The following is a 57,671-nucleotide window of genomic DNA, read 5'->3' as shown; positions in this document are numbered from 1 at the left end:
GCTCAACCGATAAATTAATGCCTTTTTTCTCTACGGCCAAACTAAACTTAGCAATACAATCGTAAATGAGCTCTCCTAGGTTAAATGTTTCTTTGTTGATACTTATTTCGCCATTTTCTAGGTGTGCGAGTTCAAAAATTTGCTCTATTAGTTGCTTGAGTTGGCCACAGTTATTCAATGATACTAGCAAGTACTCTTGCTGCTCTTGCGCACTTAATTTGTCACCTGATTGATTTAATACCTCTAAAAAACCTTGTAACGAAGCCAGTGGCGTACGTAAGTCGTGAGATAAGTGAGTAAGTAGCTCTTTGCGTTGTTTATCGCCTTGTTCTAGTGCTTTAAATTGCTCGTTTATACGTGTGAGCATTGCTTGAATAGTTCGGCTTAAGCTGTGGACTTCATTACTTTTTTGAGTTGAATAGATACTCAGCTTTGTATCGGTTAGGCTATAATTAGCAGCCTCAATATTGCTCACATCTTTTGCAAGACGTTGAATAGGATTTGTAAAAAATCGCAGTAAAATAAGCATCGCAATAAATAAAAAAACGAGCGCTGAGCCTAGCCATATGGCAGCCACGAATAACGAGTCGTTACTTTTTATATAATTAAGAGAGGTGTCGTATGCCTCACCACCAATAATTACGTATAAATACCCTTGCAATGTGTTGTTATTAAAAACAGGCGCCACAGAAAATATTTTTTGTTGATCAGGGTTTCTTGGGTTGTCGCCATAAACCGGTGTAGCACTTGGGTTGGCTATAAGGTGCTTTAAAGGCGTTAAATTAATATGTGTACGCTTCACTTTTCCGGGCTCTGCGGAGTAAGTTAATATTTTTCCGTTTTCGTCTACAAAGTAAAATTCAAAGGCGGGGCCGAGTAACATTAAAGTATGAAATAGGTTTTCAAGGGCTTCGTAATCGTATACACCCTCTTTTATCAATGGATTGTCTTGTACTAAATGCTCAGCCAGCGCTAAATGTAAATTTTGTTCGCCATGATGTTTAGAGTTGAGTTCTAGCTGTTTACTCCAGCTATAAACCAGCGCGCAAATAAAACAAAAAATAACGGCTAACGACACTGCTAATTTTTGGTACAAAGAGAGTTTCATAATAAAAGTCTTAATTAAGTTGGCTTGGATTGAGTTTGTATCCCACACCCCAAACGGTTTCTATAATAGGTGTCGATTGGTGCAATTCAAGCTTTGCCCGCAACCGATTAATATGCGAATTAACGGTATGTTCGTAACCGCTGTGCTGGTACCCCCATACTTTATCGAGTAGTTGCTGGCGACTAAATACATGGTTAGGATGGCGTGCAAAATACACCAGCAAATCAAACTCGGTGGCAGTTAGGTTAATTGCCTGTTCGGCCAAATACACTTGATGGGAGTCAAACGCAATGTTTAATGAGCCAACTTTAAGGGTTTGTTCACTTACAACAGAGGGTTCATCGGTATTTTGGCTCGCAAGTAACTGTGCTCTGTGTCGAAGTTGGGTTTTTACTCTGGCTTGTAGTTCACGTGCAAAAAAGGGTTTACAAATATAGTCGTCTGCGCCCATTTCTAGGCCAATAACTCTGTCCATGTCGCTACTTAGTGCGGTGAGTAAAATGACTGAAGTGGCTGGGTAATGTTCTTTTATTTTACGACATAAACTCAATCCATCCATTTGCGGAAGGTTTATATCCAGTAAAATAAGCCCGTAGGGGTGCTTAGCTATTTTCTTTAAAGCCTGTTCAGCACTGACAACATGATCCACATGTAAATTTAGCGATGTAAGCTGTGTGGTAATTAATTTACCAATTTCTCTGTCGTCTTCAACTATGAGTAATTTTTCATGACGCATCGTTTATCCTCGTAAAAAGGGGGCTTCCGTGCTCCCCAACTTCCCCATTACAAGCTGGTATATCGAGGTTGATATTGATAAACGAATTACTGAGTGCGGGTAATAACCACTTTTGCTAATGGGTTATCAAATTTATGTTCAGGGCTAAGCACTGAACTAGATAAACCATCTTCATTTGTAACGACACCTGGGTGTCTTGCTACAAAATTAACATCATCACGGGCTTCATTAAAACCTTCTCCGCCATCAGCAGGACCGGGTATCGTACCAGCTGCTTCTGTATTTGCTTCAGTACCTGCATCATAAGCAACGGTGGTGCGAGTTAAAGAGTCGCCCACGGCTAATGAAGATACGTCTAAAGCACTAAGACCGGTAAATCCATCATTCGTATTCACCATCATAGTGGCAAGCGACAGTTTAAGTGCTTCAAGTGAGTCTGTGGTTAATGTGATCGTGGTATTGGCACCAGGTCCAACAGGGCCTTCGCTTGATGCGTTGGCAATGGCGTTTTCTAATGCAAGCAGTTGGCTGTTGTCGCCTCCTTCAGCCATTGTTTCTAATGCAACCGATGCGGCACTGCCAATTTGCCAAAGTGTGCCTTCTGTATGTGCAATAACAGCAATAGGCGATAGTGGCTGCCCTGCAGTTAAGTTGCTTACTGTTACATCAAATGTATAGCTTACAGGCTCAGGTGTTGGCGGTGTAACAACCTGAACAGGATCGTTACTGTCGTTGTCGCCACAGGCTGCAAGTGAAGCTGCTAGTGCAACAACCACGATGCTTTTTTTAAAGTTATTTAAAGATACCATGATTACGCTCCTACTTAACCGTAACGGTTAGCTTAGCTACAGGGTTTAACCATCTGTGAACCGTATTACTTAAATCGCTATTACCAGCGGTTAAATCGTCGTCACCTAGTGTGCCAGGGTGAATATGCACGCTAATGTTGCTATCGGTACTTGTTAAGCCTGCGCCACCAGTACCCGCATCACCACCTGGTGCTGCAGGAATACCTGGCGTGCCCGGTGCACCAGAACCTTCAACCACTAGCTCATTATTTTGCTCAGTGCCCGCATCGTATGCATTTAAATAAACCGTGTAGGTACCTGCTTCGGTTGGTATTTTCCAGCTATCAAGGCCAACAAAGCCATCGTTTGTAGGCAGTAACATAGCGGTCACCGATAAGTAATCGTTACCGTCAGTCGTCATTAATGTGGTCATGGTTGATGACGATGGCGCTAATAAACCTTCTGCTGGGTTTGCAGCCATATCGCTACCTGCTGCAGTGGCTTGTGCCATTAGCTCAGCAATGTTGCCACCTTCAGCCATTGTTTGTAATGCAGTAGAAGCTTCAGTTGCAACTTCAAAAAGCTTATCTTCACTGTTGTGTGCTGTAACTAGTAGCGGAGTGAAGTGAATGCCTTGGGTTAGGTTGGTTATTGTTAAGTCTAACTCTGCAGCCATGGTTGACTGGCTAGCTACCGCTAAAAGAGTTGCAAGTGTAAATGTTGAAGCTTTCATTTTTTATTTCCTGTAAGTGATGATTCGAGATAAGTATTGAATAATCGTCTCCAGAAACTCTCACAAACTTATCACTTTTTTATCACAGACATTTAGGCTGTGATTTTTGTAAATAAATACGCCAGAAAACTTATATAACTGTGTATAATTAAACCGCATTATAAAAATTAAAGGATTGTGTTATGGAAGAAAATCAACAGGTTAAAGTAGTAAATAAAGATGAGCGCACATGGGCAATGTTGTGCCATTTAAGCGCATTTGCTGGTTTTATTGTGCCGTTTGGTTCAATAATAGGGCCATTAATTATTTGGTTAATTAAAAAAGATGAAATGCAAATGGTCAATGAGCACGGTAAAAAAGCGCTTAATTTTCAGATAACCATGGCCATTGCCTATATTATTTGTTTTGTGTTGATGTTTGTTGTGATCGGTGTAATTTTACTTCCTATTGTGGCTATATTTGCTTTTGTGATGGTGGTTTTAGCGAGTATAAAAGCAAACGAAGGGAAAGAGTTTAATTACCCACTGAGTTTAAATTTGATAAAATAAAGCGTTAGCTATTATTCTGCAAACCCAGCTATAAGCTGGGTTATTACGTTTAGCCTAAGGGCATTATGCTTTATTTTACTTTGTTTATTAGTGCGTTTATTTCGGCCACTTTATTACCAAGCTCCTCAGAAGTCGTTTTAATAACGATGATTACCCAATCAAACGCAAACATCTGGCTTTTATGGTGCGCAGCTACGCTGGGTAATGTGTTAGGCAGTTGTGTGAATTATTGGCTAGGTACGCAAGTATTACGCTTTAAACATAAAAAGTGGTTTCCGGTATCAGAGCAAGGGCTTGAAAAGGCGCAAAATCAGTTTAATAAATATGGCGTGTACAGTTTATTGTTTGCATGGCTGCCTATTGTTGGCGATCCACTAACAGTCATTGGTGGTATTTTTAAAGTAAGGTTTAGTGTGTTTTTGGTTTTAGTAACACTTGGCAAAGGCGCACGCTACTTAGCGGTTATTGCCCTTGCCGTGGGGGTAGAAGCTCTTATTTAAGGCATACGCACGCTACTTTGTCCAATCAAGTGTTAATGATACAGAGTCAGCAAAGCGAAGCGCATGCGGTTTATCTACACGGGCTTTAGCGTAATTTACACTTGGATGAGAATGACAAACCGCAAGAATTTCAGCTACGAGCTTTTCTAGTAATAAAAAGTGCCCTTGCTCAACTAAACTAATTACCTCTTTGGTGATCACTTTATAGTTAAGTGCTTGGTCTACTTCATCGGTTTTACATGCGTTATCGGCAGGGTAGTGAATCTCTAAATTAATAACTACGTCTTGCTTTTTTTCACGCTCTTCAGGATTAAAACCAATAAATGTACGCAAGCGTAAGTTAGTTACGTTAATAATTGCGTTGGCCATAGATTACCCTTTAATAAGCTGCAAAAATTCGTTGCGTGTTTTAGGGTCGCTTCTAAAGTTACCCAGCATTACCGATGTACGCATGCTTGAGTTTTGCTTTTCTACACCACGCATCATCATACACATGTGCTTTGCTTCAACGATAACACCTACGCCTTTTGCGCCGGTTACTTCTTCAACGGCTTTGGCAATTTGATGTGTTAACTGTTCTTGTATTTGAAAGCGACGCGAAAACATATCAACAATACGCGCAAATTTAGATAACCCCAGCACTTTGCCATTTGGAATATAAGCAATATGGCAGCGACCAATAAATGGCAGTAAGTGGTGCTCACACATAGAGTAAAGTTCTATGTCTTGTACTAATACCATGTCGTCGGCATCAGAGGTAAATACTGCATTATTGGTAATTTCATCAAGCGTTTGGCGATAACCTTGTGTTAGGTATTCCATTGCTTTTGCCGCACGTTTTGGTGTGTCTAATAGACCTTCACGTTCAGCGTCTTCGCCTACGGCGGTTATAATTTTTTGGTAGCTGTCTTTTAATTCGTTATGCATAGGTGTCTCAGTGTTTTTTACTTTAAATGACGTCCGCCATCAACAGGAATAGAGCGCCCTGTTATGTACTGACTTTGTAAGAGTAAATCAATGCTGTTTACAATTTCTTGGCACCCAGGTTCGATGCCCATCAATGATTTTTTGAGTGTTTTAGCGCGGTATTGTTCGTCGTCGTGCTCGTTAAAAATAATAAGCGAAGGCGCAACCGCATTTACTTTTATATTGGGTGCATATTTAGCACTAAACGATTTCGTTAGATTATCAAGTGCGCCCTTGCTTGCCGCGTATGCCAAATGCTTAGGGCTACCTGTTTCAACTACATAGTCAGTAAGGTGCACAATATCTGCGGCGGTGCCACTAGCTTGCTGGTACGCTAAAAGTAAGTCAGCGCACTGCATATTAATTAAGTAAGGTGTTTTGGCATGTATGCGCATCATGTTATCAAAAAGCTTAGCGTGGTCTGGGTTATTTGCTTCACAGTCCCAGCTAGATGCGTTGTGTATAACAGCCTTTAAAGATTGGGTATGGGCTTTCAATGTATTAATAAACTCATTAATTCCCGCATCAGTACTAAAATCGGCATGAATACAGGTCACCCCTTGCTGCGCTAGTTTTTCTACAGCATTATGGCGAGTACGGTAAGTAATAATGACTTCTTGCCCTTGAGTAAAGTAGTGCTTAGCAAGGGCTAGGCCGATTCGTTGGCCAGCGCCAGTGATTAAAATGGGCGATGTCATATAATGCAGTGTTCTCTTTGGTAAGTTTTTAATAAATATTAGTACGTTAAGCGTAATGTGTACGTAATATTTGAATAGGGCGATCAAAAAAGCAATTAAACCCAATACGGTTAATTGCTTTTTATGTCACTTATATCAATCGTAAATTGTTGGTATTGGCTGGCGTTTATGTTGCGTACGCAGATAAATGCCAATTAACTTTTGTTCTACCTCTTCAGAGACAGGTTTGCCCTCTAAAAAGTCATCAATTTGATTGTAACTTAAACCAAGCGCTTCTTCGTCGGTGAGGCCTGGTCGGTCGCTTTCTAAATCGGCTGTTGGGGCTTTTTCAACAAGCAATGCTGGCGCGCCTAAAGCAGTCGCTAGTGCGCGAACTTGGCGCTTAGATAAGCCAAAAAGAGGCGCCAAGTCACATGCACCATCGCCAAATTTAGTGTAAAAGCCTGTAATATTTTCAGCGCTATGGTCGGTGCCAACCACTAAACCTTGGCTAAAACCGGCAATTTCGTATTGAGAAACCATACGCTGGCGCGCTTTAACGTTACCTTTAATAAAATCTATTTGTGCTTGTTCTGGTAATGCGTCACCGCTGCTAGTCATTGCCATTAACACTTGCTCATGCAATGCATCGGCAGCAGGCTGAATGTTAACGGTCATGCGCTTACTTGGCTGAATAAAATCAACCGCCATTTGCGCTTCGTCTTCATCAGCTTGAACACCGTAAGGTAAGCGCACAGCAATAAATTGGTATTTATTAGTGTTGTGTTCTTCATTTAATTCGTTAACAGCTAACTGGCATAAACGGCCGCAAGTTGAAGAATCAACCCCGCCACTAATACCAAGCACAAGCGATCGTGAGTGAGCCGCAACTAAACGTGCTTTTATAAAGTTAACTCGACGAGATATCTCAGCGTTTACATCAATGGTTGGCTGAACTTTCATTTCAGCCATTATTTCGGCGCGCATTGCCGGCTCCTTGTAATATTTTAAATGTGATACGCAATAAACTTATTATGTGATTTAGTTTTACTTATTTAAAGCCCTAAATGTGCTTTTATCTGGTTAAGTTCTGCTTTTAGTTCTTCTACTTCGCGTAATAAATCGTTTAACTCTTTATCTTTAATCGCTTCGCTGGGTAAATTAATGGTATCGCTATCAGGTGTAATTTGTTGCTCACCAAATAAATGAATATATCGGCTTTCACGTTTACCTGCTTCGCGCGGTAGTTTGGCGACTTGCTCGTTTTCAATTAGTTTATTTAGGGCGTTTTCAACCTCATCTACATTATTAAAATCAGCGAGGCGAGCGCTGCGAGTTCTTAATTCGCCGGGTGTTTGGGCACCGCGTAACAGCAATAGGCAAATAACGGCACGTTGTTGTGCTGAAAACTGTAAGCTACTAAATTCGGTATTACAAAAGCGGTGGTCGTACTTATTTACCCGCCCTGAAAGCGCTTCATCAACAGTAACTAGGCGTATATCTATAAGTTCATCTAGCGCATTTTGTACATCACTTTCTGTTAAATTAAGAACAGGATCGCGATTCGATTTTTGATTACATGCATTGGTTAGGCCATTGAGTGATAAAGGGTAATGCTCTGGCGTAGTGCTTTGTTTTTCTAGAAGGCAACCAATAACACGTTGTTGATGTGGTGATAACTGCATAAGTACCCTTAAAAATATTAATTATTAATGCTAACTAGTGGTAAGCCTTATTTAACTGTCAAGCCAGTGCTGCAACTTAGGTTTTAAGGCGGCCATATCAAGCGGTTTAGTTAAATAGTCATCCATACCTGCAGCAATACATTTTTCTCTATCGCCTTGCATGGCATTAGCCGTTAAAGCAATAATTGAAACGCGACTGTATATTTCACCTGCTTCGCCTTGCCTAATTGCTTGCGTGGCTTGGTAACCATCCATTATTGGCATTTGGCAATCCATTAAAATAAGTTTATACGGGTTATTTTGTTTGGCGTTTAGTTTACTAATTGCTTCCTCGCCATTTTCGGCAATATCAAAGGTCACACCCGTTTCTTTTAGTAGTGCAGAGGCCACAACTTGGTTTATTTTATTATCTTCTACTAATAATAAAACGGGTTCTGATGAGTCTGTAATAGGGGCTTTTGTAAGCGTATTAGTGAGTTGCGCCTGATTTAATTGCTGCTCTAAAAACTTTTCATTAGTAAGTGAGTCGAATAAATCCGATGGTGTTAAAGGTTTAAAAATCATGCAGTCAACGTTCATTGCAAGCGTTGAATTTTTTTGCGAGTAACTCATTGGCGCCATAATCACCGACTTACATTTAGATTTGTAAATGAAGTTTTGTAAGGCGGTTGTTTGCGCTTTAGCAGCAACGGAGAAAAAGTGATAATCAACTAAAATTGCATCGTATAAATGAGTCGTATCCGCTAAGTGTGTTAGTACTTCACCGTAGTCATTTATAAACTCGACATGAGCACCCCAAATCAGCAGCTGTTTAGTGGCAATACTGGTATTTAAGTGGCATTCATCAATAATTAAAATACGCTTATTGTTTATTAGATGGCTTGGTAAATCCTGCTCTTTACTTAATCTAGGTTGTATTTTTATATTAAATGAAAACGTACTGCCCTCGCCTTCAACACTGTTAACACTGACGCTTCCACCCATTAATTCGCACAGTTGTTTTACTATAGTTAGGCCAAGGCCTGTGCCGCCAAATTGGCGCGTAGTTGAAGCGTCAGCCTGTGTAAATGAGTTAAACAGAAGTGATTGTTGATTTTTATTGATGCCAATACCGGTATCAATTACTGAGCACTCTAAAAATGAGCCATCGGTGGAGTCGTCCACCCTGGCTATAATAATGACGTCACCGTTTTTAGTAAATTTAACTGCATTACCAATCAGATTATTAAGAATTTGCCTAAGCCTATTCGGATCACTAATTATTTCACTTACTGTAATCTGAGTTGCGTCTAAAATTAGTTTTGTATTGTTTTGCTCTACTTTTAGTGCAAACGATTCAACCACTTCACCTAACAATTTAGGGAGGTTAAATTGAATACTATCAATGTTAAGTTTACCTGCTTCCATTTTAGAAAAGTCTAGTATGTCATTAATAATATTAAGCAATGATTCGGCAGATGATTGCGCAAGCTCTATATGATGCGCCTGTTGTTGATTTAAGCTCGTTTGTTTAATTATATTTAGCATGCCTAGCACCCCATTCATAGGAGTGCGAATTTCGTGGCTCATAGTTGCTAAAAATTCACTTTTTGCTGCCACCGCTTGTTCGGCTAATTCCTTAGCTTCTACTAATTCTTGTTCTGCTTCTATGCGTTGCTGGCTTGAATGTAAACTGCCTATAAGCGTAGCCACTGTGATTAAAAAACTTTCTTCGTTTTTTGTCCACAAGCGTGTGGTTTTGCATTGCTCAGCACATATTATTCCTAATACCCCGTTGCCGGCAGGGATTGTTACGCATAACATCGATTTTATTCCCAATGGCAATAAGTAATATGGCGACAAAGGAGATAGCGCTGAATTATGAATAACGTCGGGAATATTAAATACAGCTTGGTTATCAAGCATATTAAAAAAGTCAGGAAGATGTTTCCTAAGCCAGGTTAGTTCAACGCTTTCGGCTTGTGTTAATTTATTATGCAGTGCGAACGGAATTAACTGTGTGTGATCTTCGTTATAAAAACGAATGCTAGCGCGTTCAATTTTTAAAGCGTGGCAAATAGCTTCAGTGAGTATATCTTTTGATTGGCTAAGTTTACCGTTTAAAATGAGCTTATTAACCGTTAATGAGGCTAACGTTTCATTGTGTAGTGCCGTAAAGCTATTTTCTAATTCAATTTTTTTACGGGTATCAATATTTTGTAGCGAACCAAAGATGCGCACGCATCGACCATTTTTATGTTCAGCTTCTGCATTAACAAGTACCCATACAGCTTCCCCTTCAGCGTTTATTACCTCTAGTTCAACTTCATAACAATGGCCATATTTAATAGCACGTTCGAGTAGAGGTTTGATGGTTTCTCTGCTTTCACCTTCTTTAAAATAGCTTAAATCTTCAGGCCATTGTGGCTGGGTATTGAGTGGGTATTTAAACAGTTTTTTAGTCATATCTGACCAATAAACTTTTTTCGTTTCTAAATTAAACGACCACGCACCTATTTGCGCCAAATCGCTCATGGTTTCTAGCATTTTTTCATTTTTTTGCTGGCGTTCAAGCATTTTTAAAAAAAACCAAAATGCCCATGTAAGTAACGCACAAATAATAATTATTGCTAAACGTAATGGCCAAATTGCTGAGTTGGGTGGGCTCCAGCCCTGCTTTGGTGCAACATATAACTGCCAGTTACCGCCTTGAAAGTTTAGCGAAAATGCGAGAGGGTTTTGACTCAGTATTGTGGCGTCACCAAAAAAAAACTCGCCTTTATCACCCAGCCCATTTCGGCCTTGAAGTGCAACGTTATAATTGTCTTCTAGATCTAAAATACCGGCGTTTTTATAAATTTTATTGATATCTAAAACAACCGATAGTAATCCCCAAAACGTATTCTCTGGCGGAGTATATACAGGCACACGCGCTATGAGTGCTTCTCCACCTTGCACAAGTGTTAATGGGCCTGCCATTATAATTGTATTGGTATCGCGTGCTTTTATTGCATCAGCGCGTTGGTTTTTATTGGTCAGTAAGTTAAGGCCCAGCGCACCTTCGTTGCCTTTAATAGGGTAGGTCATTTTTATAATCATATTGGGTGCACCGCCAATATTTCGAAGTTCTTTTGATGTATTAAAAAGAGGGGCTGCAATTTGTGCAAAGCGTTTTTGATTTAAGTTAGGCTCTGCAGAAACCGCAACGCCTAAACCACGGACTAATTGAATGTTAGAAATTAAAATGGCTTCTAATTGTGCTCTGTAGGTGCTTACTTCAAAGAGTATTTGTAGGCGATGAGCGTCTTTCACGCGATTGTAATTAATGCGCTCTAGTACAACACTAATAAGCAGTAGTAGTGTCATCGATAACCAGAAGGTTCGTTTGTAGTTATGAATATTCGTTTTTTTATTATTAGTTGGCGGCATTAGCTACATTGGCTTGGTTTAGGCTACTCAACTATAGCTATTTATTGTACAAATTAAAATGACGCTTAAACATAAGCGCCATTTTATTTTTATAAATAGCAGTTTAAAACTATGAGTCGCTTACTTCACGTGCCCAATGGTTTTGTTTAGCTACATGTAGTTTACGGTAGCCATCTAGGAGTGCTGCATGCTTTTTAAAGCCATTAAGCGACAAACCAGGGAAGGTTAAACCATTAAATAATGTACGGCCTTCGGCAATTTCAATCGCAATCGTTACGTTGTCGCTGCCAAACATTAAACCAAGTGCATCTTGGTAGTCGGCGTATTCACGCTCGTCATCGTATTTAATTTCAAGAATGGCTTTTAAGCAGCGGAAATGGCGCATTGCCTCTTCGTTTACTTGGCCTGTATGCAGTATCCAATCAACCCAATCAATAGCTTCTTCGCTGCCTGCGGCTAAACAGAGATGCGCTTTAAGCTCACCAATACGTAGCGTATGCCAAGGTGTATCTGCATCGGTTGCAAGGCCAATAAACTCTGCTGCGCGAATAATATCGCTGTGGCCAGCTTCTTCTAGGCTGTCGTAAATGTCCATCCATTGCTCAGCATCGTACTGATCAAGCGATAGGAATGCTTCACGGAATTTAGCGCCTTCGTTGTTGTTACGCCAAATAAGCTCATCTACTGGGTAAATGTCTGACATGCCAGGTACTAAAATACGACATGCATACACGTTTAAGTGCGTGTAATCCATAATGTAAATGTCGTGGTTCATGCTATGAATTAGGTCAGTACAGAAGTTGTATTCTTGCTCTGTTGTACCGCTAAAGTCCCAATGTACAAAGTCAAAATCGGGAGTTGCACGGAAAAAGTCATGCGATATTAAACCGCTAGAATCAATAAAGTGCAGTTCAATGTTTTCAGGCGTTGCTACTTCGTCGTTATCAAACGTGGCTGGCTGGAATACATCAAGCTGATCAAGGCGGCGACCTTGTAGTAACTCGGTAACGGTACGCTCAAGGGCTACTTCAAATGAAGGGTGAGCACCAAACGAGGCAAACACAGAGCCATCTGTTGGGTTAATCAGCGTTACGCTCATTACTGGGTATTTACCGCCTAGTGATGCATCGGCAATACGTAAATGAAAACCATGGCTGCGTAGCTCTTCACATGCTTCGTGAATTTGTGGGTATTGCTTAACAACCTCTTCAGGCACGATTGGCAAACAAATGCCTTCAGCGATGATGCGGTTTTTTATTGCGCGTTCAAATACTTCTGATAAACCTTGTACACGCGCTTCAAATTTGGTGTTACCCGCGCTCATACCGTTAGATACAAAAATATTACCAATCACGTTTACCGGAATGTACACGTCTTGGTTATCGCGTTGGCGCGTGTATGGCAATGTACAAATGCCGCGCTCGTTATTACCTGAGTTAAAATCAAAAAGGTGTGATGCGTTAAGTTCGCGCTCTGGGTCAAAGTAATCCCACAGGCTTTCGTCCATTATGCCCTCAGGCACTTCTTCACCTTCTACTTTAAACCATTTTTCGTTTGGATAATGGGTAAACTCGCCGTTGGCAAATTCTTCACCTAAGTAAAAGTCGGCAAAAAAGTAGTTACAGCTTAAACGCTCAAAGTATTCACCTAGCGCAGAGGCAATAGAGGCCTTATCGGTTGCACCTTTACCATTAGTAAACATAACACCGCAGTCGCTGTCTTTTATATGAACCGAATAACAGTTAGCTACAGGGTTAAGCCAAAGCGCTTCTTCAACATTAATGTTCAGGGCTTTAAGCTTGTTTTGCATGGTAAAGATTGACGATTCTAGATCGCGGTCTTTACCTTTGATAAACGTTTTTTCAGTCATATTGATCTCAACTAGTTCTGCACGATGTGTGGAAGTGACATTATCGTGGATTTTGATGTTTATTTCATCCTTTGCGAGCAAGATCATGATTATTTAATAAAACTGTGGTTATTATATAGGCAACGTAAAGGGGGGAAGGGCAACTCAATGTATAAACTAATCAAACGCTTGTTGTTATTAATTGTAATTTTAGGGCTGGGTGGCACCGCTGTGGTGTATGGGGTACTTAGCTTGAGTTTACCAGCACTTGATGGCAACGGGCGCAGTATGGCAGTAAATGAACCTGTTAAAATTTCTCGCGATACATTGGGCCAAGCTGTTATCAACGCTAAAAACCGCAACGATGCCGCTTACGGATTAGGTTATGCGCACGGACAGGACCGATTCTTTCAAATGGATTTATTAAGGCGCAACGCCGCAGGCGAGCTAAGTGAATTATTTGGCAAGGCGGCCCTTGGACTTGATAAAAAAATGCGCTTTCATCAACTGCGTAAGCGTAGCCGCGCTATTTTACAAACTCTTCCTGAAACCGATAAGCAATTATTAAAAAGCTACGCACAAGGCGTGAACGAAGGGCTGGCACAAGTAGGGTATGCAAGTTTTGAATACCTACTAACAGGCGGGGCGCAAAAACCTTGGCAAAGTGAAGATAGCTTATTAGTGATATTTAGCATGTACTTAGATTTACAGAGCATGACATTTAATCGCGATCAAACTCTGATTCAGCTAGAGCAAATATACAGCAAGAATATGGTTGATTTTTTAACGCAACCTAGTCAATACCAAGCAGCACTTGATGGTAGTAAATTAGCCCCGTTTGTAGGTGAACTGCCGGTTCTCGCAACGCAAACGGCTCATGTTGCAACCCACATTGAAGCCCCTCCAGAGCTTGGTAGTAATAATTGGGCAGTCACCGGAGAGCTTACAAAAACCGGCGCAGGAATGGTGTCTGACGATATGCACTTATCAATGGCAGTACCGGTTATTTGGTACCGAGCACAACTCAATTATATGTTAAATAACAAGCCAATGCAGATAACAGGTGTATCACTTCCTGGCACTCCAGCCATAGTGGTGGGAACAAATAATAAAATTGCATGGGGGTTTACTAACGGTTATTTAGATACCGCTGATTGGATAGCGCTTAATAACGATAGCAAAACATGGCTTGTTGATGAGCCTATTTTATTATCAGAGGGAAGCGCTGAACCTTACTCGTTAATAATGAGCGAATACGGCCCAGTAAAATACATTAACGAAAAGCCTTATGCACTTAGTTGGGCGGCGCATCAACCTTATGCAGTCAACATGCAACTATTAAAGCTTGAGCAGGCAGATACTGTAGACGATGCGCTTGCTCTTGCAAGTGATATTGGTATTCCGGTACAGAACTTAATGGTCGTTGATAGCCAAGGCAATGCGGCATGGAAAAATATAGGCGGTATTCCGGCACGAACAACTGCGAGTGAGTTAAGTGTAAATGCAACGCAGTATTCGGCACTTTTTGAACAAAACGAAATTAATCGCCCATTTGTTAAAAATCCGTCCAGTGGGCGATTATGGACGGGGAATTCTCGGGTTGTATCCGCCAGCGATAATGCACGCTTTGGTAATGGCGGCTATGCATTAGGTGCACGTTCAAGTCAAATTAGAGACCGCTTATTTGAAAAAAACACATTTGCAGAGTCTGACTTTTACGCGCTACAGCTTGATAACCAAGCCCGCTTTTTAATGCCATGGCATGAGCTGTTACTCAAGCAGTTAAACACCAATAAGGTTAAAAATGCGCAGTATATAACAGAGCTTGAAAACTGGCAGCAATGCGCATGTGCTTCTTCGGTAGGTTATACCTTGGTTAAACGCTATCGCGACGAAGTTATTAACCTCGTGTTTAACAATATTGAAGTCACTCTTAATGAGCACAAAGGCACTCTTAAACCTATAAAACGAGGATTAGAGCCTGCGCTTTGGCAACTTATTAACAATAAACCTGCATCTTGGGTTAATTTTCAATTTAATAGTTGGGATGAACAATTAGTGGGTGCTTTTGATAAAGCTGTAAATAAATTGAGTGAGCAATTTGGTACTAATATAAAGCAATGGCAGTGGGGTAAAGTAAACGAGCTGGTAATAGAGCATCCTTTTGCAAAACAAATCCCGCTATTGGCAAAGTTATTTAATATGCCAACTGCTACAGGGTTTGGTGATACTTACATGCCCGCGGTGCAAGGGCGAAATTTTGGTGCATCGCAGCGTTTTATTGCTCAACCTGGGCATTTAGAGCACGCTATTTTAAGTGTGCCGGGTGGGCAGTCGGGACATCCGCTATCAGAGTTTTATAGAGCTGGTTTTAGCGACTATATTGAAGGTAAGCAAACCCCGCTATTGCCACAAACTCTAGCGCATCAAATAGTTATCTCACCAAAATAGTGTGAGCCAAAATGCAAGTAATAACGTTCTATATAACTCTAACAATGGAGAACTAAAATGAAAAAATTACTACCCGCGTTAATGACCAGTTTGCTACTGAACACATCGGCTTATGCAGACGACAACCCCGTCACCGCAGAAAAACTCAGTGAAAGCGTCTATGTATTATTTGGTCAAGGTGGCAACATTGCTGCAAGTGTTGGTGATGACGGTATTTATATTATTGACGACCAATTTGCTAAGCTCTCAGATGATATTAAAAAAACCATTAGTGATTTAAAACCCGGTAGCGCCGAGTTTGTAATTAATACACATCATCATGGCGACCACACCGGCGGTAACGAAAACTTTGCTAAAGCGGGTGCACATGTCATTGCGCACGACAACGTACATAAGCGATTAGAAGAAAAACACGGTGCAAACTCAGATTACCTGCCACGTATTAGTTTTGGCCACGATTTAAAACTGCATTTTAATAACGAACACGCACATGTTGTGCATTATGCGCATGCTCATACCGATGGCGACTCAGTTATATTTTTTAGTAACGACAACATAGTGCACATGGGCGATATTTATTTTAACTTTGGCAGCTTGCCGTTTGTTGATGTAGATAGCGGTGGCAGTGTTGATGGAGTATTAGCGGCGGTTGACGATGTTATTAACCAAATTGACGATAATACTCAAGTTATTCCGGGCCATGGTCCAGTAAGTGACCGTTCAGGGCTGATAACGTATCGTAAGCTGGTGCAAAAGGCCAAAGATGTTATGCTTAAGGCAATGCAAAACGATGCGAGTTTACAGCAAGTGCTTGACGCTGACCCACTATCAGAACTGGGTCTTAAATACGCAAATTGGCTACCAAAAGAGCGAGTAACCACGTTGTTTTATCGTAGCTTAAAGTAACTTGTAAAGTGAGTTAGCACGCATAATATAGTTTATTAAGCTGAGCATTTGCTCAGCTTTTTTGTTCCCATGCCCCAAGGAGTTGTGTATGTCGGCAGAAAAAACCCACCTAGAAATTTGTAACTTGACCAAAGAGCAGTATCCACAAATAAAAACGCTAATGGATCAAGCCTACCCAGACTTAGGTGGCGCATGGCCAAGCCATACTATTTTTAGATTAATTGATCAGTTCCCTGAAGGGCAAATAGGCATAGTGGATGATGGCGTGCTGGTGGGCTTAGCGCTGAGCGTGCAAGTAGACTACGCACGCTTTTCAAATCCGCACACCTACGAAGACATAGCCGACGGCCATGACCGTGTATTTAGCGATACCGATGGGGATGCGCTGTACGGCTTAGATGTTGCTATTAGCGAAACTCACCGAGGCATGCGTTTAGGGCGTCGCCTTTATGATGCCCGTAAAGAATTGTGCCGCCAATATAACTTACGCGCTATTTTAGCTGGTGGCCGTATTCCACGTTATTACAATCACAGCAGTGAAATGACACCAATGGAATACATTGAAAAGGTTGACCAAAAAGAGCTTTACGACCCAATTTTAAGCTTTCAGCTTTCTAACGACTTTCAGGTAAAGCGGTTACTTAAAAAGTATCTCCCGGAGGATCAAGAGTCTGTAGGTTACGCCACCTTACTTGAGTGGAATAACATAATGTATGAGCCTACCGATACCGTGCTCGAGTCAACTAAATCAATCGTGCGTGTAGGCGCGGTGCAATGGCAAATGCGTTGTGTTGATTCGGTTGAAGAAATGCTTAAGCAGGTTGAATACTTTGTAGATACGGTATCTGACTACAAAAGCGATTTTATATTATTTCCTGAGTTTTTTAACGCGCCACTTATGGGCTTAGGCGATCAAAATAATCAAACTGAAGCAATCCGTTATTTAGCAGAATATACAGAGACGTTTAAAAACGCGATGTCGCGTATGGCAATAGAATATAACGCTAATATTATTACCGGATCTATGCCGCTTGCCGAAGACGATAAAATTTATAACGTAAGTTACTTATGTCACCGTAGCGGTAAAATAGACGAGCAGCGCAAAATACACATAACCCCGCATGAGCAAAATGATTGGGTTATTCAAGGCGGCGACAAAATTGCCGTGTTTGATACCGATGCTGGACGTGTAGGTATTCAAATTTGTTACGATGTGGAGTTTCCTGAGCTTTCGCGAATATTAGCCAAACAGGGGCTTGATATACTCTTTGTGCCGTTTTGGACCGATACTAAAAATAGTTATTTACGTGTGCGCCATTGTGCGCAAGCGCGTGCAATAGAAAACGAATGTTATGTGGTTATTGCAGGCTCAGTAGGTAACTTACCTGAGGTAGAAAGCTTAGACGTACAGTACTCGCAATCGGCAGTATTGACGCCGTCTGATTTTTCTTTTCCGCACGATGCAACACTCAATGAAGCCACACCGAATACCGAAATGTTATTATTTAGCGACCTTGATATGGATAAGCTAAAAATCCTTCATAGCGAAGGGACGGTGCGTAATTTAAAAGATCGCCGTGAAGATTTATACGACGTAATTTTGAAAAAGAGAGATGTTTAATGGCATGGGTTTATTTAGTCATTGCAGGCCTGCTTGAAGTAGGCTGGCCAATTGGTTTAAAAATTTCACAACAACCCGACACTCGCTGGCAGGGTATTGCAATGGCTGTGGCGTTTTTAGCAGCCAGTGGCTTTATGTTGTGGCTTGCACAAAAGCAAATATCAATGGGTACTTCCTACGCAGTATGGACCGGAATAGGTGCTGCGGGTACGTTTTTAGTGGGTATATTATTTTACGGTGATGCAGCCACGTTTGGCCGCATTGCAGGTGTACTCATGATTATTTGCGGTGTGATAACGCTAAAAATAAGTTCTTAGCTTATATTTTAAAACGGCGCCTGATTTCACTAGCGCCGTTTTAATTTAAATTAAAAATATTAAGTCGTTTTATTTTCTTCTACCGCTCTTTTTATAATGTTTGCACATTCAATTGGGTGTGTTTGAGCAATAAAATGCCCACCAGATATTGTGACAACCCTTGTATTATTAAATACGCTTTTTACCTCATCAACAGCACGGTTATTAACTAATAAGTCGTTTGTAGGTTTGATATACACCACAGGTGTAGCGTGTATATTTTGAGGTTTACGCAATCGAGATATGTTTTGCAGTCTATTTTTTAGTTTAGCTTTATTTGCGAAACTAATTGATTTAAATACATCTAAAATTTGGCTTTCATTTCCAGAGCTTGCAAACCCCATTTTATTTAATAGCCATATATTTAATTTTGATGCCTTAATGGCAAATATAGGGATTAGATAGGCATACCTTGATAGCGAGCTAGGGGCCGAAATGAAACTTGCTAAAAATATAATCTGCTTTACATTACTACCCAATATATTACATAGCTCATATGCTATTGGCCCAGAGTATGACTCTGCCACAATAAATAATTCAGTACTTTTCAAATGTTCAGCTAAGTATTGCGCTTTTTTAGCATAGCTATCGCCTTCAAGTTCGTCTAAACAGACCACTTGAATATCTAAAGTGACAGGAAGTGCTTTAAGTATTTCTTTAAAAAGCATGCCTGTTCCATCAAGTCCTGGAAGTAGTATTATTTTCAATTAGAATCCTTTTCAATCTATGACGGAAGCATCACCAAAATAGCGGCAATGGCTATTAGGATTAAGCCAGCGGTGTCTTGTTTTTTAAGTGGTTGCTTTAGCCAAAGTACAGCTATTAGCATCGTAAAAAATACTTCAACCTGCCCAAGCGTTTTAACATACGCCACGTGCTGTAAACTCATTGCACTAAACCAGCCAATAGATCCTACACAACTAAAAATACTAATGGCTGTTGTGGTGCCTTTATAATGCCAAAGTTTACTAAGGGTATGTGGCTCTTTAAGTAATAAATAGCCAAGTAATATAAGCGTTTGTGAGCTTATTACAAACAGTAAAACCCATGCAGCCGAGTGCGGAAATAATAACCCTGAATTTAAACTCGCTTCACGTACCCAAAGCGATGTAAGGGCAAAGCTTGTGCCGCAGGCCAGGCCAAGTAACGCTGTTTTAGCATCAAAGTGTTTTACGCTGGTTATACCGCTAAGTAAAAGCACCGCAATAGCGCCTAAAAATACTCCTAACCAGCCAAGTACACTGAGCGCAGAGCCAAAAAATAATACGCCTAAAATAGCCGCGACTAACGCTTCACTTTTAGCAAGCCCTGCACCTACGGCGTAATTGTTCATTTTAAATAGCTTTACCATTAAACCCGTGGCAAGTATTTGCATAACGCTTGCACCAATAATAAATCCCCAAAAGGCATTATTAAACGTAGGCATGGCGGTATCTTGATATTGATAAAGGCCATATAAATAAACGGCAGCAATGGGGCCCGCTAAAATAAAACGTGAAAGGGTAACGCCAGCAACACTTACATTGTTACTTAATTTACTTTGCAGGGCATTTCGCCAGGCTTGCATAAAGGCGGCTAAAAATGTGAAAAAGATCCAAGTCATGGTATTCGTCGGTAAAAAATAAGGTCTTTAAGTTAACAATCTTTAGTGATTAATGCGATGCATTAAGGGTGATAGTGAGTATTCATCATCTGCGACATTATGCCGCACGGCTTTATGAGTAAACTTAGCTATAGTAAGTGTGATGTTATTGTTTAGCCGCCAGCGTATGTCATAAAACGTTTGGGCGGCTTTTTTTGTGCGTGTATGTTATATGTATTGCTAAATAATCTGGTTTTATAATAAGAGAATAAACTATGACAACATTAGTGGTGTGTACATTATTAGCTGTATTAATGCCTTATTTTGCAAAAGTACCTGTGGCCGTTGCGATGGCAAAGCTTGGCCGGTACGACAATAAACACCCTCGTTCCCAGCAAGCAAAACTAACGGGTTTTGGTGCGCGTGCGCTCGCTGCTCATCAAAATTGTTTTGAATCACTTACTGTTTTTGCTGTTGCTATTGCAGTGGTATTGGGTACTAACTCGGTAAATGCAGTAACCGAAACCTTGGCGGTTACTCATATAGTTTCGCGTACATTGTATTGTATTTTTTATTGGTTGAACCTGGATATTATACGTTCGCTTGTATGGTTTATTGGCTTAGGCACTGCCATTGCCATGATTGTAGTGAGTATCTAATTTTATTGTTAAAACCACAAAGCAAGCGGCCTAAAAGGGCGCTTGCTTTGTGCTCTTGCATTACTTAATGGCATAATTCGATAGCATTAATGCGATACTTTAATTCGCTCGATTAAATCGGTATGTGCAACCTCGCTGTTTATAGCAAAATCTAGCTGTACGAGTACATCATCAAAGCCTGCCTCAGACATTTTATATTCCCACTTTGCCAAGGCTTCTTTAGCTGATTTATCAAAAACGTCTGACGGCTTAGATTGAATTACACTAATGTTTTTTGTTCTGCCATTGGCGGCAATATCGTATTTTAATACCACCGAGCCGCTAATGCCTTGCTTAGCTGCTTGGGCAGGATAGCGTGGCTCAATTCGAATTATTGGTGAAATGTGATCGCTTTTAGCACCTTCTACTTGCGGTTGCTTTGCAATAGCGAGCGTACTTAACATGCTTGCTGCAACAAGCAGTAAGCCACCTTTGGCAAAGCGAGAGCGATTGCCACTGTGCTTTATATTGGTAAGTCGTTGTAACATGGTTTTTTTATCTCCGTAGTGTGAATAAGCCATTAGGCCTGCGGGCGTTGTTGCCGCGCAGTTAACTAAGGCTCTGCTGTATAAAATGTGTTGGTGTGTGGTTTTATTGGCAAGTACCCGTTCATCACACGTGAGCTCTTGTAAGCGCCTACAGCTTGCGTATGCCATCCACGCGAGCGGGTTAAACCATAATAAAATAGTAGCCAGTAACAGCAGGGCATTTATTAGGTTATCTTTGCGTTTTATGTGCACAGATTCATGCTCTAAAATAAGCGCCAAAGTGGCTTTATCAAACTGGCTTCTATAATTGCTGGGCAGTATGAGCTTGCTTTGAAAAATACCCACTACCATTGGCGACGCAATATGGTTACTTGTATACGTTTTAACGTGAGAGGTAATGGAGTGCTCGTTATCAACTAAATAATTGATTTGCAGGTTTTTAATAAAGCGAGTGTGAACAATAAACGCAATGGTCAAAAGTAGTAGAGTAACTAATACATAAAGCACAGCCCAATTTAGGCTTAAATTATTAATAAGCGACTGGTTAGGCGTGATCAAATAATGGCTAATAGCACTATTTTGCAGAGGTTTAATGGAGCTCGGTAAGTTTGTAGCCAGTAATGAAGCTGGAATCAGCCATACTAATTTATACACAAAGCATGGGCCAAGCAGCCTTAAACTAAAACGCTCACATACAATAAAGCCACCAAGCATTATGCTGAGCAATAATTGCTGCTCTAGCAACCAGTTAAATAGTGTTTGAATATCCATAGCCAGTCCTTACTTTTGGTTTTTTTCCCAGTCATCAATGACTTTTTTAAGCTCATTTATATCTTGCTGAGAAAGCTGCTCCGATTTAGCAAAATCGCTTACCAGTGGTGCTATGCGGCCACTAAAAAAGCGCTCAATAAAGTTTTGGCTTTCTTTTAGGGTGTAGTCGGCGCGCTCCATGCAGGGGGTATAAATATATTGGCGACCGTCTTTTTCAAACGACAGTGCACCTTTTTTAACTAATCGACCCAGTAAGGTTTTAATGGTTTTTTCGTGCCATTGTTTGTCATCGCTTAAGCGCTCAATAATTTGGCTGGCGGTGGCAGGGTAATTAATCCAAAGTGCGTCAAGTACTTCAAATTCTGCTTTTGATAACTCAATCATTTTATTGCCTACAAATGTAATCTTTAATTTAAGACTACACCTGTAATCTATTTTTGCAAGGTTATTTTTTAATTTTTTTGTGTGCTACTTAAACGAAGGTTAGATTTTTGAAATATCAGTTTTACTAATTTGTATGTAGTGGCTTTCAGGGAGGTTTAGTTTTGAAAGGGGTAGATCGCTAAATTGCACTCTAAATAAATCAATTACTTTAAAGCCGCAGTAATGCGCCATTTTACGTATTTGCCTGTTAAGCCCTTGTTTTAAAATAATACTAAATTGGTTGTCAGCTATTTTAGTTACTTCACACGGTAAGGTTACTTGTTTATCAACAGGGACGCCTGCGGCCATTTTTTCACAAAACGCGTTATTTATAGGTTTATTTACTGTGACTATATAATGCTTAGGCTGGTGGAAGTCAGGATGGATTAGCTGGTTACAAAAATCGCCATCGTTGGTCAAAATAAGCAAGCCCCGAGAGTCTTTATCTAATCGGCCAATAGGGTAAACACGAGTGAGTGTAGGTAAGTGGTGAATAAGGCTTGTAGGGTCATTTTTATTTAATTTACAGTCAATACCTACTGGCTTATGGTACGCAAAATAAACTAAATCAGCTGCGCCTTTAACTGCTTGGTCATTAACTATGACTTCGTCTTGCTCATTAACGTGATCAATATGATTAGCAGGGCGATTATTTACTGTTACCACCCCTTCATCAATTAAACGCGATGCCTGTTTACGTGAGCACACACCGGCATGAGCAATGTATTTAGCCAGTCGGATTTTGGTGCTCATAAAATATACTCGTTGGTTGGCAATAAAAAACTGATCGCGATTATAGCAAAGCTGCGTATCGATATAGCAATATTTAATTTAGGTGAACAAAATGGGTATGAAATTTTCTGAACTAAAAAATCATGAGCCACTACAAAAAGTAGTTGTTCACTCACTAGAAATGGCGCTTTACCAAGTGTCTGTGATTATTAATAACGTTGAATATTACGTAACAGAAGAAGATGGCGAGTTTGTAAGAGCAGTAAGCCCGCTACATGTGCAAAAGCGATTTGAAAAAATAGCGTACGCACAAATGATGCTCCGCCATACAAGTGCTTATGACGAAATGTGTGGTCAACCAGAAAAAACCTCAAGTAATCTGCTTGAAGTGCCCTTTGGTAAAAATAACCTGTTTTGACGGTATGAGTTTGTTAGTATCTGCTTTTTAAGAAGCGCAATATGTACCAATTACAAGCAGACAATAGTGATGCGTTAAACTCAACGTTACGTAGTGAAATGGTTGAATTTAATGCCCAGCATTTCGATGCGCAAAGAGTGCCACTCGGCTACAAGTTTGTTGACGACAGTAACGAATTGGTGGCTGGTATTAGTGGTTGCGTATTTGGTAATTGGCTAATTATAAACTGGCTTTGGTGCAGTGAAAGAGTGCGCAATAAAGGCCTTGCCGGGCATTTACTCGCTGAACTAGAGCAAGCTGCAATATTGCTTGGCGCCAAAAAAGCTCAGCTTGATACACTTGATTTTCAAGCCAAACCTTTTTATGAAAAACGTGGATACAGTGTGAAGTATCAACTTGATAATTACCCACTTTGCGGCACCCGCTACTTTATGGAAAAATTACTTTAATTGATACCGGTACTCTAATTTTTTACTTAGCCCCTAGTTATTTGGCTGTTAACGGCTCGCCTTCAAATGTAACGCCCAAAAATGGGGTCGCCTCTGGCGATAACATAAACGCGCGAATGTTCATATGATCGTCACCGTTAGGATTTTGTAGTACGTCTTCGCGATAAAACTTACCAAAGCAATCTAAAGTGTTTTGCTTGCTAAGCCCATTGAGTTTGGCAAACGCAAAAATTTTACATGAACCGTTATTTTCACTCGCTGAACTCAGCAACCCGTGGTTATTAAAGGCGCAAGCCGTAAAATCGTAATTGGCTTCGATCACCGCCATTGTATCGGTAAATTGAATGTTTTTTGGGTTTTCAGCAAGTGATTTAAGGTATTCGTTTAAAGTCATCATTGTTCCCTAAATTTAATGGGTAAGGGTAATTTACTTAACGCATTTTATGAACGAATAAAATGCGTTAATGCGTGAATATTCTCAATTTCAACATCGGCCAGCCCCTTGTACGTATACTTAGCGCCTTGATCGTTTAACCACACTGATTGACAACCTGCGTTATTGGCGCCTTGTACGTCGGTATCTAGGCTGTCACCAATATGGAGTATGTCGCTTTTGGCGACTTTTAAGTGCGCAGCTGCTTTGTCAAATAAGGTGCTATGAGGTTTAGCTTTACCATGCATGCCCGCTTGTAGGACTAGCTCAAACTTATTGTGTAAATTAAAGCGTTCTATTTCAACATTGCCATTGGTTATGGCGATTAAGGTAAAACGTTGCGCTAAGTTATCAAGTAGCGCTAATACGTCGTCGCTGACTACAATGTTACTGCGTGCATCGGCAAAAGCGTTATAGGCACTACTAGCGTGCAGTTCTACTTCTTGTTCAGTAAATCCCAACTTAGATAGAGCTAAACGCAATGTATGCTTGCGCCACTGCGTTACATTATCTTTAAGCTCGGGTTGTTGTTGAGCGGCAAGTTTTCGGCATTGTTGCCAGTATTGTGGGCCTTGTTCTTGGTAGCGTGGTAATGCATTTAAGTAATTTTGTTGGGCGTTAACAGCTGCTTTTATAATCGGGTGGTTGTTGTATAAGGTGTCGTCTAAATCAAAGCTCATGACAGAAAAAGGGCGTATTGCACGATTAAATCGGATCATTGTAATTTCCTAATCAGTTTGTTTTTTAGCGCGCGGGTGTGTGTTGTCGTACACCTTGGCTAAATGCTGAAAATCTAAATGGGTATACACTTGTGTGGCCGACAAGCTGCTGTGGCCAAGCAGTTCTTGTACAGCGCGTAAATCACCCGACGATTCTAAAATATGTGATGCAAATGAATGGCGTAACTTATGCGGATGCACCTGTGAGCTAATCCCTTGCTTTATTCCCCACTCTTGCATACGCAAACGCACTTGGCGAATTGAGATACGATTTTTTTGGCTACTTAAAAATACGCCGGGCTCGTCTTGTTTTGCAAATTGAGGCCGCACGGTTAACCATTTTTTTAATGCTTCTAATGCCTTCGTTCCCACGGGAATAAGGCGTTCTTTGTTACCTTTACCACGCACTAATATTTCACCACTTTTGGCATTAATATCTTGCATGTTAGCGCCAACTAACTCGCTAATACGTAAACCTGATGAGTACATAAGTTCCATCATGGCTTTATCTCTGACTGCTAAAGGGTCGTCGTCGGGTATTTCGAGCAACCGCGCCATTTGATCAACATCAAGATTTTTAGGTAAAGGCTTGGCAAATTTGGGCCCTTTAATGCCGGTCGCAGGGTTATGATAATGCGATTGCTGTGCAATATTTTTGGCTTTTAAAAACTTATATAAACTTCTGATACAGCTCAATTTTAAGCTAATGGTTCGGCCACTTAATTGTTTGGCGCGTAAAGCCATACTGTAGCGGCGAATATGCTCTGCTTGTACGCCAAACCAGTCATCGCATAATTTATTGAAATAAAGCGCTGCAAAGCCAAGTTGGCTGACATATTGATTGACGGTGTGCGCTGAATATTGTTTTTCAAATTTTAGGTAGTCGCTAAATAGCGTAATGGGTGTGCGCCAGTTGTCACTTAATTCGCTTATATTAGGCGCATCATCACTCATGCGAGTTTTTGTAACCTTAGTTGCAGGGCGCTAATAAAATCCAACATAAATAGGTTGTCTTGTGCGGGTTCAAAATGGTTCACGTTGTTGCTGCCAAATGCCAGTATGGCACTAGGCTGCTTTGCATCGCCAATTAAATAAATAGCCGCAGATTGCGTGTCATCTCTAAAAAGTAATGCACGCTCTTGCGTTGTAATACGCCCTAAATAATACCCAGAATTGCTGAGGCGATGTTCAATGAGTTCGTCAAAGTCAGGAGTGTATTTTAATAATTTGAAGTCGCTTATGTCGTCATTTGAGCACACAATAGCGTGTAAGTTTTTAGCGATTGCATCAAAGTCATCATGGCGCCAAAGTTGGCGATGGCATTGGCTAAGTAAACAGTACACTCGCTCATTTTGAACAGCATGTTTACTCATGGTGTCGATTTGCTTTTTTAAACGTGTATTGTGCTCACGCAATTGGCGATGTTGAATATGCACGAGTGACGTTGCCCCTTGCGCTTGCTGCTGCAACTCTAGCTGAGCAAGCACATCTGGGTGTTTAACTAAAAAGTCAGGATTTGCGAGCAGGTAGCTAGTAATTTGCTCCTCGCTCAGCTTACTCATAATGCAACTTGTCCGTCGAACACGTGCTCAGCGGGGCCTGTCATTCGTACCGGATGACCTTCTCCACTCCAGCGTATTTGAAGAGTGCCACCAGGGAGGTCGACTTGTACCGCGCTTGAAAGCTTACTTTGCATATGCCCAATGACCATAGCTGCACACGCGCCTGTTCCGCATGCGAGTGTTTCATTTACGCCGCGCTCCCATACTCTTAGCTTTATATGCTCTTGCGATATAACTTGCATAAACCCAATGTTAGCGCGCTGTGGAAAACGTTCGTGGTTTTCAAGCAGTGGACCTAATACATCGACCTGCGCTGTCGTAATATCGTCAACTTCAAGTACACAGTGTGGGTTCCCCATAGAGACTGCGCCACTAAATACGGTGTGTTCTTCTGCCCTTATAATGTAGGTGAGTTCACGTTTGCTGGCTTTAAGCGGTATTTTGCTTGGCTCGAAATTAGGGTGCCCCATGTTAACCGTGACTTGGCCGTCTTTTTCTATGTATAGCGTTAAATTACCCGATTTGGTTGATACGCTAATTTTGTGTTTGTTAGTCAGGCCTTTCATACGAACAAAACGTGCAAAGCAACGTGCGCCATTCCCGCATTGTTCTACTTCGGTACCATCGGCATTGAAAATACGATAATGAAAATCGAGATCGGGGGAGTATGGCGCTTCAACCATGAGTAATTGGTCAAAGCCAATGCCAAAGTGGCGATCAGCCAGCTTTTTAATTTGATCTCGTGATAAAAATACATTTTGTGTAATATTATCAATAACAACAAAGTCGTTGCCTAAGCCGTGCATTTTGGAAAAATTAACTAACATAGCGCTCTAATTCGTGTTTGCTCTGTGGTAATCATGCCACAGAGCAGCTAGTTGGCAAAAACGTTTATGGTAAAATTTTCTCACCTTGATAAAGACTCTCAATGGTTTCACGTTCGCGGATAAGATGGTGCTGCTGACCGTCTACCATTATTTCAGCTACGCGTGGGCGAGAGTTATAGTTTGAACTCATTGTAAAGCCATATGCCCCAGCACTGCGCTGCGCGAGTAAATCGCCTTGTTTAAGCGCTAGTTCTCGGTCTTTTCCTAAAAAGTCACCGGTTTCGCATACGGGCCCAACAATATCAAAGTTGTGAGTTGGCGTATCGTCATCACGAACCGACACAGGAATAATTTTTTGCCACGCTTGATAAAGAGAAGGGCGAAGCATGTCGTTCATGCCAGCATCAACAATGGCAAAAAACTTACTTTGGTTTTGTTTAATAAACTCAACCTGCGTAATTAATACCCCTGCGTTTGCTGCAATCGCACGACCTGGTTCAAAAATAAGTTCTAAATGGCGGTAGTTTTCTAGGCGAGCGGTTACTTGCTCAGCGTATTCACTAGGATGAGGTGGTTGTTCGTTGTCGTAAGGGACACCTAACCCACCACCTATATCTAAATGGCTTAATTCTATCCCGACATTTTTTAGCTCATCTATTAACGCAAGGAGTTTGTCTAGCGCTTCTAAAAATGGTTTTACTTCGGTTAACTGCGAACCGATATGGCAATCTACGCCTATTACGTTTAAGCCTGGTAAAGCATCAGCTTGTTGATAAACACTTACAGCGGTTTGAATATCAATGCCAAATTTGTTTTCTTTCAGACCTGTGGAGATATAAGGGTGCGTTTTAGCATCTATATCGGGATTTACGCGAATAGAAATTGGCGCCACTAAGTTAAGCTCGCACGCAACCTCTGAAATACGCTCTAATTCAGAGGCTGATTCAACGTTAAAGCATTTAATCCCTAATTTTAATGCGTACGCTATTTCGTCAGCGGTTTTAGCAACGCCTGAAAAGACCACCTTACCGGCGTCTCCTCCGGCTTTAATTACACGCGCTAGCTCACCTTTTGAAACAATGTCAAAACCCGAACCTAAGCGCGCTAAAATATTTAATACGGCAATATTAGAGTTTGCTTTAACGGCATAGCATACCAAGCTTTTATGGCTTTTAGTCGCATTAGCAAACGCAAGGTAGTGGCGCTCAAATGTTGCGCGAGAATACACATAGCAAGGCGTACCATATTGCTGAGCAATTGCGGCAATACTTACATCTTCAGCAAACAATTGGTTGTTTTTATAGTTAAAAAAATCCATTTATTGCTCCTGCTTTACTGGGGTAGTGGGTTGCTTGGCCTGCGTGTTAGGCGTCATCGTGTTTTCTGGTTGGTTTTGCTGGGCCTGTTGTTCAGGCAAATATAACGGGCCGCTTTGTCCGCAGCCAGCTAATGCGCCAAATAGGGCCGTGCTAATTAATAGTTTTTTTAATTGTAAGGTATGTGTCGCTTTCATTAGATTAATATTGTTGCTGGCTTTATAATCGCAGAGTAACAGAATATCTAAAAAATGCAGCTATTCGCGGATGATTTTATTCCTGTTACACTAGCTGCATGTTTTTAACGCAATTACGTACCCAATATTAGGCGGCTCGCCTGCAAAGGAATCAACAATGACTGAACACGAATATCACCAATTAGCCGAAGCTCTTATGTTCACAATTGAAGAGCAAGTTGATGATTGTGAAGCCGATTTAGATTACGAATCAGCGCAAGGTATTTTAGAAATTATTTTTCCTGATAAAAGTAAAATTGTGATCAATAAGCAAGCGCCTCTTCATCAAGTGTGGGTAGCAACTAAATTTAATGGTCATCATTTTGAAATGCGTGACGGTCAATGGATTGATAACCGCTCTGGTGCAGAGTTTTGGGAGTTCATTAACGAAGCGTCAACTCGCCAAGCTGGCCAAGAAATTAAATGGCAATCGTCACTATGAGTTTAGAATTTGTTCAATACCCTGCACAGAGCGCTCATAAAGCTACCGTTATTTGGTTACATGGGTTGGGTGATTCGGGTGATGGGTTTGCCCCTGTAGCGCCGCAATTAAACTTACCAGATGAGTTAGGTGTGCGTTTTGTTTTTCCTCATGCACCTGTGCAACCGGTCACCATAAATGGCGGTATGGAAATGCGCTCTTGGTACGATATTAAGTCAATTGAGCTTGATAAACGTGCCGATGAAGAAGGTGTTAGAGAGTCTGCCGAAAAGGTAGAAGCCCTTATAAATACAGAAATAGCAAACGGAATACCAGCTAACAAAATTATTTTGGCAGGCTTTTCACAAGGTGGTGTTGTGTCGCTTCACTTAGCACCACGTTTTGAGCAAAAGCTAGCGGGTGTTATGGCATTGTCTACTTATATGTGCGCGCCGCATAAATTCACAGATGAAGTAAAGCATACCGATTTAAATGTATTTATGGCACATGGTAGCCAAGATAACGTGGTACCAATGAGTGCGGGTAAAAGTGCATTTGATGTATTAACAGCACATAACATGGATGTAAGCTGGCAAGAATACCCAATGGCACATCAAGTATGTGCAGAAGAGTTACACGCTATTCGCCACTGGTTAATTGCCCGTTTAAGCTAATTTTGGAGCCGCTGAGGTCAATATGAGTCAAAAAATAGTTATTAAAGCAAATGTAAAACGCGAGCCACAAAACAGCCTACCTACGGTAAGTTATGAATGGCATTGGCGTCGTATTGTGAGTTTGGCTATGTTGATAGTAATGACATCTGCGGCCGTGATATATGGTTTAACCAGCTCAGTAAATGCAGATCAAGGCGCTCACCCCAATGAACAAACAGAGCTTTTAATTTCTAATAGCACACAAAGTAATGAGGTCATTGAAAGCCCAATACACGATGAACCCAATAGCCAGTCGCAAATAAGTGCTGCCAATACTGACGGGTTAGCTGCAAAGCAAATGGTCTCTGCTGAAGATGTTGTTAACATCGATATCTCAAACAAAAGTAACCCAGAGCCAGTGACCGTTCAGCCTGAGTTAGATAATGTAATAGTAGCTCTGCAAGCTGCTGAGTTGGCTAACACATCTAACAGCGAAATAATTTCATCAACACAAAACAGCGATGCACAAAGCGAAGTTAACCCTTTACCCGAGCAATCTGCGGATATAGACACCTTACTAGACGCTCCGCAAAGCGATGATGTTACCTTATTTGGTACAGATAGATTTCCTGACAATGCGCATATTGCAAGTGTTGCATTAGGGGCCCAAATTGATACTGGTAAAATAAGCCGTGCGGTTCTGACTCGCAGTGTTGAAAAGCGAGAGCCTGTAAATGTGTTTGCGGCAGATGTGCGTATGAGTCAATTTGAAGGAACATTATCGTTTTTTAGTGAACTAAAAGGGCTTCAAGGTCAGCAAGTTAAACATATTTGGTATTTTGAAAGTGAGACAATGGCCGAAATTACACTTAATGTTACTTCGCCGCGTTACAGAACTTATTCAACAAAAAATATTATGAACACGCAAACAGGCCATTGGCGTGTAGACGTTGTTGACGAGCAAGGTAATTTAATTGCCCAAAAAGAATTTAGAGTGTTAGCTAACTAAATAATGCTAACCGCAGTAATTAATTGGATACCCCTATGACAGAAAAAACAAAATTAGTACGTATAGCAACTCGCAAAAGCGCCCTAGCGTTATGGCAAGCTGAGTTTGTAAAAGCTCAGCTAGAGCATTTTCATGATGATGTACGTGTTGAGTTAGTCCCTATGTCGACACAAGGGGATATTATTTTAGATACCCCATTGGCCAAAATAGGCGGCAAAGGGTTATTTGTAAAAGAGCTTGAGCAAGCCATGTTAGATGGCCGAGCTGATATTGCCGTGCACTCAATGAAAGACGTGCCTGTTGAATTTCCAGAAGGGCTAGCGCTTCATACCATTTGCGAGCGTGAAGATCCTCGTGATGCATTTGTATCAAATAACTTTGCCAACTTAAATGAGTTACCGAAGGGGGCCATTGTAGGTACATCTAGCTTACGTCGTCAGTGCCAAATTAGAGCACTAAGACCTGACTTAGAAATCAGTGATTTACGCGGAAACGTGAATACACGCCTAGCTAAATTAGATGATGGGCAATACGATGCCATTATTTTAGCAGCGGCAGGGCTTATTCGTTTAGAAATGGGCGAGCGTATTGCGGATTATATTGAACCAGAAGTATCGTTGCCTGCAAATGGCCAAGGTGCTGTAGGTATTGAGTGTCGAATTGAAGATGACGTAACTAAAGCGTTATTAGCACCGCTTGAACACGCACACACGCGTATTCGTGTTAACGCAGAGCGTGCCATGAACCGTCGTTTAGAAGGCGGTTGCCAAGTACCAATTGGCGCTTATGCGTTAGTTGATGGCGAGCAGGTTCATTTACGAGGGCTTGTAGGCGCAATTGATGGCAGCGAAATTTTACGTGACGAAGTTGCGGGTAATATTAACGATGCCGAAAAACTCGGAATAGAGCTGGCTGAAAAATTACTTGCTCAAGGCGCAGATAAAATTTTAGCTGACGTATACAGAGACGCATAAATGACACATATTCTGATAACTCGGCCAGAAGGAAAAGGTGTAGCCCTTGCTGAAAAACTTGAGCAAGCGGGTTATCAGACGTCGTTGTTTCCTGTTTTAAATATTAACTATTTAACGCCTTCTAGTACTCAACTAAGCCCACTTATTAATGCAGATAAAATTATTTTTATCTCTCAGGATGCTGTTAAAGCACTGGCACAATTAAAGCCCGATATAAACATTAAAGCGCAGTTTTATGCTGTAGGGCAGCAAACTGCCGATACAATATATGAATTATTTGGTGTGCGTGCAGCAACTCCTAAACAGTTCGATTCTGAAGGGGTATTGGCTCTTAAGTCGTTGGCTCAGGTCGATGGCAGCAATATTGTATTGGTCAAAGGGCAAGGTGGTCGACCCGATATAGCCAAGGTCCTAAAAGAGCGCGGTGCGTTTTTAAATAATTGTGTTGTTTATGAACGTGAGCCAGTATCCGATTTAACTAGTAACTGGACTGACCACTGGCAAAGCAACAATGTACACGGTATAGTCATAACAAGTAATGCAGCAGTTGATGCCATATTTACCCCCCTTGCTGCACAACAATTACAATGGTTACAACAGTGCCACTTTTATGTTGCCAGCGAGCGTATAGCCGCATATTTACAGCAACAACACGTAAGTTTGGCAAATATACATATTGCAGCAGGGGCTAGCGATAACGCTATGTTTACCTGTATTAATCAGCAAGGTAGCAGCATGAGTGAACAACCTAAGTCAATAACAACAGAAAACACAACATCAACAGCCTCGAGTTCAGCATCAGTTAAAAATGAGCCAGCAAGCGTAAAAAACAAACCAGCAAATGACAAACAAAAAGTTAGTAAAGTGGCTTCTCTTGCATTGTTAATATCGTTGGTTGTGGCCTCTGGAGTTGGTTACGAGTTTTATCAAAAGCTAAATGCAGGTAAAGCGCAAAATACATTTGTTAACGAACTTAGCGAGCAAAATAAGCTACTTCAGCAAGAGCTAGCGGTTCTTAAGTCTTCTCAAGTGAGCTTGCAACAAGCGCTATTTAATAGCGAAGAAAAAGTATCTGAGGCGTTAGCGCAAAGCACGCTTGAAAATCAGCAAGCATTAAAAAACGCACTACAAAAAGCGCAGCAACAAGGCTCATCTTTAAACCCACAAGAAGTAACTAGTTTGCAGCGTATGGCTGAATTTAAACTGTGGGCAGAAAAAGACTACCAAGGCGCAAGCGCTGTACTAAAGCGTTTAGACGGACTGTTAAGTGAGCACCCTGGTACAATTGAACTTCGCCAATCTATTATGCAAGACATACAAACGCTTGATAGTTTAAAACCGGTTGCTACCGAGGCTATTTATTTGCAGCTAAATAGTGTTCTTAACCGAATTGATGAACTGGTGTTTAACGCGGTCAATTTACCAGAGGAACCACGGGAAGTTGATGAAAATGCACTCAGCGAAGATATTAACGATTGGCAGCAAAATATCAGTAACAGTTGGAATAAAATTGTTGATAGTTTTATTACAATTAGGCGCCATGAAGGTATAGCAATTGAGCCATTACTAACTGATCAAGAGCGCAATTTAATTAACCAGCGAATTAAGCTTAATATAGCGCAGGCACAAGATGCGCTACTAAGTAAACAAGCCAGTATATATTTTAATGCATTAAGCGAAGCAAAGCGCTTAATTGGTGAATACTTTAAGCAAGATGATGCAGCGACTAAATCAACACTAAATACGCTATCTAAATTAGAAAAAGAACCACTTAATTTCAGCCAAGAGGTCACACTGCAAAGCACGCAAATGGTTAAGGAGTGGGCGCAATGATATGGCTAATTATTTTAATTGTAGCTGTTGTTGTTGTAATTGCGGTTACCCCTTTTGTACTTGACGAAAAAGGTTATGTGCTTATCTCGTTTAATAATACGACCATTGAAGGCACTATTGTTTCGTTTTGTATTATGGCTGTATTGTCTGCGGCAGTTTTATATATTAGTTACAAACTAACACGTTATTTATTATCAATTTATAGAAATACCAAGCATGGTTTTTTTGCCCGCAGTGAAGAGCGTAAATTCGCCGCAATTGAACAAGCCCTTTTCAGTGCTATAAATGACGATTACGAACAGGTAGAGCGCGCACTTTTTGATAACAGTGTGCCAGAAAAATTTGACGATATTCGTTTAGCGCTTTTAGCTAAAGCAGCACTTGCTAACAACGAGGCAGATAAAGCGCTTGAGCGATTATTTGAAATAAGCCCAGAGCAGCAATTAAAAGTAGCAAAGCTATGGTTGGCAAGTGGCGATAGCAGTGCGATTGAATCGCAGTTGCGTGTGAATGCAGAAGCTAAAAAAGCCACCGCCCTTGAACTTAAACTGTACACTGAGGTATTAGTACAACAGCAGCACTTTAGTGCACTTGAAGAGTTTTTACCCAAGCTACTGCGTAAAAAAGTGTTTTCTAGTGAGCAGTGGACGCGTGTATTTTCTGCCTATTTTTCGGCTCAATCAGCTGATGAATTAACAAATAAATACAAACAATTACCACGAAAACTACACACTCATGCACAGACTGCATATTTAACTCAAATGGCTGCAACAGGTCAGCTTGCCGTTATTGAGGGCGATTTAACTAAAATGGTTAAGCAAGCCAGCCAACATGATGAGCTTGCTGCTATTTTAAATAATGCAAACCATGGTGAAGCGCACAAGTTACAAGCCAGTATCCAAGATCGCCTTAAAAAAGACGACACCAATACAGCGCTGCTGTTGTCGCTGGCATGTCTTGCTAATGCACAAAGTGATTATGACTTAGCGGCACGTGTATTTGATAAAGCGCTTAATGGTGATAATAAACACCAATTTGCAGACCAAGCAGCCTTGAGTTATAAAAACACGGCACAGGCTGAAAAGGCACTCGTTTTATATAACAAATAAGTTTACTAGCTGATTAGTTATATATTTTAGGCACAGGTTATAGGCGTTTTATAAATGCTTTACCTGTGCTTTTTTATAGGTATTTTTTAAATTTAGCGAAACAATAAAAAAGTAAGGCGATACTATTTTTATACAGATTATTGTTAAGTGCGTGAATATTTTGCACAAAAAGCAGACATATGACCGCTTAATAATATTACAAAGCGTATAGACTTGAAAAATACCTCTATCTGCGTATTATGCGCAAAAATTTAATTAAACTGGGTGCTACTATGATCAATAGAAAACTACCTTTGCTAGATATTCACCGTCATTTAGATGGTAATGTTCGCGCGCAAACCATACTAGAACTTGGTCGTCAGTTTAATATTGATTTACCCGCAGATAACGTTGAACAATTAATTCCTCATGTTCAAGTTATAGATCCAGAGCCAAACCTAGTGGCTTTTTTACAAAAGCTAGACTGGGGCGTAACGGTACTTGGCGATTACGATGCATGCCGCCGTATTGCTATTGAAAATATTGAAGATGCGCAAGCGCAAGGCCTTGACTACGTTGAACTTCGTTTTAGCCCTTACTACATGTCGCAAAGCCAAGGTTTACACCCACAAGGTGTTGTAGAAGCCGTGGTTGATGGTATTAAATCAGCAACAAAGAATACCAATATTAAAGCAAACTTAATTGGTATTTTGTCGCGTACTTATGGTGTTAAAACGTGCCAGTATGAGCTTGATGCATTACTTGCGTTTAAAAATGACTTAGTGGCGGTTGATTTAGCGGGCGATGAAATTGGCTTTCCGGGTGAATTATTTATTGAGCACTTTAAGCAAGTGCGTGATGCGTATTTAGCGTCAACAATTCATGCTGGCGAAGCACTTGGCGCTCCAAGTATTTGGCAAGCAATTAATGAATTAGGTGCAAGTAGAATTGGCCATGGTGTAAAAGCAATTGAAGATCCAGGATTAATGGATTACCTGCGTGATAACCGCATTGGTATTGAATCGTGTTTAACCAGTAATATTCAAACCAGTACAGTTACCGACCTAGCTACGCATCCACTTAAACAGTTTTTAGATCATGGTATTCTTGCTTGTCTTAATACAGATGACCCGGCTGTTGAAGGTATTGAAATAGAGCATGAATATACCATTGCAGCACCCAAAGCAGGCCTGTCTCAGGCTGATATAGAAAAAGCCCAAGCTAATGCCTTAGAAATTGCATTTTTAAGTGACGGCGATAAAAAAGCACTACTAGCACAAGTGAGTGCACGTTAAGTAATGCAAATAAATATGCGGCTTTAAAGCTGCATATTTATAGATTTAACTTAAGCGATAGTTAAGAGATTTACTAACGCTCAGGTTTTAAATTAGTGCTCTTGGCAGCTAAGGTAGTTATCGTAAAGCGCTTTGAGTACGTCGGCACGATTTATCATCCCCACCACTTTTACGCCTTCTACTACAGGGTAGTTTTTTGGCTTACCTGGCTGCATTTGTTCAGCTAGTTCAATAATGTTTAAATCGCTACTCACTGTGACTACATTGGTCTGCATAAGCTGCGACACTTTTACAACCCCTTCGCAAAAATAACTACTTTGCATTAAAGGCTTTAATAGCTCTTGTTCTGAAATAAATCCGACTAGGCATTTTTCGTTATCGAATACAGGCGCACCAAGTAATTTAAATTTTTGTAACTCGGCTATGGCAGTTGTCATTTCAGTGTCTGGTGTTATGTTTGGCAACTTGCGTTGCATAAAATCTTTTACTTTTGTATTTAGCATTTGGGTCTCTCCCGCTGATGTTCTGTACAAAGTATGGTTTATAGATTGGATTTTAGGAAATTGTTTATATTGATGTGTTTGATAGGTTTAAGCTATTAAAACTTTAAAGTCATAAAAAAAAAGCACCCATAGGTGCTTATCATTAAATGATGCGATGAGTTTACTTTATAAATGCAAATGCATCGGCGTACATGTTTTCACGAATAGCGCCATGAGCTATAAAATCATCACGTACAATCCCTATCATGTCAAAACGACCTGCCATGTAAATGTCGTAAGGTTCTAGTGATACGATGTCTTGCATTACTGCTTTGTGCACAAAACCCGTGTGACCTTGCCAATTAGCTGATGGGTTTTCGACGACAGGAATAAATTCAAAATGCTCGTGGCTTTCTGCCCATAATTTCATTTCTTCATGTGCATATAATGCCGACTCTTCTTTAACACCCCAGTAAAATAGCACAGGGCGATCACAGTTTATTTCAGCTAGGTGATCAGCCATTGATTTTACATACGAAAAGCCAGTGCCACCGGCAAGTAAAATAATAGGTCGGTTACATTGCAAACGAAGTTGGGAAACACCTAATCCAGCCTCTATATCAACCATTGTTTTGTTTGAATGCGCATTACGTAAATGTTCAAGCGATTGCATTGCGTACGAGTCTGCACCAGAGGCACCAATGTGCAGCTCTATTTCATCACATTGTGATGGCCGGCTAGCAATAGAAAAAGCGCGTTTGTCTTTTTCACTTAACACCAGTTGCATGTATTGGCCCGCTTCAAAGGTCACAGGCTCTTGTGGCTTTAAAGTTACTTTGTTAACAAATTCTGTTAGTGGGCTGATAGCTACAACTTCAGCTTTTAATGTTTGCATTTTTTACCTTTTAGCAGCGCTTTTGATAGCAGATACGCAATTGAATGCATCGATTCTAGCATACCTATAGGATTATTTTATAGCCTGTTTATAGCTTACCCGAACGATGGTGAATAAATTATTGACCATCGCTGGGTTTGTTTAGTTGCTAAAGAATTTTAAGGCTATCCCAAATATCGTCAACACGTTCTTTGGTGGCTTTATCCATTACTATTGGTTCACCCCATTCACGGTCGGTTTCGCCTACCCATTTATTAGTCGCGTCCATACCCATTTTAGATCCAAGGCCCGATACCGGAGAGGCAAAATCTAGGTAATCTATTGGAGTGTTTTCAATCAACGTTGTATCACGCGCTGGATCCATGCGCGTTGTGATGGCCCAAATAACATCTTCCCAGTCGCGAGCATTTATATCGTCATCGCACACAATTACGAACTTGGTATACATAAACTGGCGCAAAAACGACCATACTCCCATCATTACGCGCTTAGCGTGACCAGGGTATTGTTTTTTCATTGTGACTACCGCCATGCGGTACGAGCAACCTTCAGGCGGCAAATAAAAGTCCACAATTTCGGGAAACTGTTTTTGTAATATTGGTACAAATACTTCATTAAGTGCAACACCTAAAATAGCGGGTTCATCAGGCGGACGGCCAGTAAATGTGCTGTGATAAATAGGATCTTTACGGTGTGTAATGTGAGTTACGGTCATAACAGGGAAGTCATCAACTTCGTTGTAGTAACCTGTATGGTCGCCATAGGGGCCTTCTGGCGCCATTTCGCCAGGCATAATATGGCCTTCAAGTACGATTTCGGCACTGGCAGGCACTTGTAAGTCGTTTGAAATTGACTTTACCACTTCAGTTCGGCTTCCACGCAATAGCCCTGCAAATGCATATTCGCTAAGCGTATCTGGTACAGGAGTTACTGCACCTAAAATGGTCGCCGGATCGGCGCCTAACGCCACCGATACTGGATAAGGCTGACCAGGGTTTTCTTTACACCACTCTTGAAAGTCGAGCGCGCCGCCGCGGTGCGACAACCAGCGCATAATTATTTTATTTTTACCTAATAATTGTTGGCGATAAATACCCAGATTTTGACGTTTCTTGTACGGCCCTTTTGTGACGGTTAAACCCCATGTAATCAAAGGGGCTGCATCACCTGGCCAGCAGTGTTGAATAGGTAGTTTTGTTAAGTCGACGTCATCACCTTGTAAAATCACTTGCTGACAAGGTGCTTTTTTGATTTCTTTAGCTGGCATGTTCAGCACTTTTTTAAATACAGGAATAGATCCAAGTGCTTCTTTAATGCCTTTTGGGGGCTCGGGCTCTTTTAAAAACGCGAGTAGTTTACCCACCTCACGAAGTTCATTTACGTCTGTTTGGCCCATCCCCATAGCCACTCGCTTCGGTGTTCCAAATAAATTGGTAAGCACCGGCATGCTGTGCCCTTTTGGGTTTTCGAATAATAAGGCTGGACCTTTTGCACGCAGTGTGCGGTCGGAAATTTCGGTCATTTCAAGATACGGGTCAATTTCTTGGGTGATGCGTTTAAGCTCACCTTTTTTTTCAAGTAAATTGATAAAATCGCGCAGATCTTTATATTTCATTATGGGCCGCTATTAAGCAAAAGAGTTGAACTATTATACCCATTTCATGCAAAGCAAGTCATTACACCTGCACTTAAAACTTAAAGCGCTCTACGGCACTTGTTAAAGAGTGTGCAAGTTGATTTACGTCTTCACTTTCGCTTGCTAGGGTGGTTGCGTTATTGGCATTTAAAGTGGCTTGCTCGGTCACCTTGGCCATTATTTTTTGAATATCATCACTGTTTGTTAACTGTTCATGAGAAGCTGTAGCAATTTGCTCACTCATTTGGTTAATTGACAGTAACGTCCCTTTTATACGCTCAACCGCTTTATTTAGTTCAGCACTGTTTTCAACACACTGTTTAGCTTGTTGTTGGCCATCGTTAATTTCTTTCTGCGTTGTTTTTGTGTGTTGCTGCAGCGTTTGGATCATGGTGTGAATTTCGCTTGTGGAGCTTTGTGTACGTGCCGCTAATGAGCGAACCTCGTCAGCAACCACTGCGAAACCTCGACCATTTTCTCCGGCTCTTGCCGCTTCTATTGCTGCATTTAAGGCAAGTAGATTAGTTTGCTCTGCAATGCTGCTAATAGTATTTACAATTGCGCCGATTAAATCTGTAAATTCGGCCAGCTCTTCTGTGCTACTTACCGCTTTATCTAATCGATTTAAGAGTGCTTCAATACTTAAACTGTTGTCGTTGGCTATTTGGTTTACGTCGTTAGCAAACTGAGAGGCGTTGGTAATTTCGTTAGATGCATTATCGGCCTGCTCATAGACCGCTTGCGAATTGTTTAGCATGCTATGCGCAAGGTCTGTGGCTTGTGCGCTTCGTTCTAATTGCTGCTGAGCAACAATGGTCATCTGTTGGCCCTTTTCACTTGTTTGAATGGCTGATTTATCAAGCTCGTGAGCATCATTACTAATCGCTTTTATAAGGTGGGTTAAATCATCGCTGAGCTTATTAATGTTGTTAAGTAAAGTGCCAAATTCATCTTTGCTACGCGGTTGGCTGCGTTTAGAAAAATCCCCCGAGGCAATACGTGCTAAATCGCTATTTACTTTTTTAAGTGGTTTTAGCATGGCGTTAGTTGTAAAAATTGAAATAACAATAAGTAAACCAATAAGTACAATCGCAATTATAATAACAGAGCTAGAGCCCATATTAATTGCCGACTTAGCACTGCTTTGCAGAGTTTTAAAACGCTCGTCAGCCAGTTTATTAAGCTGTAATAATTGGCTTTCTGTGTCTATAAACTCTTGTTGAAAACGCTCAAAACTTTGCTGTGCCATTTGGGTGTTTTCAAGCGCTTTATTTTGCTGGGCGTAAATACCGTCGGGCCCATTCAATCGTGTTCTTAAGTTATTAAATTGCTCGGTAAATTGAGCTGCGTTTAAACGCTCACCTAAGGGAGTGGCTTGCTGCTCTAAATACACAAAGTTTGGCTGGATGTTATCAAGTAAAAATTGGGTATCTTGTTGGTGGACGTTTAAGTCGCTGACACTGGTCGTTTGCGTAATACTTTTAATATTGTTGCTTAAATTAAAGAGTAAGTCGTCAATGCGTGTTGCTGTGCCAAATACAGAGTTTAGTAACGACTGCTGCTTTGCATTTATCTCTATGAGTTCTATATCGAGTAAGGCATTACTGAGGTTACTTAGCTCATCACCAAACTCTTTAATTAGTGAGGTAGCAGCCGACTGCGCCGTAAAACGCTGTTCTTTGGCATTAAACATGTTTGCGCTTGTTTTGCTTAGTTGCTCAAAGTTTTTTGAAGCGTCAACTAGCAAAGTTTGCATGTTTTGCTGACCTGTCAATTGCGGCTTAAGTGCATTGAGCATATTACTGAATTCTTGTTGCTCGCTAAGCGCTTCTTTTTTATTGGTCAGTAATAAATCAGGTTTTGTTTGACTATAAGCTAGTGCATTGAATTTGGTTATAGAGAGAAGCGATAATCTTAAGTCTTTACTTACTTGTTGAGCTGGAACAGCAAGGTTCTCTATTCGTGAGGTAGTCGTGCTTATTTTATTTAAGGACCAGTAAAAAAATAAGCTACTGATAAGCATTAATAGACCTATAGCACAAAAGGCTAAAATTATTTTATGTTTAATGGCAATAGAACGCATAACTTCATCAACAAAATTAAGACTTTTGTTAGTGTAGCAAGTTTTTTAATTTGTTGTTAGTAGCTTGTTATTTTAAGGTGCAGTGATATTTTTTGCCTAAAATTATAAGCATCGCTTCAGCGCCTTTTCCCCAAAAAAGTACTTTTTTATTTATATACTTATTTCCAGACGCGCTTTCTTCATGAGAAAGGTTGTATATTTTATTATTGAAGGTGAGCTCTGCTTCTTGGTTTTTTAACGTACTCAGTACTGCTTTCTTGTTATTACATACGTAGTGTGTGCTTGTTGTTTTTTTACTACATCCAATTAAACTGAGTAAGCAAGCCATTAAAACAAGTGTTGCTTTCATTTTCCCTTCCTTAATATATTTTACCCGCTATTTTACTTAAGAATAACAGGGCAAAATTAACCGTTGGTGAAAGGCGCGCTTTACGTTATGTTGATTAAATTATTTATAAGCTAGGGTCTGTTGATCTTTTCGGATTGAAATTTGTTCAAACTAGGGGCTATTTAATCGTGGCGCGAGGTTTGTAACCTAGTGGACTAAGTAAAAGCCGAGCAACAAAAAGTAAGTAGCCCCTAGGAAGAACCCATCGGGCAGCGCCTGTTTGGTATTAATGCTACGTTATCGCCAATTTATGGGGAATAACCACACTGCATCGGCTCTGCCTTGCCTAAATACCAAACAGGCTGCTGCAAATTTAACATTGAAAGAACAACAGACCTAAGGAAGCTCCATGGCAGGCACTAACCTTTTAACATTATTAGATGACATAACGGCTTTACTCGATGACATTGCAACCATGAGTAAAATAGCGACAAAAAAAACAGCAGGTGTTTTAGGAGACGATTTAGCGCTGAATGCACAGCAAGTAACGGGTGTGTCAGCCGACAGAGAGCTGCCCGTTGTATGGGCGGTAGCAAAAGGATCATTTTTAAATAAAGCAATCCTTGTTCCTGCGGCGTTGATGATCAGTGTTTGGCTTCCATGGCTCATTACACCACTTTTAATTTTAGGTGGGTTGTTTTTATGTTTTGAAGGAGCTGAAAAAATATTTGCGCGATTTTTACCTCATCATGATGAGATTGCAGATGGCGAAAAAACACTTGATTTAGTTGAATATGAAAAACAAAAAATAAAAGGTGCGATACGGACAGACTTTATTCTATCGGCCGAAATTATTGTTATTACGCTTGGTACTGTCGCGGGCCAAGCATTACTCAATCAATCCTTAGTTCTTTGTGTAATAGCGATTGTTATGACTATTGGTGTTTATGGACTTGTAGCTGCAATTGTAAAACTTGACGATGCAGGCTTGTATTTGGTAAATCAATCTAAAGTGTCTGGCAGTGCGGTTAAAGAGTTTCTGGGTAAAAGCTTGCTTGCGGCGGCACCACGACTTATGCAGTTTTTAGCTTTTGCAGGTACTGTGGCCATGTTTTTGGTGGGAGGCGGTATTTTATCTCATGGTATTGAGTTATTACATCATGCACAACTTAATGTGATTAGTTATGCGCAGTCAATACTAGGCAATATAGGTGAGCTATTAGCCCCGCTAGTCTTTGATGGAGTGCTAGGGGTTGTTGCAGGGCTAGTTATTGTGCTTTGCAATGTGGTTTATACAAGGTTATTTAAAACAAATAAGTAGAGCCGTGCTTTCTGCTCTACATAATTGATTCACATGTTATAAATTTACACAACTGCTCAAGTTCGTAGGTTGCTTTACTATTACCTTGAGCAATTGCTTTTTTATACCAGTAAATAGCTTGTTGTGTGTTTTTGTCTGCACCTTGGCCGTCTCGGTACATTTGTGCAAGGTTAAGCTGCCCCCATTGAGAGCCTGACTCTGCAGCAAGTTTAAAGCTTTCTAAGGCTTCTTCAAATTGCCCATCTTTAAAGTACATAATGCCTTGCTGGTTGTTTTTATCTAGCTTTAAACCTTTGTATAAAGGCTTAGGTTTAGGCGGAAACATCACAAACCCACCATACAAGCTATTAGCGTGTGGGCGCAGCACATCGTAAATCACGTCATTATTATATAAGCGCTTTACCTCATCACGGGGTAAGGTAATTGTGCTTGTTGAAAAATAATCGCGTTGTACTAATAAACTGGTGCGCATTGCCGTGGTTATGCCTCGGTTGCGTTTATAGCTGTAATTGCTTACTTGAAAAGTAATAAATTGCTCGTCAAAGCTGAGTACTTGGGCCACTTTTAAATTTGTTAGCGTCCATGGTTCGTGAGTAAATTTATCAGCGTGAACTAAATATGTATCAAATGCCTGTGGGTTACTTAAGTAGTTGTATTTGAGTGCTTGGTTGTCGGTGTATTGTTGGAAAAAATACACTATTACCCACAATAATAAAATTAAGCCAATCCCGTATTTTGGCAGGCTTAGTTTTTCAATTAAGGGGAGTTTTTTTATATTAATGGCTTCGTTATGGCCACATTGGTAGCATTCGCGCTTGTAATTTAGCTTTAATGGTACGATAGGAATAATCGTAAAACGTAAGTAGCGGCTATGGTTTACTAAGTGATAGCTATCGCTTTGGCAGCTTGGGCAGGACTGCGTTTGTGAAAAATGAGGAAAAGACTGACCGGTGTTGAAAAGCAGCATGCAATAATGCCCCGAGTTTTAATTTCTATTAAAGTAAAACAAGGGGCATATTTTTTAAAGCAACAAACTGTAAGTAAGTATGTCTGTTACTCTTTTGTTGTTATTTTTGGTTTAATTGTTGTTTTTGCGTCTGCTACCATAAGCGCAAATACCGCATAGGTTGCTGTATTTTGACGAAGCTTTGCTGGCGTTACTTTATCAAGCGTGTCGTCAGCGGTGTGGTGATAATCAAAGTAGTCTGTACCATCTTGGGCCAGCTCAAAAATAGGTGCCGACACCGCATTTTTAAATGGAATGAGATCAGGTCCGCCGTTAGCTTGGTTTTTACCAATGTACTCAACATTTAAAGGGGCAAGCTCTTTTGCGATAGCACGTACTACAGGCAGTGACGCTGCATCTACATTTGATTCAAAACCGTAAACTACATCAGCGCCAAAATCAGACTCTGCAGCAGCGACAATATTGTGTAAAACGTTTTTATGTTTCGCAAAGTACGCTTTTGCACCCCATAAACCAAGCTCTTCAGCGGCAAAAAGGACAACGCGAATACTGCGTTTAGGGCGTTTTACATCGCTAATATGTTTAGCAGCCGCCATAGTCAATGCAACGCCGGCACCGTCATCAAGTGCGCCTGTGCCTAAATCCCATGAGTCTAAATGCCCGCCAATTAATACGTATTGCTCTGGGTTTTCGGTACCGTTAAATTGGCCTATAACATTGTAACTAGTGCCTTCGCCAAGGTTTTCGGTTTGTACATTTATATTGACCGATACATCTTTGCCTAAAGCGACTAAGCGAGCAATTTGATCGGCATCGGGGTTAGCAATGGTTACGTTAGGTATTTTTTTAACGCCTTCTTTATAATAGCTTCCGCCGGTGTGGGCAAAACGGTGATGACCTGTACTTACTGACCGCATCATGTAGGCAACAGCCCCTTTTTTAGATGCTTCAATTGCTCCGGTGGCACGTGCTTTTACAGCGGGTCCATAACCATTGCCGTCTATATCGCGATTCATTCTGTAGTTAATGTAAGCAATTTTGCCTTTTAAACTATTAGCCGGTGCTGCTTTTAGTTCATCAAGTGTTTCGAATAATTTAATCGGTGCGCTGATACCTTCTTTAGGTGTGCTTATGCTATTACCTAGTGCGGTTAAATGAAGGGGTTGTTCGCTAGGTGTTAATATTTTTCCACTTTCGCTGTAGCGGCGCCATTCTGGAAAGGTCGCTTCTTCAAGCCATACTTTATCAAAGCCCAGTTCTTTAAATTTAGCTTGCGCCCAAGCAACGGCTTTTTTATCGTTTTCGGTGCCAGGTAAACGCGGGCCAACTTCGGTTGTTAGTGACTCTAATAGCTCATAGCTTAAGTGGCTATTAAGGGCTGTGGTACGCACTTTATCTACTTGTTGTAATTGATTGCTTGTAAATTCGTTGCTGCTGGCAGTAGCTGCCATACTACTGGTAAGGAGTAGTGCGGTGATGAGATTTTTCATGGTAATTAGCCTTATTTATGATTGCGGCTATTAAAACATGTAATAAAGACGTAAAAAAATAGATGAGATGAATGAGCTGCTTTAAGTGATCAAAAAAGCCCGCGTATTTTAAGCGCGGGCTGGTAATTAAAGCGCTTAATTAAAAGCTAAACTGTGCAGCTAGTCTTACGTTAGTGCCTTCACCTATTGTTACGTTATTTGTTCCACCACCGGCTAGGTATTCTTCGTCAAATAAGTTTTCTATGTTTAGGCGTAAGTTAACATCGGTTTTGCTTACTTTAAGTTTGTAAGTTGCACCTACATCTACGCGTGTGTAGGCATCTTTAATAATCGTGTTGTCACTATCTGCAAAACGCTCACCTTCGTAAAATGCACCGGCATTAAATGCAATCGCGTCGTTAAATTCGTAACGAGTCCAAAGTGATGCAGACCATTTAGGGGCATCGGTAGGGCGCTTACCTTCTAACTCTTCGTCACGTTCGTAATTTGCATCTAGGTACATAGTCGATGCCATTATAAATAAACGGTCGGTTGCCGCACCTTGTGCTGTTAGTTCAATCCCTTTATGGCGTTGTTCACCAATTTGGTTTGTTTCAGAAGTTAGATCACCCACTGGTACTTCAAGCGTTTCTGTAACTAGTGTGCCATTTTTACTTATATCGAAAAGCGCACCACTTAGCATTAAGCGATCATCAAATAACTGCCACTTAATACCAATTTCTTTTTGCTCAGAGGTAACGGCATCTAGCTTCATCCCATTATTTATATCGTCTTCGTTTACAAGAGTATCACTGCCTTGAGGTTCAAAACCTTCAGAGTAACTCGCGTATACCGTCGCTGATGCATTAGGATGATAAAGCACACCTATCTTTGGCACAAACGATTCATTATTGGCATCTTCACGTGTTTGTTTATCGTAGCGGCCACCAAGCGATAGCTGCCACTGTGGCGAAAACGTGATTAAGTCTTGAACATAAATACCGTAGTAGTCGTATTCTGTTTCGCTGATAGTATCATCTGTTTTATAGCTGACAGTTGGGCGACTTGGCTCTGTTTGACCAGATATAAAATTAAATGAATCAGCTGAGGTGCGACGCTGTCCATAATAATAATCAAGCGAGTTAGCACCAATGAGTAATTGATGATGAACGCCTGCTGTTTCAAATTCACCGATAAAGTCGATAAATGCGGTTTTAAATTGCCAGTCGTCAAATCGGTCGTAAGGGCGAGACTCATAGCTGTCGCCTTCAACAAAATTACTCGGCTTACGTGGAGCTGACTCAAAACGTTGGCGTTCAAATGTTTGTTCGTTATAACCCAGCTTTACTTGCCAGTTATCGTTTAAAAATACTTGAAAATCAATGCCCGCATTTTCTACCGTTATGTCGGTAAACGCCCAAGACATATCGCGAATAGTTTTATCGTCGCCAATAACGTTGGCGTTGTCGTCTATCCATGCACCTGTGTCTAAACCTGCTTCGTCGTCTGTGCGGTCATAATGAACTCGAACAAGAGCATTGTCGCTAATATCGTAATCAACAATCAACGCACCTAAAAAGCGGTCACGCTCGCGGTTTTCACCGTTTTGGTATTCGCGCCAGTAATCAACATCTTGCTTAACTAAAATACCGCGTGCACGTAAATCTTCTGCATCCGTTAAAGCGCCTGCAGCATCTATCATAAAGCGTGTTGAACCATGCTGATCTACATCGGCACTGGCATTAAATAATGTTTGTGCTGTCGGCTTTTTAGTGACCATATTAATTAGGCCACCAGGACCTGATTGACCATATAAAATGCTTGATGGGCCTTTAATAACCTCTACTTGTTGTAAAATTTCAATGGGTTGTTGATAGTGCGACCAATGCTGATGCCCGTCGCGTAAATAACCGGTTGATGAGCTGAGTTCGAATCCACGTAAGTTAAATACTTCACGGTTACGTTGTTTTGAACCGGCCGTTAAGCTTGCATCGTTTGAAAGTACTTCACCTAATGTTGTTGCAAGTTGTTCGTTGATAATAATGTCGCTAATTACAGTCACTGATTGAGCTGTATCGAGTAATGAAGTTGACGTTCTCATTGCACCATTTGCGTTATCTACTTTGTAGTCATTAAAGTAACTTCCTTTGACTTCAATATGTTCAAGGTCGGTAGAGTTTGCATATGTGTTTGTTGTTATTGTTGCTAATAGTGCGATGTAAAGTGAACTCAGTTTCATTTGATGCTTCCAGCTCAATATTTAAATAAAAAGTGAAGCGCAATCTTAATGAAAATAAATATCATTTGCAATGTGTTTTTATTAACAATATTTTATAATGTGTTTGCTAATGGTTGCCAATAACGAATTCTGCTATTATTAGCGGCATATTTAGTGGGACTTTATCCTGCGTTATTTTTACTGCTATGGAATTTACTGTGACTTCAACTGCTTTTTCATCTTTGGCTTTACCAGCTGGACTTGTTGATAATTTATCGACGCTTGGCTACGCCCACATGACACCTGTACAGGCGCAAAGTTTGCCACCTGTACTTGAAGGTAAAGACATCATTGCTCAGGCAAAAACCGGCTCAGGTAAAACGGCTGCGTTTAGTTTAGGTGTGCTTGCTAAATTAAACGTAAAACGTTTTAGAATTCAATCGCTAGTTTTATGTCCAACACGTGAACTTGCTGAACAAGTGGCTGTTGAAATGCGTAAGCTTGCGCGTGGTATCCATAATATTAAAATATTAACGCTATGTGGTGGTGTATCAATTGGCCCGCAAATTGGGTCGCTTGAACACGGTGCACATATCATTGTTGGTACACCAGGGCGCGTAGATGACCATATTCGCAAAGGGACTTTACGGTTAGATGATGTAGAAACATTAGTATTAGACGAAGCCGATCAAATGCTTGATATGGGCTTTCAAGATACCCTTGATGCGATTATTGAATGCATCCCACAAAACCGCCAAACGCTTTTATTTAGTGCTACTTTTCCACGCGCAATCGAAGCGATAGCAAAGCGTGTACTTAGTAACCCAGAGATGATTAAAGTAGAAGAAGAGCAAGAAAAAAGCACAATAAAACAGTACTTCTACAAAATGGATAACAATAAACAGCGCTATCCAACACTTAAATTACTATTACTTAAATTTACACCACAAAGCTGTGTTGTGTTTTGTAATACCAAGGTAGAAACGCAGCAAGTGTGCGACGATTTAGCCGATGAAGGTTTCAGCGCTGTGGCATTGCATGGTGATTTAGAACAACGTGACCGAGAGCGCACTCTGATTCATTTTGCTAATAAAAGTGCGTCTATTTTAGTTGCGACAGACGTTGCAGCACGTGGTTTAGATATTGACGATATGGATATGGTAATCAACTACCACTTAGCACATGACCCGCAAACACACGTTCACCGTGTCGGGCGAACAGGCCGCGCGGGTAAAAAAGGGATTGCTTGCTCAATTTATGGTGATGCGGAGCAATTTAAAGTAGCGCAAATTGGTGATCACTATGAGCGCGACTTTGAACCAGAGCCAATGCCTTCATATAATTTGTTGGACAAACCACCGTACAAACCAGAAATGGTCACTCTGATGATAGATTCAGGTAAAAAGCAAAAAGTGCGTGCTGGTGATATTTTAGGTGCGTTAACGGGTAAAGACGGTATTGCTGGGCGTCAAGTGGGTAAAATCAATGTACTTGATAATGTCGCATTTGTGGCTGTTGAACGTAATGCGTCTAAACCGGCACTTCGTAAATTAACCGAAGGTAATATAAAAGGGCGCAAAATTCGTGCTCGTCGCCTAACGCGTTAATCAAGTTATGAGCGAGCAGCCGGTTTAAGCTGCTCGTACTCTACTTTTATTTGCTTAAATGCATTCTCGCAGCCAGTAGGTTTGTCTGGGTGGTTCGCCAGTGCAAGCTGTCGCCAACGTTTTTGTAATTCTTTAAGTGAAAAATCATTTGTTAGCTGCCACTTTGCCAAAAGTGTGTCAAAGTGATCTTCTGTTAAAGCTGGCGTGCTATTTACCCTCTTAAACTTTTGCCAAAAACTTATGAGTAGCTCATTAATCTGCTCTTCGCTTGCTTCGTAATTCTCCCAGTCTAAATAATAATCTTTTAAATTTGATTTAAGCGTTGCTGGGTTTTCTATATCCGTTTCAATGAGCTCTATATGAAGTGTTGATATTAAGAGACTTTTAGGGTGAAGTTGTTCCTGTAGTTGATACAATGCATTCATAATTAAAAAATTACGCTTAAATAAATCACGTTCAGGGTTTTTATCAAGTGGCTTAATTACGCCGCAATTAATAAGCTCAGCTGCTAGGATATGAACTTGCCACACTTTTTGGGTTAATATTAAGTCAAATATTCGGTCAATCAGTGGGTTAAGCATTGTTTAGGTCCTAGTATTTAGTGTATCTTCAGTACAGATTACATTGTTACACGTAACAATTTGAAGGATTAAAATTATGCATGGCAAGCTCAAGTGCCTCTTATTCATTGTATGCAGTTTGTTCTATTTGCCAAGTTATGCTCAACAGTCAGAGCCAACATTAGAAGAGTTTAAGCAAAAACAGCAATGGGATGCAAAGCTTGAGTTAGGTAACGCCTTACTTAATAACCAACGCATTACAGCCCAAAATCGCACTGTCATATATGCAGGCCTTGCCGATACTGCGCTGTCGAGCGGTCAGTTTAGCGATGCCTTTAATTACTTTAAATTATTAGAGCAAGAAACTTCTGGATCACTTCTTCCTAGCGAGCACTTTCGTGCAATTAAAATGCAAGGTGTTGCACTTTTTTATCAGGGCTTGTTTAAACAAGCAATAACTCAATACACCCGTGCACTTGATATAGCAAAAATTAATAACCAACCATTAGAGCAAGCAAACTTATTGAATAATATTGGTTTAGTTTATTTTAATATGCATAAATTAGTAGCAACGCTTGATTACTACCTAAAAGCAAAAGAGATTTACGAAAAGGTGGGTAGTGAACAGGATAAAGGCGATATTTTGCTTAACATAGCCGGCGTGTATATACGCTTATCTCGTTATGAAAATGCCATGAGTATTTATCAAGACGTGTTAAAAATTTTTCGCAAGTTAGATGATAATTTGGGTATTGCTTTGGTGCATAACAATATGGGGGTGGTTTATTTTGAAAGCAACCAGCTAGATTTAGCGATGCATTACTACCAATTAGCAACCCGTTATTACCTATCCGTCAACAATGTGAATAAGTTAGCGACTCAGTACACTAACCTTGCAAACGTCAATATTATTCTTAATAAAGTGGAATTAGCGTATGAGCAAGCGCAATTAGCGATAGAGTATTCACTTAAAATTGATAACAAAAACTTAGAACTCACTGCACTGCAAACTCTCGCAAAAGTTCAGCTTGTTAGAGGGATGTTAGATGAGGCAAAAACGAATATTGAACGTGTTTTTGAATTACTTAAAGAGCATAGTAATGATCGTATTATGCGAGATGGGCTTGGCACCCACGCTTTGATTGAAGCAAGCAGGGGGAACTACGAAAATGCAATGCAGTTGCATGAAAAGTACAATAACGAACTACGCAAATTAAGAAGTGACTCTATTGTTAAAGCCTTAGCCGTGCTAGAAAAACAATTTAAAGCCACACAATTGAATCAAGAAATTAAAGAGCTGAAACAAGACCGTAAATTACAAGAGTTAAAAATGAAGCAGCGTTCGCAGTTAACGGTGTTTATTTTTGTACTGTTATTTTTAGTCATAGTGACAGGGGTTGCTTTATATCGACGCGGCGCAGAAAAACGGGCAAAACAATATTTAGCTGAACAGGTGGCGCAACGCACAGCAGAGCTTCAAGGTGTTGCCCAAGAGTTGAGAACAGCTAATGATGTTAAAAGTCAATTTTTGGCTAATGTTAGCCATGAAATAAGAACACCATTAACGGCGATTCTCGGACAAACAGACGACTTAATGAATGGTTTATACGAGCCTGAACAGCTAAAAGATGAGTTAGCTATTATTCAGCGGCACAGTAATCATCTAAAAAGCTTGATAAACGATGTACTCGATTTAAGTAAAATAGAGGCGAATAGATTAGAGCTTAATGTTTCGTGTTTCGACATGGTGCAACTGGTAAATGATGTGCACGCTATGTTCAGTCCTCAGGCAAAAGCAAAAAACCTTCGGCTTGTGCTTGAAAATAAGGTGGGCGATGAGTTTTACACCCGCCTTGATTTAATGCGAGTAAAACAAATTCTTATCAATTTGTGTGCTAATGCAATCAAGTTCACTCAATCAGGACAGGTGGTAATTGTATTAAATAAATCAGAGCAAGGCATTGTTTTTATTGTTAAAGATACCGGTATAGGTATGAACTCCTCACAATTAAAACTCATTTTTGAATACTTTAGCCAAGCAGATAACAGCATTAGTCGGCGGTTTGGTGGTACAGGTTTAGGGCTTAGTTTATCGCAGCAGCTCGCTTCTATGATGGGCGGATATATAAGCGTACAAAGTGAATATAAAAAAGGAAGTCAATTCTCGTTCTTTTTACCTTGTGCGCAAGTATCCAGTGAACACAGTGATATTGGGCAAATAGAGCAAAATAAAAAGCAGCTAAGCGGTACTGTGCTTCTTGCAGAGGATCACGCAGATAACCGCAGATTCATTAGCCGTTATTTGCGCTCTTTAGGGCTTGATGTAATTGCAGTCGAAAACGGCGAGCAAGCTGTAGAGCAATGCTTACAAATATACCCAGACCTTGTACTTCTTGATATTCAAATGCCAATAATGGATGGGCGAGCTGCCTTTGAGTTATTGAAAAAATGTGGTTTTCAACGGCCAATATTTGCGCTCACTGCAAACGCAATGAGTCACGAAATAGACGACTACCTTACATTAGGGTTTACTGGTTACCTTGCAAAGCCATTGGATAAAGACTTATTTTATAAAACCTTGTCAGAAAATTTAGAGCAAGTGCATTCAGACGGACCTAATGTACCAAGTGACATAGATATCAGTGACTTAGTAATAAGCTTTAAACAAAGTTTCAGCTTAGAAAGCGACAACATTACACAGCATTTTTTAAGTGAAGACTTTGACGCTTTGCAAAAAGATAGCCACCGAATATTAGGTGCGGCACACATGTTTGCCTTAGAGGAAATAGCTTCAGCTGCGAAAAATTTAGACAGCGCCTTATTGCAAAAAGGCGAAAAAGATATGAAATATATTAATCAGCTTGTGTCAGAGCTCCAGGCTGTATTACACAAATATAATGAAACGTAAGTACACATTATAACAAATATAAAAAAAGCGCCCAGGGCGCTTTTTTTGTATTACTTAAATGCGTTTATTGGCGTTTCATCGAATCAAAAAACTCATCATTGGTTTTACTCATTGATAGTTTATCGATTAAAAATTCCATGGCGTCAATTTCTGACATTTCATGAACAATTTTACGTAAAATCCATAGCTTTTGCAGCTCATCTGGCTTAGTAAGTAGTTCTTCACGGCGAGTACCAGAGCGGTTAAAGTCGATAGCTGGGAATACACGTCTTTCCGCAATTTTACGGTTAAGGTGTAATTCCATGTTACCAGTACCTTTAAACTCTTCGTAGATTACTTCATCCATTTTTGAGCCAGTATCGATAAGCGCAGTGGCTATAATTGTTAAGCTACCACCCTCTTCAACATTACGTGCGGCACCAAAGAAACGCTTAGGTTTGTGAAGTGCATTAGCATCAACACCACCGGTAAGTACTTTACCTGATGATGGAATAACCGTGTTATATGCACGTGCTAGACGTGTGATTGAATCAAGTAAAATAACAACGTCTTTTTTGTGCTCAACTAAACGCTTTGCTTTTTCGATAACCATTTCCGCAACTTGTACGTGACGAGACGCAGGTTCGTCAAACGTTGATGCAATAACTTCGCCTTTAACAAGACGTTGCATTTCAGTTACTTCTTCTGGGCGTTCATCAATAAGTAAAACCATTAATGTAACGTCAGGATGGTTATGTGTGATTGATTGCGCAATATTTTGTAGCAACATTGTTTTACCCGCTTTTGGCGGTGCTACTAATAAACCACGTTGGCCGCGGCCAATTGGTGATGCTAAATCAAGTACACGAGCAGTAATGTCTTCTTTACTACCGTTACCACGTTCCATGCGGAAACGTTCGTTTGCATGTAATGGGGTTAAGTTTTCAAAAAGAATTTTAGTACGAGAATTTTCAGGTTTATCAAAGTTAACTTCGTTTACTTTAAGTAATGCAAAGTAACGTTCGCCGTCTTTTGGTGGACGAATAAGGCCTGAAATTGAGTCGCCAGTACGCATACTGAAACGGCGAATTTGGCTCGGTGATACATAAATGTCATCTGGGCCAGCTAAGTAAGAAGCTTCTGATGATCTTAAAAAGCCAAAACCATCTTGCAAAATCTCAAGTACACCGCCGCCGAAGATATTTTCTCCGCCTTTGGCATGGGATTTTAATATGGTAAAAATGATATCTTGCTTTCTTAAGCGGGCTACGTTTTCGAGCCCCATGGACTCAGCTAAGTTTACAAGTTCTTTTATAGACTTGTCTTTTAATTCGCGTAAATGCATATTGGTGGGTTCTTTATTACAATTGTCATACTCAAAGTCGCTTTGATCGTTGAGTGAGGTTGGTTGAATATAACTAAGGATTAGTTGGCTTTATAAACTAGCAGTTCACTGGCATAGCGTCCAGTGTTTATACAAAATAAATTCAAAAAAAGGGCAAAAAGCCCTTTTTTTAGTTCTAGTCTATTAGATGTTGTTATCTAAAAACTCGATAAGTTGTGTTTTTGAAAGTGCACCAACTTTAGTTGCAGCAACTTGGCCATCTTTAAAAAGAAGCAAAGTAGGGATGCCACGAATACCAAATTTAGGCGGAGTGCCAGCATTTTGGTCAATATTAAGTTTAGCAACAGCAACACGACCGTCGTATTCATCAGCAACTTCGTTAAGGATAGGGGCGATCATTTTACAAGGTCCGCACCATTCAGCCCAGAAGTCTACTAGTACAGGCTTGTCTGATTGTAATACGTCAGCTTCAAAGCTATCGTCAGTAATTTGGATTATTTTCTCGCTCATTGCGCTCTCCGATTTAGTTAGGCGAAATATTTAGTGCGTATTTAAACACTCTTGTTTCTTATTGCAAGTTTAAACGTTATGCTTAAACGCTATGACTAAGACACATTTAACCGATAAAAAGTTTTCAGACTTTGCTATCGCACCGGAAGTGGTTGCCGGTCTAACCGAGAATGGGTTTGAATATTGCACACCTATTCAAGCAAAATGCCTACCTTTTATTTGTGACGGACGCGATATTGCGGGCCAAGCACAAACGGGTACAGGCAAAACGTTGGCATTTTTAACTGCCACGTGCCATCGGTTATTACAATCTAGCAAAGCACCTAGTAAACATCCAAGAGCCCTGATCATGGCCCCTACTCGGGAGCTTGCGATTCAGATACACAAAGATGCAAAAATTTTAGCGCCACACTGTAATCTTAACTTAGGTTTAGTATATGGTGGCGAAGATTACGAAAAACAACGTGCACAATTAGAAAAAGGCGTAGATATTTTAATTGGTACGACAGGTCGTTTAATCGATTTGTACAAGCAAGGCTGTTACACCCTCAATGAAATTGAGGTTGTCGTGCTTGACGAAGCCGATCGTATGTTCGATTTAGGCTTCATAAAAGATATACGTTATATGTTTGATCGTATGCCAGATACATCAAAGCGATTAAACTTATTATTTTCTGCGACTTTATCGTACCGCGTACAAGAGCTTGCTTTTGAACACATGACTAACCCAGAGCATGTTCAAATTGAGCCTGACGTAAAAACCGGTAAACGCATAAAAGAAGAGTTATTTCATCCTTCGCAAGAAGATAAAATTAAGCTTTTATTAACTTTGATCGAAGAAGAATGGCCAGATAAAGCCATTGTATTTGCAAACACTAAGCACAGTTGTGAAACCGTGTATGCGTGGTTAAAAGCTGACGGCCATCGTGTTGGTATGCTAACAGGTGATGTAAATCAGAAAAAACGTCAAAGCATCTTAGCGCAATTTAGCAAAGGCGAATTAGACTTTTTAGTTGCAACCGATGTTGCCGCGCGTGGTTTGCATATACCAGAAGTAAGTCATGTATTTAACTTTGACTTACCTGATGACTGTGAAGATTATGTTCACCGCATTGGTCGAACAGGTCGTGCGGGTGCATCAGGGCATGCAATAAGCTTTGCATGTGAACAATATGCTTATAACCTACATGAAATTGAAGAATATATAGAGCACAGCATTCCTTTATCTCATTATGATAAAGCCGCTTTGTTAGACGACCTAACTAAGCCTATTATTCAAAGAAAGCGCAACTATTCAAATGGTCCTCGTAATCGTAGTAATAACAACGGACGTCGCCCAAATAATAGTTACCAAAAAGGACGGTCGTAATAAACCGTTTGCATAAGTAGTAGTAACTAGAGGTTTTTGAACGGTGGGGCAACTTATACCGCAAAAAAATGTATACGCAGTTATTGATTTGGGATCAAATAGCTTTCATATGCTTATTGCCAAATCAGTGGCTGGCGGTTTACAAACGATTGGTCGCGTAAAACGCAAGGTTAGGCTAGCCGCCGGGCTTGATAAAGATAATGTATTAAGCACCGAGGCTATGCAGCGAGGCTGGGAATGCCTCGCGCTTTTTGCTGAGCGTTTACAAGATATTCCAAATCAAAATATTACCATAGTAGCTACAGCTACATTACGCTTGGCAACTAATGCTGAAGTGTTTAAAGCGCAAGCTGAAAAAATTCTTGGCCATAAAATCAACGTTATTAGTGGTGAACTAGAAGCGCGTACCATATACAAAGGTGTAGCGCACACTTCAGCTTGTACCGGCAAACAGCTCGTTATTGACATTGGTGGTGCAAGTACCGAAGTAGTGATTGGTAAAGAATTTGATGCCCTTTTATACAAGAGCCTCAACATGGGGTGTGTTACTTACCTTGAGCGTTATTTTAAAGATTGCTTATTAACACATAGTAATTTCAATACCGCTATAAAGGCCGGTCGAGCTGTTATCGATAATATAGCACCTGAATACAAAGCCGCAGGGTGGCAAATTGCATCAGGCGCATCAGGTACAGTGCAGGCTATTCAAGAAATAATGGTGGCACAAAACCTTGATGATCTTCTTACTTTAGAAAAACTAAATTCAATAAAAGAGCAATCAATTGCATTTAAAACTATTGCTGCGTTAGACCTACCAGGTTTAAGCGAAGACCGTCGATTGGTCTTTGTATCGGGTCTTGCTATTTTGATTGCTTTGTTTGAATCATTAAATATTGAAAAAATGGGGCTTGCAGGCGGTGCACTTCGTGAAGGTGTTTTATATAGCATGGTGCCAGAGTTTCATAATAGCGATATAAGAAAGCGAACAGTTGATGGGTTTATGAGTCGCTACCATGTTGACCAAAAACAAGCATCACGAGTTTCTAGTTTAGCTATTGAGCTCGCACAAAGCATTAATGAAGATTGGCCAATTAATCACTTAAATGGCTTACCCCTGTTAAAAGCCGTTGCGCAGTTACATGAAATCGGCTTACTAATAGAGTATAAGCAGTATCATAAGCATACAGCGTATATTCTAGAAAATACCGACATGCCTGGTTTTTCGCAATCAGAGCACAGGTTAATTGTGGCAGTAGCCGATGCGCATCGCTCTGATATACCAAAAGACAGCTTTAGTACGTTAGGTGCAAACAACCTTCTTGCGCAGTACATCGTAAGATTACTGCGGGTATCTGTTATTTTGTCAATGAGACGACAAGATGATGTCCTGCCAAACTTTGAATTAACTGCTAAAAATGAAGTTTTAACACTAACATTCGAAAATAACTGGTTAAAAGAACATCCATTAATGGCTAGTGAGCTACAGCAAGAGTCTAAACAGCAAAGTAAACTTGGTTGGAAGCTAGTCGTTCATTAAGTAAAAAGGCCCTTGCGGGCCTTTTTAGTGTTTAAAGTAATCGTTTCGATTAAAATACGTGCGAACAGCATGTTTTTTCACGTTTTCTTCAAAAAAGGGTTGATCTGTTTTTGGATCTCCCTATAATACGACCCCACTGAGACGGCAGAGCAGGCAACGCTTAGCGAGGCAAGCAAACCACTTAGTGAGTCGAGTGAG

At 40.5% G+C, this 57,671-nt stretch carries 55 protein-coding genes (1 of these 55 running past the window's edge); 21 read left to right on the top strand and 34 right to left on the bottom strand.

Going from position 1 to position 57,671, the window contains the following annotated elements; all coding sequences use genetic code 11:
• From AC27I2_RS17385 to AC27I2_RS17370, 4 genes are all read right to left on the bottom strand, one after another.
• A protein-coding gene (locus AC27I2_RS17385; RefSeq protein ID WP_487204992.1) for a sensor histidine kinase crosses the window boundary here: on the bottom strand, positions 1–1,108 show its 5' portion. Its footprint begins 374 nt before the window's first position; only the first 1,108 of its 1,482 coding nucleotides appear in the window; its start codon is at positions 1,106–1,108; the stop codon falls past the left edge of the window.
• Between the two features lie 10 nt (positions 1,109–1,118).
• Positions 1,119–1,844 (bottom strand): response regulator transcription factor, encoded by a 726-nt coding sequence (locus AC27I2_RS17380; protein WP_487204991.1) that lies wholly within the window; start codon positions 1,842–1,844, stop codon positions 1,119–1,121.
• A gap of 86 nt (positions 1,845–1,930) precedes the next feature.
• Positions 1,931–2,653, bottom strand: coding sequence for a spondin domain-containing protein (locus AC27I2_RS17375; RefSeq protein WP_058551219.1), 723 nt, complete (start codon positions 2,651–2,653; stop codon positions 1,931–1,933).
• A gap of 10 nt (positions 2,654–2,663) precedes the next feature.
• The gene (locus AC27I2_RS17370) at positions 2,664–3,365 is read right to left on the bottom strand and encodes a spondin domain-containing protein (protein ID WP_487204990.1); all 702 of its coding nucleotides are present in this window, start codon (positions 3,363–3,365) and stop codon (positions 2,664–2,666) included.
• Between the two features lie 182 nt (positions 3,366–3,547).
• On the opposite strand from AC27I2_RS17370, the gene AC27I2_RS17365 reads away from it, so the two are divergent.
• Together AC27I2_RS17365 and AC27I2_RS17360 are read left to right on the top strand one after the other, a co-directional pair.
• Positions 3,548–3,913 carry a DUF4870 domain-containing protein gene (locus AC27I2_RS17365; RefSeq protein WP_058403704.1) on the top strand — a complete coding sequence of 122 codons (366 nt, stop codon included), beginning with the start codon at positions 3,548–3,550 and terminating at the stop codon, positions 3,911–3,913.
• Positions 3,914–3,978: 65 nt separating this feature from the next.
• The gene (locus AC27I2_RS17360) at positions 3,979–4,413 is read left to right on the top strand and encodes a YqaA family protein (protein WP_487204989.1); all 435 of its coding nucleotides are present in this window, start codon (positions 3,979–3,981) and stop codon (positions 4,411–4,413) included.
• A 12-nt stretch (positions 4,414–4,425) separates the two neighbouring features.
• Here AC27I2_RS17360 and folX read toward each other — a convergent pair whose 3' ends face one another.
• From folX to ycaO, 7 genes are all read right to left on the bottom strand, one after another.
• The gene (gene folX, locus AC27I2_RS17355; RefSeq protein ID WP_008129424.1) at positions 4,426–4,782 is read right to left on the bottom strand and encodes a dihydroneopterin triphosphate 2'-epimerase; all 357 of its coding nucleotides are present in this window, start codon (positions 4,780–4,782) and stop codon (positions 4,426–4,428) included.
• A gap of 3 nt (positions 4,783–4,785) precedes the next feature.
• A complete protein-coding gene (folE, locus tag AC27I2_RS17350) occupies positions 4,786–5,340 on the bottom strand; it encodes a GTP cyclohydrolase I FolE (RefSeq protein ID WP_010557916.1) in 555 nt (184 codons plus the stop codon).
• Between the two features lie 17 nt (positions 5,341–5,357).
• On the bottom strand, positions 5,358–6,077 hold the full coding sequence (gene folM, locus AC27I2_RS17345; protein ID WP_487204988.1) for a dihydromonapterin reductase: 720 nt from the start codon (positions 6,075–6,077) through the stop codon (positions 5,358–5,360).
• 135 nt (positions 6,078–6,212) lie between these two features.
• Entirely contained in the window at positions 6,213–7,043 is an 831-nt protein-coding gene (nadE, locus tag AC27I2_RS17340; RefSeq protein ID WP_487204987.1) for an ammonia-dependent NAD(+) synthetase, read from the bottom strand.
• A 68-nt stretch (positions 7,044–7,111) separates the two neighbouring features.
• Complete coding sequence (locus tag AC27I2_RS17335; protein ID WP_487204986.1) at positions 7,112–7,741, bottom strand: YceH family protein; 630 nt, start codon at positions 7,739–7,741, stop codon at positions 7,112–7,114.
• A gap of 51 nt (positions 7,742–7,792) precedes the next feature.
• Complete coding sequence (locus AC27I2_RS17330; protein ID WP_487204985.1) at positions 7,793–11,149, bottom strand: ATP-binding protein; 3,357 nt, start codon at positions 11,147–11,149, stop codon at positions 7,793–7,795.
• Between the two features lie 109 nt (positions 11,150–11,258).
• Entirely contained in the window at positions 11,259–13,019 is a 1,761-nt protein-coding gene (gene ycaO / locus AC27I2_RS17325) for a 30S ribosomal protein S12 methylthiotransferase accessory factor YcaO (protein ID WP_487204984.1), read from the bottom strand.
• Positions 13,020–13,166: 147 nt separating this feature from the next.
• Between ycaO and AC27I2_RS17320 the strand changes: the two genes are divergently transcribed.
• The 4 genes from AC27I2_RS17320 (at position 13,167) to AC27I2_RS17305 (ending at position 18,293) form a co-directional block, all read left to right on the top strand.
• Complete coding sequence (locus AC27I2_RS17320) at positions 13,167–15,449, top strand: penicillin acylase family protein (RefSeq protein ID WP_487204983.1); 2,283 nt, start codon at positions 13,167–13,169, stop codon at positions 15,447–15,449.
• A 57-nt stretch (positions 15,450–15,506) separates the two neighbouring features.
• Positions 15,507–16,355: an MBL fold metallo-hydrolase gene (locus AC27I2_RS17315; protein ID WP_487204982.1), complete on the top strand. Its 849-nt coding sequence runs from the start codon at positions 15,507–15,509 to the stop codon at positions 16,353–16,355.
• A gap of 88 nt (positions 16,356–16,443) precedes the next feature.
• On the top strand, positions 16,444–17,976 hold the full coding sequence (locus tag AC27I2_RS17310) for a GNAT family N-acetyltransferase (RefSeq protein WP_487204981.1): 1,533 nt from the start codon (positions 16,444–16,446) through the stop codon (positions 17,974–17,976).
• Positions 17,976–18,293, top strand: a complete 318-nt coding sequence (locus AC27I2_RS17305; protein WP_219422857.1) for a DMT family transporter — start codon at positions 17,976–17,978, stop codon at positions 18,291–18,293. Before AC27I2_RS17310 ends, AC27I2_RS17305 begins: the two co-directional genes overlap by 1 nt.
• A 59-nt stretch (positions 18,294–18,352) precedes the next feature.
• On the opposite strand, the gene AC27I2_RS17300 is transcribed toward AC27I2_RS17305, so the two are convergent.
• Complete coding sequence (locus AC27I2_RS17300) at positions 18,353–19,039, bottom strand: alpha/beta fold hydrolase (RefSeq protein WP_487204980.1); 687 nt, start codon at positions 19,037–19,039, stop codon at positions 18,353–18,355.
• Between the two features lie 17 nt (positions 19,040–19,056).
• Positions 19,057–19,935 carry an EamA family transporter gene (locus tag AC27I2_RS17295; protein ID WP_487204979.1) on the bottom strand — a complete coding sequence of 293 codons (879 nt, stop codon included), beginning with the start codon at positions 19,933–19,935 and terminating at the stop codon, positions 19,057–19,059.
• A 254-nt stretch (positions 19,936–20,189) separates the two neighbouring features.
• On the opposite strand from AC27I2_RS17295, the gene AC27I2_RS17290 reads away from it, so the two are divergent.
• Positions 20,190–20,573: an MAPEG family protein gene (locus tag AC27I2_RS17290; protein ID WP_487204978.1), complete on the top strand. Its 384-nt coding sequence runs from the start codon at positions 20,190–20,192 to the stop codon at positions 20,571–20,573.
• Positions 20,574–20,659: 86 nt separating this feature from the next.
• Here the strand turns inward: AC27I2_RS17290 and AC27I2_RS17285 are convergent, their stop codons facing one another.
• The 3 genes from AC27I2_RS17285 to AC27I2_RS17275 form a co-directional block, all read right to left on the bottom strand.
• A complete protein-coding gene (locus AC27I2_RS17285; RefSeq protein WP_487204977.1) occupies positions 20,660–21,871 on the bottom strand; it encodes a M56 family metallopeptidase in 1,212 nt (403 codons plus the stop codon).
• 9 nt (positions 21,872–21,880) lie between these two features.
• Positions 21,881–22,255, bottom strand: coding sequence for a BlaI/MecI/CopY family transcriptional regulator (locus tag AC27I2_RS17280; protein WP_487204976.1), 375 nt, complete (start codon positions 22,253–22,255; stop codon positions 21,881–21,883).
• A 99-nt stretch (positions 22,256–22,354) separates the two neighbouring features.
• Positions 22,355–23,047 carry a pseudouridine synthase gene (locus AC27I2_RS17275; protein WP_487204975.1) on the bottom strand — a complete coding sequence of 231 codons (693 nt, stop codon included), beginning with the start codon at positions 23,045–23,047 and terminating at the stop codon, positions 22,355–22,357.
• A 91-nt stretch (positions 23,048–23,138) separates the two neighbouring features.
• Between AC27I2_RS17275 and AC27I2_RS17270 the strand changes: the two genes are divergently transcribed.
• Positions 23,139–23,444 carry a DUF6482 family protein gene (locus AC27I2_RS17270; RefSeq protein ID WP_006792473.1) on the top strand — a complete coding sequence of 102 codons (306 nt, stop codon included), beginning with the start codon at positions 23,139–23,141 and terminating at the stop codon, positions 23,442–23,444.
• Positions 23,445–23,485: 41 nt separating this feature from the next.
• Positions 23,486–23,893 (top strand): GNAT family N-acetyltransferase, encoded by a 408-nt coding sequence (locus AC27I2_RS17265; RefSeq protein ID WP_487204974.1) that lies wholly within the window; start codon positions 23,486–23,488, stop codon positions 23,891–23,893.
• Positions 23,894–23,930: 37 nt separating this feature from the next.
• On the opposite strand, the gene AC27I2_RS17260 is transcribed toward AC27I2_RS17265, so the two are convergent.
• The 7 genes from AC27I2_RS17260 to lptM all read right to left on the bottom strand — a co-directional run bounded on the left by AC27I2_RS17260 (position 23,931) and on the right by lptM (position 28,947).
• On the bottom strand, positions 23,931–24,287 hold the full coding sequence (locus tag AC27I2_RS17260) for a HopJ type III effector protein (RefSeq protein WP_487205043.1): 357 nt from the start codon (positions 24,285–24,287) through the stop codon (positions 23,931–23,933).
• Between the two features lie 47 nt (positions 24,288–24,334).
• Complete coding sequence (locus tag AC27I2_RS17255; protein ID WP_487204973.1) at positions 24,335–25,045, bottom strand: HAD-IA family hydrolase; 711 nt, start codon at positions 25,043–25,045, stop codon at positions 24,335–24,337.
• A gap of 9 nt (positions 25,046–25,054) precedes the next feature.
• Positions 25,055–25,999: a tyrosine recombinase XerC gene (locus AC27I2_RS17250; protein WP_487204972.1), complete on the bottom strand. Its 945-nt coding sequence runs from the start codon at positions 25,997–25,999 to the stop codon at positions 25,055–25,057.
• Positions 25,996–26,607 carry a DUF484 family protein gene (locus tag AC27I2_RS17245; protein WP_487204971.1) on the bottom strand — a complete coding sequence of 204 codons (612 nt, stop codon included), beginning with the start codon at positions 26,605–26,607 and terminating at the stop codon, positions 25,996–25,998. Before AC27I2_RS17245 ends, AC27I2_RS17250 begins: the two co-directional genes overlap by 4 nt.
• Positions 26,604–27,434 carry a diaminopimelate epimerase gene (gene dapF / locus AC27I2_RS17240; RefSeq protein ID WP_010557932.1) on the bottom strand — a complete coding sequence of 277 codons (831 nt, stop codon included), beginning with the start codon at positions 27,432–27,434 and terminating at the stop codon, positions 26,604–26,606. Before dapF ends, AC27I2_RS17245 begins: the two co-directional genes overlap by 4 nt.
• Before the next feature lie 64 nt (positions 27,435–27,498).
• On the bottom strand, positions 27,499–28,752 hold the full coding sequence (lysA, locus tag AC27I2_RS17235) for a diaminopimelate decarboxylase (protein WP_058403723.1): 1,254 nt from the start codon (positions 28,750–28,752) through the stop codon (positions 27,499–27,501).
• Complete coding sequence (gene lptM, locus AC27I2_RS17230; protein WP_058403724.1) at positions 28,753–28,947, bottom strand: LPS translocon maturation chaperone LptM; 195 nt, start codon at positions 28,945–28,947, stop codon at positions 28,753–28,755. It abuts the gene before it with no gap.
• 157 nt (positions 28,948–29,104) lie between these two features.
• On the opposite strand from lptM, the gene cyaY reads away from it, so the two are divergent.
• The 7 genes from cyaY (at position 29,105) to add (ending at position 36,259) form a co-directional block, all read left to right on the top strand.
• On the top strand, positions 29,105–29,428 hold the full coding sequence (cyaY, locus tag AC27I2_RS17225) for an iron donor protein CyaY (RefSeq protein WP_058403725.1): 324 nt from the start codon (positions 29,105–29,107) through the stop codon (positions 29,426–29,428).
• Positions 29,425–30,081, top strand: coding sequence for an alpha/beta hydrolase (locus AC27I2_RS17220; protein ID WP_138528111.1), 657 nt, complete (start codon positions 29,425–29,427; stop codon positions 30,079–30,081). Before cyaY ends, AC27I2_RS17220 begins: the two co-directional genes overlap by 4 nt.
• 22 nt (positions 30,082–30,103) lie before the next feature.
• Complete coding sequence (locus tag AC27I2_RS17215; protein ID WP_487204970.1) at positions 30,104–31,069, top strand: DUF2914 domain-containing protein; 966 nt, start codon at positions 30,104–30,106, stop codon at positions 31,067–31,069.
• A gap of 35 nt (positions 31,070–31,104) precedes the next feature.
• Entirely contained in the window at positions 31,105–32,043 is a 939-nt protein-coding gene (gene hemC, locus AC27I2_RS17210; protein ID WP_487204969.1) for a hydroxymethylbilane synthase, read from the top strand.
• Entirely contained in the window at positions 32,044–33,876 is a 1,833-nt protein-coding gene (locus AC27I2_RS17205) for a uroporphyrinogen-III C-methyltransferase (protein ID WP_487204968.1), read from the top strand.
• On the top strand, positions 33,873–34,985 hold the full coding sequence (locus AC27I2_RS17200) for a heme biosynthesis HemY N-terminal domain-containing protein (protein WP_487204967.1): 1,113 nt from the start codon (positions 33,873–33,875) through the stop codon (positions 34,983–34,985). The genes AC27I2_RS17205 and AC27I2_RS17200 overlap by 4 nt, the downstream gene beginning before the upstream one ends.
• A 272-nt stretch (positions 34,986–35,257) precedes the next feature.
• Positions 35,258–36,259 carry an adenosine deaminase gene (gene add, locus AC27I2_RS17195; protein ID WP_058403748.1) on the top strand — a complete coding sequence of 334 codons (1,002 nt, stop codon included), beginning with the start codon at positions 35,258–35,260 and terminating at the stop codon, positions 36,257–36,259.
• Between the two features lie 92 nt (positions 36,260–36,351).
• Here add and AC27I2_RS17190 read toward each other — a convergent pair whose 3' ends face one another.
• From AC27I2_RS17190 to AC27I2_RS17170, 5 genes are all read right to left on the bottom strand, one after another.
• The gene (locus AC27I2_RS17190; RefSeq protein ID WP_006792457.1) at positions 36,352–36,762 is read right to left on the bottom strand and encodes a CBS domain-containing protein; all 411 of its coding nucleotides are present in this window, start codon (positions 36,760–36,762) and stop codon (positions 36,352–36,354) included.
• Between the two features lie 160 nt (positions 36,763–36,922).
• The gene (fre, locus tag AC27I2_RS17185) at positions 36,923–37,636 is read right to left on the bottom strand and encodes an NAD(P)H-flavin reductase (RefSeq protein ID WP_058403731.1); all 714 of its coding nucleotides are present in this window, start codon (positions 37,634–37,636) and stop codon (positions 36,923–36,925) included.
• Between the two features lie 148 nt (positions 37,637–37,784).
• Complete coding sequence (gene ubiD / locus AC27I2_RS17180; RefSeq protein ID WP_058551244.1) at positions 37,785–39,251, bottom strand: 4-hydroxy-3-polyprenylbenzoate decarboxylase; 1,467 nt, start codon at positions 39,249–39,251, stop codon at positions 37,785–37,787.
• A gap of 73 nt (positions 39,252–39,324) precedes the next feature.
• Positions 39,325–41,355, bottom strand: a complete 2,031-nt coding sequence (locus AC27I2_RS17175; protein ID WP_487204966.1) for a methyl-accepting chemotaxis protein — start codon at positions 41,353–41,355, stop codon at positions 39,325–39,327.
• A 67-nt stretch (positions 41,356–41,422) separates the two neighbouring features.
• On the bottom strand, positions 41,423–41,704 hold the full coding sequence (locus AC27I2_RS17170) for an MliC family protein (RefSeq protein WP_487204965.1): 282 nt from the start codon (positions 41,702–41,704) through the stop codon (positions 41,423–41,425).
• A 388-nt stretch (positions 41,705–42,092) separates the two neighbouring features.
• Here AC27I2_RS17170 and AC27I2_RS17165 point away from each other — a divergent pair, with 388 nt between their 5' ends.
• Entirely contained in the window at positions 42,093–43,004 is a 912-nt protein-coding gene (locus tag AC27I2_RS17165; protein ID WP_487204964.1) for a DUF808 domain-containing protein, read from the top strand.
• Positions 43,005–43,020: 16 nt separating this feature from the next.
• Here the strand turns inward: AC27I2_RS17165 and AC27I2_RS17160 are convergent, their stop codons facing one another.
• The 3 genes from AC27I2_RS17160 to AC27I2_RS17150 form a co-directional block, all read right to left on the bottom strand.
• The gene (locus AC27I2_RS17160; RefSeq protein ID WP_138528105.1) at positions 43,021–43,971 is read right to left on the bottom strand and encodes a tetratricopeptide repeat protein; all 951 of its coding nucleotides are present in this window, start codon (positions 43,969–43,971) and stop codon (positions 43,021–43,023) included.
• Positions 43,972–44,057: 86 nt separating this feature from the next.
• Positions 44,058–45,461 (bottom strand): M20/M25/M40 family metallo-hydrolase, encoded by a 1,404-nt coding sequence (locus AC27I2_RS17155; RefSeq protein WP_487204963.1) that lies wholly within the window; start codon positions 45,459–45,461, stop codon positions 44,058–44,060.
• A 139-nt stretch (positions 45,462–45,600) separates the two neighbouring features.
• Positions 45,601–47,679, bottom strand: a complete 2,079-nt coding sequence (locus tag AC27I2_RS17150; protein ID WP_487204962.1) for a TonB-dependent siderophore receptor — start codon at positions 47,677–47,679, stop codon at positions 45,601–45,603.
• 197 nt (positions 47,680–47,876) lie between these two features.
• On the opposite strand from AC27I2_RS17150, the gene dbpA reads away from it, so the two are divergent.
• Entirely contained in the window at positions 47,877–49,265 is a 1,389-nt protein-coding gene (gene dbpA, locus AC27I2_RS17145) for an ATP-dependent RNA helicase DbpA (protein ID WP_033019133.1), read from the top strand.
• A 5-nt stretch (positions 49,266–49,270) separates the two neighbouring features.
• Here dbpA and AC27I2_RS17140 read toward each other — a convergent pair whose 3' ends face one another.
• The gene (locus AC27I2_RS17140; protein WP_219422845.1) at positions 49,271–49,846 is read right to left on the bottom strand and encodes a DNA-J related domain-containing protein; all 576 of its coding nucleotides are present in this window, start codon (positions 49,844–49,846) and stop codon (positions 49,271–49,273) included.
• A gap of 76 nt (positions 49,847–49,922) precedes the next feature.
• Between AC27I2_RS17140 and AC27I2_RS17135 the strand changes: the two genes are divergently transcribed.
• Positions 49,923–52,733, top strand: a complete 2,811-nt coding sequence (locus AC27I2_RS17135) for an ATP-binding protein (RefSeq protein WP_487204961.1) — start codon at positions 49,923–49,925, stop codon at positions 52,731–52,733.
• Positions 52,734–52,797: 64 nt separating this feature from the next.
• Here AC27I2_RS17135 and rho read toward each other — a convergent pair whose 3' ends face one another.
• Entirely contained in the window at positions 52,798–54,057 is a 1,260-nt protein-coding gene (rho, locus tag AC27I2_RS17130) for a transcription termination factor Rho (RefSeq protein ID WP_006792445.1), read from the bottom strand.
• A 183-nt stretch (positions 54,058–54,240) separates the two neighbouring features.
• The gene (trxA, locus tag AC27I2_RS17125; protein WP_006792444.1) at positions 54,241–54,567 is read right to left on the bottom strand and encodes a thioredoxin TrxA; all 327 of its coding nucleotides are present in this window, start codon (positions 54,565–54,567) and stop codon (positions 54,241–54,243) included.
• Between the two features lie 91 nt (positions 54,568–54,658).
• On the opposite strand from trxA, the gene rhlB reads away from it, so the two are divergent.
• The gene (gene rhlB, locus AC27I2_RS17120; protein ID WP_006792443.1) at positions 54,659–55,936 is read left to right on the top strand and encodes an ATP-dependent RNA helicase RhlB; all 1,278 of its coding nucleotides are present in this window, start codon (positions 54,659–54,661) and stop codon (positions 55,934–55,936) included.
• A gap of 43 nt (positions 55,937–55,979) precedes the next feature.
• Positions 55,980–57,473, top strand: a complete 1,494-nt coding sequence (gppA, locus tag AC27I2_RS17115; protein WP_487204960.1) for a guanosine-5'-triphosphate,3'-diphosphate diphosphatase — start codon at positions 55,980–55,982, stop codon at positions 57,471–57,473.
• Positions 57,474–57,671 lie beyond the last annotated feature (198 nt).

This window comes from Pseudoalteromonas sp. NH0006-46, from assembly GCF_057547735.1.
Note: the sequence above shows the minus strand (reverse complement) of the source record. Positions and strands in the feature narration are given on the sequence as shown.

Coding starts and splice junctions, on each gene's coding strand:
- rho (WP_006792445.1), bottom strand. CDS start 54,057: ATGCATTTACGCGAATTAAAAGACAAGTCTATAAAAGAACTTGTAAAC.
- AC27I2_RS17275 (WP_487204975.1), bottom strand. CDS start 23,047: ATGAGCACCAAAATCCGACTGGCTAAATACATTGCTCATGCCGGTGTG.
- AC27I2_RS17295 (WP_487204979.1), bottom strand. CDS start 19,935: ATGACTTGGATCTTTTTCACATTTTTAGCCGCCTTTATGCAAGCCTGG.
- AC27I2_RS17170 (WP_487204965.1), bottom strand. CDS start 41,704: ATGAAAGCAACACTTGTTTTAATGGCTTGCTTACTCAGTTTAATTGGA.
- AC27I2_RS17270 (WP_006792473.1), top strand. CDS start 23,139: ATGGGTATGAAATTTTCTGAACTAAAAAATCATGAGCCACTACAAAAA.
- AC27I2_RS17165 (WP_487204964.1), top strand. CDS start 42,093: ATGGCAGGCACTAACCTTTTAACATTATTAGATGACATAACGGCTTTA.
- AC27I2_RS17155 (WP_487204963.1), bottom strand. CDS start 45,461: ATGAAAAATCTCATCACCGCACTACTCCTTACCAGTAGTATGGCAGCT.
- cyaY (WP_058403725.1), top strand. CDS start 29,105: ATGACTGAACACGAATATCACCAATTAGCCGAAGCTCTTATGTTCACA.
- AC27I2_RS17285 (WP_487204977.1), bottom strand. CDS start 21,871: ATGGATATTCAAACACTATTTAACTGGTTGCTAGAGCAGCAATTATTG.
- AC27I2_RS17290 (WP_487204978.1), top strand. CDS start 20,190: ATGACAACATTAGTGGTGTGTACATTATTAGCTGTATTAATGCCTTAT.
- AC27I2_RS17280 (WP_487204976.1), bottom strand. CDS start 22,255: ATGATTGAGTTATCAAAAGCAGAATTTGAAGTACTTGACGCACTTTGG.
- AC27I2_RS17215 (WP_487204970.1), top strand. CDS start 30,104: ATGAGTCAAAAAATAGTTATTAAAGCAAATGTAAAACGCGAGCCACAA.
- AC27I2_RS17360 (WP_487204989.1), top strand. CDS start 3,979: ATGCTTTATTTTACTTTGTTTATTAGTGCGTTTATTTCGGCCACTTTA.
- AC27I2_RS17330 (WP_487204985.1), bottom strand. CDS start 11,149: ATGCCGCCAACTAATAATAAAAAAACGAATATTCATAACTACAAACGA.
- AC27I2_RS17265 (WP_487204974.1), top strand. CDS start 23,486: ATGTACCAATTACAAGCAGACAATAGTGATGCGTTAAACTCAACGTTA.
- nadE (WP_487204987.1), bottom strand. CDS start 7,043: ATGCGCGCCGAAATAATGGCTGAAATGAAAGTTCAGCCAACCATTGAT.
- add (WP_058403748.1), top strand. CDS start 35,258: ATGATCAATAGAAAACTACCTTTGCTAGATATTCACCGTCATTTAGAT.
- AC27I2_RS17315 (WP_487204982.1), top strand. CDS start 15,507: ATGAAAAAATTACTACCCGCGTTAATGACCAGTTTGCTACTGAACACA.
- lptM (WP_058403724.1), bottom strand. CDS start 28,947: ATGAAAGCGACACATACCTTACAATTAAAAAAACTATTAATTAGCACG.
- AC27I2_RS17380 (WP_487204991.1), bottom strand. CDS start 1,844: ATGCGTCATGAAAAATTACTCATAGTTGAAGACGACAGAGAAATTGGT.
- AC27I2_RS17310 (WP_487204981.1), top strand. CDS start 16,444: ATGTCGGCAGAAAAAACCCACCTAGAAATTTGTAACTTGACCAAAGAG.
- AC27I2_RS17370 (WP_487204990.1), bottom strand. CDS start 3,365: ATGAAAGCTTCAACATTTACACTTGCAACTCTTTTAGCGGTAGCTAGC.
- AC27I2_RS17335 (WP_487204986.1), bottom strand. CDS start 7,741: ATGCAGTTATCACCACATCAACAACGTGTTATTGGTTGCCTTCTAGAA.
- ubiD (WP_058551244.1), bottom strand. CDS start 39,251: ATGAAATATAAAGATCTGCGCGATTTTATCAATTTACTTGAAAAAAAA.
- trxA (WP_006792444.1), bottom strand. CDS start 54,567: ATGAGCGAGAAAATAATCCAAATTACTGACGATAGCTTTGAAGCTGAC.
- folX (WP_008129424.1), bottom strand. CDS start 4,782: ATGGCCAACGCAATTATTAACGTAACTAACTTACGCTTGCGTACATTT.
- AC27I2_RS17200 (WP_487204967.1), top strand. CDS start 33,873: ATGATATGGCTAATTATTTTAATTGTAGCTGTTGTTGTTGTAATTGCG.
- ycaO (WP_487204984.1), bottom strand. CDS start 13,019: ATGACTGAAAAAACGTTTATCAAAGGTAAAGACCGCGATCTAGAATCG.
- AC27I2_RS17305 (WP_219422857.1), top strand. CDS start 17,976: ATGGCATGGGTTTATTTAGTCATTGCAGGCCTGCTTGAAGTAGGCTGG.
- folM (WP_487204988.1), bottom strand. CDS start 6,077: ATGACATCGCCCATTTTAATCACTGGCGCTGGCCAACGAATCGGCCTA.
- folE (WP_010557916.1), bottom strand. CDS start 5,340: ATGCATAACGAATTAAAAGACAGCTACCAAAAAATTATAACCGCCGTA.
- AC27I2_RS17255 (WP_487204973.1), bottom strand. CDS start 25,045: ATGATCCGATTTAATCGTGCAATACGCCCTTTTTCTGTCATGAGCTTT.
- lysA (WP_058403723.1), bottom strand. CDS start 28,752: ATGGATTTTTTTAACTATAAAAACAACCAATTGTTTGCTGAAGATGTA.
- AC27I2_RS17205 (WP_487204968.1), top strand. CDS start 32,044: ATGACACATATTCTGATAACTCGGCCAGAAGGAAAAGGTGTAGCCCTT.
- AC27I2_RS17150 (WP_487204962.1), bottom strand. CDS start 47,679: ATGAAACTGAGTTCACTTTACATCGCACTATTAGCAACAATAACAACA.
- AC27I2_RS17175 (WP_487204966.1), bottom strand. CDS start 41,355: ATGCGTTCTATTGCCATTAAACATAAAATAATTTTAGCCTTTTGTGCT.
- AC27I2_RS17320 (WP_487204983.1), top strand. CDS start 13,167: ATGTATAAACTAATCAAACGCTTGTTGTTATTAATTGTAATTTTAGGG.
- AC27I2_RS17245 (WP_487204971.1), bottom strand. CDS start 26,607: ATGAGTAAGCTGAGCGAGGAGCAAATTACTAGCTACCTGCTCGCAAAT.
- AC27I2_RS17220 (WP_138528111.1), top strand. CDS start 29,425: ATGAGTTTAGAATTTGTTCAATACCCTGCACAGAGCGCTCATAAAGCT.
- AC27I2_RS17365 (WP_058403704.1), top strand. CDS start 3,548: ATGGAAGAAAATCAACAGGTTAAAGTAGTAAATAAAGATGAGCGCACA.
- AC27I2_RS17160 (WP_138528105.1), bottom strand. CDS start 43,971: ATGCTGCTTTTCAACACCGGTCAGTCTTTTCCTCATTTTTCACAAACG.
- hemC (WP_487204969.1), top strand. CDS start 31,105: ATGACAGAAAAAACAAAATTAGTACGTATAGCAACTCGCAAAAGCGCC.
- AC27I2_RS17135 (WP_487204961.1), top strand. CDS start 49,923: ATGCATGGCAAGCTCAAGTGCCTCTTATTCATTGTATGCAGTTTGTTC.
- AC27I2_RS17250 (WP_487204972.1), bottom strand. CDS start 25,999: ATGAGTGATGATGCGCCTAATATAAGCGAATTAAGTGACAACTGGCGC.
- AC27I2_RS17190 (WP_006792457.1), bottom strand. CDS start 36,762: ATGCTAAATACAAAAGTAAAAGATTTTATGCAACGCAAGTTGCCAAAC.
- AC27I2_RS17260 (WP_487205043.1), bottom strand. CDS start 24,287: ATGACTTTAAACGAATACCTTAAATCACTTGCTGAAAACCCAAAAAAC.
- AC27I2_RS17375 (WP_058551219.1), bottom strand. CDS start 2,653: ATGGTATCTTTAAATAACTTTAAAAAAAGCATCGTGGTTGTTGCACTA.
- AC27I2_RS17140 (WP_219422845.1), bottom strand. CDS start 49,846: ATGCTTAACCCACTGATTGACCGAATATTTGACTTAATATTAACCCAA.
- fre (WP_058403731.1), bottom strand. CDS start 37,636: ATGCAAACATTAAAAGCTGAAGTTGTAGCTATCAGCCCACTAACAGAA.
- dapF (WP_010557932.1), bottom strand. CDS start 27,434: ATGTTAGTTAATTTTTCCAAAATGCACGGCTTAGGCAACGACTTTGTT.
- rhlB (WP_006792443.1), top strand. CDS start 54,659: ATGACTAAGACACATTTAACCGATAAAAAGTTTTCAGACTTTGCTATC.